The 57,671-nt window shown below is 50.4% G+C and carries 54 protein-coding genes and 1 riboswitch (2 of these 55 running past the window's edge); of the genes, 43 read left to right on the top strand and 11 right to left on the bottom strand.

Annotation, left to right across the window (positions count from 1 at the left end):
- Nucleotides 1–899 carry the 5' end (the start) of a DUF2334 domain-containing protein gene (locus M4D81_RS07490; RefSeq protein ID WP_260065382.1) on the bottom strand. The gene continues 928 nt to the left of window position 1, outside the view, so 899 of the gene's 1,827 nt are visible here — the first part of the coding sequence; its start codon is at nucleotides 897–899; its stop codon lies off the left edge, out of view.
- A 178-nt stretch (nucleotides 900–1,077) separates the two neighbouring features.
- Here M4D81_RS07490 and M4D81_RS07495 point away from each other — a divergent pair, with 178 nt between their 5' ends.
- The 3 genes from M4D81_RS07495 to M4D81_RS07505 all read left to right on the top strand — a co-directional run bounded on the left by M4D81_RS07495 (nucleotide 1,078) and on the right by M4D81_RS07505 (nucleotide 3,212).
- Nucleotides 1,078–1,605, top strand: coding sequence for a GNAT family N-acetyltransferase (locus M4D81_RS07495; RefSeq protein WP_260065383.1), 528 nt, complete (start codon nucleotides 1,078–1,080; stop codon nucleotides 1,603–1,605).
- 97 nt (nucleotides 1,606–1,702) lie between these two features.
- Nucleotides 1,703–2,791 carry a redoxin domain-containing protein gene (locus tag M4D81_RS07500; RefSeq protein ID WP_260065384.1) on the top strand — a complete coding sequence of 363 codons (1,089 nt, stop codon included), beginning with the start codon at nucleotides 1,703–1,705 and terminating at the stop codon, nucleotides 2,789–2,791.
- A gap of 97 nt (nucleotides 2,792–2,888) precedes the next feature.
- Complete coding sequence (locus tag M4D81_RS07505; protein ID WP_071220298.1) at nucleotides 2,889–3,212, top strand: hypothetical protein; 324 nt, start codon at nucleotides 2,889–2,891, stop codon at nucleotides 3,210–3,212.
- A gap of 207 nt (nucleotides 3,213–3,419) precedes the next feature.
- On the opposite strand, the gene M4D81_RS07510 is transcribed toward M4D81_RS07505, so the two are convergent.
- Nucleotides 3,420–4,313 carry a hypothetical protein gene (locus tag M4D81_RS07510; RefSeq protein WP_260065385.1) on the bottom strand — a complete coding sequence of 298 codons (894 nt, stop codon included), beginning with the start codon at nucleotides 4,311–4,313 and terminating at the stop codon, nucleotides 3,420–3,422.
- A 361-nt stretch (nucleotides 4,314–4,674) separates the two neighbouring features.
- On the opposite strand from M4D81_RS07510, the gene M4D81_RS07515 reads away from it, so the two are divergent.
- The 10 genes from M4D81_RS07515 (at nucleotide 4,675) to M4D81_RS07560 (ending at nucleotide 15,154) form a co-directional block, all read left to right on the top strand.
- Nucleotides 4,675–5,526, top strand: coding sequence for a WXG100 family type VII secretion target (locus tag M4D81_RS07515; RefSeq protein ID WP_071220300.1), 852 nt, complete (start codon nucleotides 4,675–4,677; stop codon nucleotides 5,524–5,526).
- A gap of 17 nt (nucleotides 5,527–5,543) precedes the next feature.
- Nucleotides 5,544–5,744 (top strand): hypothetical protein, encoded by a 201-nt coding sequence (locus tag M4D81_RS07520; protein WP_260065386.1) that lies wholly within the window; start codon nucleotides 5,544–5,546, stop codon nucleotides 5,742–5,744.
- A gap of 5 nt (nucleotides 5,745–5,749) precedes the next feature.
- Nucleotides 5,750–6,070: a DUF4176 domain-containing protein gene (locus M4D81_RS07525; protein ID WP_260065388.1), complete on the top strand. Its 321-nt coding sequence runs from the start codon at nucleotides 5,750–5,752 to the stop codon at nucleotides 6,068–6,070.
- Between the two features lie 211 nt (nucleotides 6,071–6,281).
- Entirely contained in the window at nucleotides 6,282–8,351 is a 2,070-nt protein-coding gene (locus M4D81_RS07530) for a bifunctional aldolase/short-chain dehydrogenase (RefSeq protein WP_260065390.1), read from the top strand.
- Nucleotides 8,352–8,458: 107 nt separating this feature from the next.
- On the top strand, nucleotides 8,459–9,724 hold the full coding sequence (gene rhaA / locus M4D81_RS07535) for an L-rhamnose isomerase (RefSeq protein ID WP_260065392.1): 1,266 nt from the start codon (nucleotides 8,459–8,461) through the stop codon (nucleotides 9,722–9,724).
- Nucleotides 9,725–9,794: 70 nt separating this feature from the next.
- Nucleotides 9,795–11,264 carry a rhamnulokinase gene (locus M4D81_RS07540; RefSeq protein ID WP_260065394.1) on the top strand — a complete coding sequence of 490 codons (1,470 nt, stop codon included), beginning with the start codon at nucleotides 9,795–9,797 and terminating at the stop codon, nucleotides 11,262–11,264.
- A gap of 30 nt (nucleotides 11,265–11,294) precedes the next feature.
- Nucleotides 11,295–12,071 carry a DeoR/GlpR family DNA-binding transcription regulator gene (locus tag M4D81_RS07545; protein ID WP_071220495.1) on the top strand — a complete coding sequence of 259 codons (777 nt, stop codon included), beginning with the start codon at nucleotides 11,295–11,297 and terminating at the stop codon, nucleotides 12,069–12,071.
- A gap of 105 nt (nucleotides 12,072–12,176) precedes the next feature.
- Nucleotides 12,177–12,914: a (Fe-S)-binding protein gene (locus M4D81_RS07550; protein WP_260065724.1), complete on the top strand. Its 738-nt coding sequence runs from the start codon at nucleotides 12,177–12,179 to the stop codon at nucleotides 12,912–12,914.
- On the top strand, nucleotides 12,901–14,421 hold the full coding sequence (locus tag M4D81_RS07555; protein WP_260065395.1) for a LutB/LldF family L-lactate oxidation iron-sulfur protein: 1,521 nt from the start codon (nucleotides 12,901–12,903) through the stop codon (nucleotides 14,419–14,421). Before M4D81_RS07550 ends, M4D81_RS07555 begins: the two co-directional genes overlap by 14 nt.
- The gene (locus M4D81_RS07560) at nucleotides 14,414–15,154 is read left to right on the top strand and encodes a LutC/YkgG family protein (protein WP_260065397.1); all 741 of its coding nucleotides are present in this window, start codon (nucleotides 14,414–14,416) and stop codon (nucleotides 15,152–15,154) included. Before M4D81_RS07555 ends, M4D81_RS07560 begins: the two co-directional genes overlap by 8 nt.
- 184 nt (nucleotides 15,155–15,338) lie before the next feature.
- Here the strand turns inward: M4D81_RS07560 and M4D81_RS07565 are convergent, their stop codons facing one another.
- Complete coding sequence (locus tag M4D81_RS07565; protein ID WP_260065399.1) at nucleotides 15,339–16,193, bottom strand: SDR family oxidoreductase; 855 nt, start codon at nucleotides 16,191–16,193, stop codon at nucleotides 15,339–15,341.
- A gap of 288 nt (nucleotides 16,194–16,481) precedes the next feature.
- Here M4D81_RS07565 and M4D81_RS07570 point away from each other — a divergent pair, with 288 nt between their 5' ends.
- Both M4D81_RS07570 and M4D81_RS07575 read left to right on the top strand, forming a co-directional pair.
- Nucleotides 16,482–17,990, top strand: a complete 1,509-nt coding sequence (locus M4D81_RS07570; protein WP_260065400.1) for a UDP-N-acetylmuramoyl-L-alanyl-D-glutamate--2,6-diaminopimelate ligase — start codon at nucleotides 16,482–16,484, stop codon at nucleotides 17,988–17,990.
- A 23-nt stretch (nucleotides 17,991–18,013) separates the two neighbouring features.
- Nucleotides 18,014–19,099, top strand: a complete 1,086-nt coding sequence (locus tag M4D81_RS07575) for a PQQ-dependent sugar dehydrogenase (RefSeq protein WP_260065401.1) — start codon at nucleotides 18,014–18,016, stop codon at nucleotides 19,097–19,099.
- Between the two features lie 222 nt (nucleotides 19,100–19,321).
- Here the strand turns inward: M4D81_RS07575 and M4D81_RS07580 are convergent, their stop codons facing one another.
- Nucleotides 19,322–19,969: a helix-turn-helix transcriptional regulator gene (locus M4D81_RS07580; RefSeq protein WP_071220311.1), complete on the bottom strand. Its 648-nt coding sequence runs from the start codon at nucleotides 19,967–19,969 to the stop codon at nucleotides 19,322–19,324.
- Nucleotides 19,970–20,261: 292 nt separating this feature from the next.
- Here M4D81_RS07580 and M4D81_RS07585 point away from each other — a divergent pair, with 292 nt between their 5' ends.
- The 11 genes from M4D81_RS07585 (at nucleotide 20,262) to M4D81_RS07635 (ending at nucleotide 32,398) form a co-directional block, all read left to right on the top strand.
- A complete protein-coding gene (locus M4D81_RS07585; RefSeq protein WP_015736133.1) occupies nucleotides 20,262–20,498 on the top strand; it encodes a ferredoxin family protein in 237 nt (78 codons plus the stop codon).
- 842 nt (nucleotides 20,499–21,340) lie between these two features.
- On the top strand, nucleotides 21,341–22,501 hold the full coding sequence (locus tag M4D81_RS07590; protein ID WP_220684710.1) for an ROK family transcriptional regulator: 1,161 nt from the start codon (nucleotides 21,341–21,343) through the stop codon (nucleotides 22,499–22,501).
- A gap of 28 nt (nucleotides 22,502–22,529) precedes the next feature.
- Nucleotides 22,530–23,534, top strand: a complete 1,005-nt coding sequence (locus tag M4D81_RS07595) for an asparaginase (RefSeq protein ID WP_194543403.1) — start codon at nucleotides 22,530–22,532, stop codon at nucleotides 23,532–23,534.
- A 94-nt stretch (nucleotides 23,535–23,628) separates the two neighbouring features.
- On the top strand, nucleotides 23,629–25,218 hold the full coding sequence (locus tag M4D81_RS07600; protein WP_260065404.1) for a glutathione ABC transporter substrate-binding protein: 1,590 nt from the start codon (nucleotides 23,629–23,631) through the stop codon (nucleotides 25,216–25,218).
- A gap of 114 nt (nucleotides 25,219–25,332) precedes the next feature.
- Nucleotides 25,333–26,259 carry an ABC transporter permease subunit gene (locus M4D81_RS07605; protein ID WP_071220315.1) on the top strand — a complete coding sequence of 309 codons (927 nt, stop codon included), beginning with the start codon at nucleotides 25,333–25,335 and terminating at the stop codon, nucleotides 26,257–26,259.
- 12 nt (nucleotides 26,260–26,271) lie between these two features.
- The gene (locus M4D81_RS07610) at nucleotides 26,272–27,180 is read left to right on the top strand and encodes an ABC transporter permease (RefSeq protein WP_071220316.1); all 909 of its coding nucleotides are present in this window, start codon (nucleotides 26,272–26,274) and stop codon (nucleotides 27,178–27,180) included.
- Nucleotides 27,181–27,195: 15 nt separating this feature from the next.
- Complete coding sequence (locus M4D81_RS07615; protein WP_260065406.1) at nucleotides 27,196–28,200, top strand: ABC transporter ATP-binding protein; 1,005 nt, start codon at nucleotides 27,196–27,198, stop codon at nucleotides 28,198–28,200.
- Nucleotides 28,197–29,186, top strand: a complete 990-nt coding sequence (locus tag M4D81_RS07620; RefSeq protein ID WP_071220318.1) for an ABC transporter ATP-binding protein — start codon at nucleotides 28,197–28,199, stop codon at nucleotides 29,184–29,186. The genes M4D81_RS07615 and M4D81_RS07620 overlap by 4 nt, the downstream gene beginning before the upstream one ends.
- 46 nt (nucleotides 29,187–29,232) lie before the next feature.
- Entirely contained in the window at nucleotides 29,233–30,693 is a 1,461-nt protein-coding gene (locus M4D81_RS07625; protein WP_260065408.1) for a leucyl aminopeptidase family protein, read from the top strand.
- Between the two features lie 29 nt (nucleotides 30,694–30,722).
- Nucleotides 30,723–31,409 carry a copper homeostasis protein CutC gene (locus M4D81_RS07630; RefSeq protein WP_260065726.1) on the top strand — a complete coding sequence of 229 codons (687 nt, stop codon included), beginning with the start codon at nucleotides 30,723–30,725 and terminating at the stop codon, nucleotides 31,407–31,409.
- A 35-nt stretch (nucleotides 31,410–31,444) separates the two neighbouring features.
- Nucleotides 31,445–32,398: an ROK family protein gene (locus M4D81_RS07635; RefSeq protein ID WP_071220321.1), complete on the top strand. Its 954-nt coding sequence runs from the start codon at nucleotides 31,445–31,447 to the stop codon at nucleotides 32,396–32,398.
- A 394-nt stretch (nucleotides 32,399–32,792) separates the two neighbouring features.
- Here the strand turns inward: M4D81_RS07635 and M4D81_RS07640 are convergent, their stop codons facing one another.
- Entirely contained in the window at nucleotides 32,793–33,320 is a 528-nt protein-coding gene (locus M4D81_RS07640; RefSeq protein WP_260065409.1) for a DIP1984 family protein, read from the bottom strand.
- A 259-nt stretch (nucleotides 33,321–33,579) separates the two neighbouring features.
- A riboswitch (cyclic di-AMP (ydaO/yuaA leader) is annotated at nucleotides 33,580–33,710 on the top strand.
- Nucleotides 33,711–33,713: 3 nt separating this feature from the next.
- Between M4D81_RS07640 and M4D81_RS07645 the strand changes: the two genes are divergently transcribed.
- The gene (locus tag M4D81_RS07645) at nucleotides 33,714–34,190 is read left to right on the top strand and encodes a C40 family peptidase (RefSeq protein WP_071220323.1); all 477 of its coding nucleotides are present in this window, start codon (nucleotides 33,714–33,716) and stop codon (nucleotides 34,188–34,190) included.
- A gap of 226 nt (nucleotides 34,191–34,416) precedes the next feature.
- Here M4D81_RS07645 and M4D81_RS07650 read toward each other — a convergent pair whose 3' ends face one another.
- Complete coding sequence (locus M4D81_RS07650) at nucleotides 34,417–35,691, bottom strand: stalk domain-containing protein (RefSeq protein ID WP_260065411.1); 1,275 nt, start codon at nucleotides 35,689–35,691, stop codon at nucleotides 34,417–34,419.
- A 226-nt stretch (nucleotides 35,692–35,917) separates the two neighbouring features.
- Between M4D81_RS07650 and M4D81_RS07655 the strand changes: the two genes are divergently transcribed.
- Nucleotides 35,918–36,307: a 2Fe-2S iron-sulfur cluster-binding protein gene (locus M4D81_RS07655; RefSeq protein ID WP_220684717.1), complete on the top strand. Its 390-nt coding sequence runs from the start codon at nucleotides 35,918–35,920 to the stop codon at nucleotides 36,305–36,307.
- 94 nt (nucleotides 36,308–36,401) lie between these two features.
- On the opposite strand, the gene M4D81_RS07660 is transcribed toward M4D81_RS07655, so the two are convergent.
- Nucleotides 36,402–37,259, bottom strand: coding sequence for an AraC family transcriptional regulator (locus tag M4D81_RS07660; protein WP_260065412.1), 858 nt, complete (start codon nucleotides 37,257–37,259; stop codon nucleotides 36,402–36,404).
- A gap of 203 nt (nucleotides 37,260–37,462) precedes the next feature.
- Between M4D81_RS07660 and M4D81_RS07665 the strand changes: the two genes are divergently transcribed.
- The 4 genes from M4D81_RS07665 to fucU all read left to right on the top strand — a co-directional run bounded on the left by M4D81_RS07665 (nucleotide 37,463) and on the right by fucU (nucleotide 42,034).
- Nucleotides 37,463–39,256, top strand: coding sequence for an L-fucose isomerase (locus M4D81_RS07665; RefSeq protein ID WP_260065414.1), 1,794 nt, complete (start codon nucleotides 37,463–37,465; stop codon nucleotides 39,254–39,256).
- Between the two features lie 25 nt (nucleotides 39,257–39,281).
- Complete coding sequence (locus M4D81_RS07670; RefSeq protein WP_260065415.1) at nucleotides 39,282–39,941, top strand: class II aldolase/adducin family protein; 660 nt, start codon at nucleotides 39,282–39,284, stop codon at nucleotides 39,939–39,941.
- A 71-nt stretch (nucleotides 39,942–40,012) separates the two neighbouring features.
- The gene (locus M4D81_RS07675; protein WP_260065416.1) at nucleotides 40,013–41,524 is read left to right on the top strand and encodes a rhamnulokinase; all 1,512 of its coding nucleotides are present in this window, start codon (nucleotides 40,013–40,015) and stop codon (nucleotides 41,522–41,524) included.
- Between the two features lie 81 nt (nucleotides 41,525–41,605).
- Nucleotides 41,606–42,034: an L-fucose mutarotase gene (fucU, locus tag M4D81_RS07680; RefSeq protein ID WP_260065417.1), complete on the top strand. Its 429-nt coding sequence runs from the start codon at nucleotides 41,606–41,608 to the stop codon at nucleotides 42,032–42,034.
- Between the two features lie 332 nt (nucleotides 42,035–42,366).
- On the opposite strand, the gene M4D81_RS07685 is transcribed toward fucU, so the two are convergent.
- The 3 genes from M4D81_RS07685 to M4D81_RS07695 all read right to left on the bottom strand — a co-directional run bounded on the left by M4D81_RS07685 (nucleotide 42,367) and on the right by M4D81_RS07695 (nucleotide 44,353).
- Entirely contained in the window at nucleotides 42,367–42,678 is a 312-nt protein-coding gene (locus M4D81_RS07685) for a YbjQ family protein (protein WP_260065419.1), read from the bottom strand.
- Nucleotides 42,679–42,936: 258 nt separating this feature from the next.
- Complete coding sequence (locus tag M4D81_RS07690; RefSeq protein WP_260065420.1) at nucleotides 42,937–43,659, bottom strand: type II toxin-antitoxin system prevent-host-death family antitoxin; 723 nt, start codon at nucleotides 43,657–43,659, stop codon at nucleotides 42,937–42,939.
- A 376-nt stretch (nucleotides 43,660–44,035) separates the two neighbouring features.
- On the bottom strand, nucleotides 44,036–44,353 hold the full coding sequence (locus tag M4D81_RS07695; RefSeq protein WP_260065728.1) for a DUF4183 domain-containing protein: 318 nt from the start codon (nucleotides 44,351–44,353) through the stop codon (nucleotides 44,036–44,038).
- 666 nt (nucleotides 44,354–45,019) lie between these two features.
- Here M4D81_RS07695 and M4D81_RS07705 point away from each other — a divergent pair.
- The 3 genes from M4D81_RS07705 to M4D81_RS07715 all read left to right on the top strand — a co-directional run bounded on the left by M4D81_RS07705 (nucleotide 45,020) and on the right by M4D81_RS07715 (nucleotide 47,748).
- Nucleotides 45,020–45,433, top strand: a complete 414-nt coding sequence (locus M4D81_RS07705) for a DUF4183 domain-containing protein (RefSeq protein WP_071220334.1) — start codon at nucleotides 45,020–45,022, stop codon at nucleotides 45,431–45,433.
- Nucleotides 45,434–45,694: 261 nt separating this feature from the next.
- Entirely contained in the window at nucleotides 45,695–47,191 is a 1,497-nt protein-coding gene (locus M4D81_RS07710; RefSeq protein WP_260065421.1) for an amidase family protein, read from the top strand.
- 20 nt (nucleotides 47,192–47,211) lie between these two features.
- Complete coding sequence (locus M4D81_RS07715) at nucleotides 47,212–47,748, top strand: hypothetical protein (RefSeq protein ID WP_260065422.1); 537 nt, start codon at nucleotides 47,212–47,214, stop codon at nucleotides 47,746–47,748.
- A 144-nt stretch (nucleotides 47,749–47,892) separates the two neighbouring features.
- On the opposite strand, the gene M4D81_RS07720 is transcribed toward M4D81_RS07715, so the two are convergent.
- Entirely contained in the window at nucleotides 47,893–48,174 is a 282-nt protein-coding gene (locus M4D81_RS07720; protein ID WP_006211013.1) for a CD3324 family protein, read from the bottom strand.
- Nucleotides 48,175–48,614: 440 nt separating this feature from the next.
- Between M4D81_RS07720 and M4D81_RS07725 the strand changes: the two genes are divergently transcribed.
- The 8 genes from M4D81_RS07725 to M4D81_RS07760 form a co-directional block, all read left to right on the top strand.
- Nucleotides 48,615–50,333 (top strand): GAF domain-containing sensor histidine kinase, encoded by a 1,719-nt coding sequence (locus M4D81_RS07725; protein WP_260065424.1) that lies wholly within the window; start codon nucleotides 48,615–48,617, stop codon nucleotides 50,331–50,333.
- Nucleotides 50,311–50,976 (top strand): response regulator, encoded by a 666-nt coding sequence (locus M4D81_RS07730; RefSeq protein ID WP_071220338.1) that lies wholly within the window; start codon nucleotides 50,311–50,313, stop codon nucleotides 50,974–50,976. Before M4D81_RS07725 ends, M4D81_RS07730 begins: the two co-directional genes overlap by 23 nt.
- A gap of 179 nt (nucleotides 50,977–51,155) precedes the next feature.
- Nucleotides 51,156–51,716 carry an NADPH-dependent FMN reductase gene (locus M4D81_RS07735; protein ID WP_071220339.1) on the top strand — a complete coding sequence of 187 codons (561 nt, stop codon included), beginning with the start codon at nucleotides 51,156–51,158 and terminating at the stop codon, nucleotides 51,714–51,716.
- A complete protein-coding gene (locus M4D81_RS07740; protein ID WP_260065425.1) occupies nucleotides 51,713–53,425 on the top strand; it encodes a VOC family protein in 1,713 nt (570 codons plus the stop codon). The genes M4D81_RS07735 and M4D81_RS07740 overlap by 4 nt, the downstream gene beginning before the upstream one ends.
- Before the next feature lie 103 nt (nucleotides 53,426–53,528).
- On the top strand, nucleotides 53,529–54,071 hold the full coding sequence (locus M4D81_RS07745) for an NADPH-dependent FMN reductase (RefSeq protein ID WP_071220341.1): 543 nt from the start codon (nucleotides 53,529–53,531) through the stop codon (nucleotides 54,069–54,071).
- A gap of 119 nt (nucleotides 54,072–54,190) precedes the next feature.
- Nucleotides 54,191–55,810: a response regulator gene (locus M4D81_RS07750; RefSeq protein ID WP_260065427.1), complete on the top strand. Its 1,620-nt coding sequence runs from the start codon at nucleotides 54,191–54,193 to the stop codon at nucleotides 55,808–55,810.
- The gene (locus M4D81_RS07755) at nucleotides 55,807–57,603 is read left to right on the top strand and encodes a cache domain-containing sensor histidine kinase (RefSeq protein WP_260065429.1); all 1,797 of its coding nucleotides are present in this window, start codon (nucleotides 55,807–55,809) and stop codon (nucleotides 57,601–57,603) included. The genes M4D81_RS07750 and M4D81_RS07755 overlap by 4 nt, the downstream gene beginning before the upstream one ends.
- Nucleotides 57,600–57,671, top strand: the start of a protein-coding gene (locus M4D81_RS07760) for a substrate-binding domain-containing protein (RefSeq protein WP_071220344.1). Its footprint extends 909 nt past the window's final position; the window shows 72 of its 981 coding nt (coding positions 1–72); its start codon is at nucleotides 57,600–57,602; its stop codon lies beyond the right edge, outside the window. The genes M4D81_RS07755 and M4D81_RS07760 overlap by 4 nt, the downstream gene beginning before the upstream one ends.

Raw genomic sequence — 57,671 nt, forward strand, 5'->3', positions numbered from 1 at the left:
AGCAATCGGGTTTCCCTGAAATCCGGTATGAAGGGCATGATCGAGGTTATGGACACAAACGTTTTAGACTCTCTCTTGAAGGCTTGAATGATTCTTCTGAGCGGTGAATGCTCGTCATAATGCACAGTGCCATCAGCAAGGAAGCGGATATAGGGAAATTCGAGATAGGGGTGGTAAAAGAATGAAGCCAGTTCGCGTGGACCTGTGAAATCCTGCAATGTCCGTTCCATCCGAGTGACTTCTTCCTCGATCTTATCACCTGCCACATAATAAAGCGGAGTGGGAACGTAGATCGTCCCGTTCGTTAACGGATCGTCCGGGATGTGCTGTAGTGCGGCTGTCCTTGCATCCGGGCTGGAAGGCGGTGATTCATAGAGGATGCCGTTACAGATCTCGATAATATGCCGCTGGACAGATGAAGCGGTATAATGAGGAGTTTCATACCAAACCGCCGGAAGACCAGCTCTTTGAAACATCTTATGAGCCTGCTGTATCCGCTGATAAGCATAAGAATGCTGCAGCTGACGGAGCGAATGGACCGTTTCGGGCGGGTCATCTGGAGGACAGTCGGCGCTGCATTCGGAATAAGCAAATTCGAATCCGTCGCCGCTAACCGATCCCCCGTACTGATGCGTATATCCATGAATACCAATCGAGGCGCCAAGGTCTACCATCGTCTGCAGCAGCCGGACAAATCGAAGGGAAGCTCCATCATGCAGATCATCTATCGACCGATCCACATGATGTGCCGGATCTACATACCGCGGAATGACGGCCAGATGAAAGGGAATCTGCTGATGCAGGAACTGTGCGATTACCAGCAGCTTTGCCTGTTGTTCTTCCGTCTCATACCAGCCGCCTGGACCGATATCTTCAAGCCGTATCAATGCCTTATTCAATCAAGATGCGCTCCTTCCAATGCCAGCTGTTTTCGAGATAGCGATATCCGGATATATTTATGCCGGGAATGGGCATTTCGTCATCGGGGATGAAGCGTTCACGAAGAAAAAAGAGGATCGCGGAGCGTGTCCGAGAATATATAGGGATTAAGATATGGACAGGAGGAAGAGGAAGTTCATGCATATTAGACACGCAAATGAACAGGATGCAGCAGGCATCGCTAACGTCCATGTGAACAGCTGGAAAACGACGTATAAGGGGATCGTGGAAGATCGCTTTTTAGAAAATTTGTCTGCTGCGGATCGGATTGAAGGCTGGCGCCGTAAGCTTGCCAATATGCCGGAGGACGAACAACTTCTGGTCATTGCCGATGAAGATGGCAAGGTATACGGGTTCATGTCTTACGGCATGGAGCGTGAGCAGAAGATTTCTGATGAAGGAGAACTCTACGCGATCTATCTCCTGAAAGAGATTCAGGGGATGGGCTGGGGACGGGAGCTGTTTGCGAGGCTGAAGGAGTTTCTGCAAAAGAACGGGTATCGTTCTTTACTGGTCTGGGTGCTGGAAGGTAATTCGGCTGAGCATTTTTATAAACATATGGGCGGCCAGGAACGGAGACGAAAAGAAATTGTTATCGGCGGAAAAACGCATACGGAAGTGGCTCTGCTGTGGAGTTCCATTGACCGGATTGGCTCCTTCTCCTAAAAAATGCCCCGCTTGAGTTTACATTAGAGAGGGAATCTACTATGATGAGGATATACCCCGGTGGGTAAATGTTTTGCCGACCTGAGGAGGTTTGTATTTGAGTATAATTCCGATAGGTCCTTTTATGATGAGGGCCGACATCGTGATTTTTCTGATCTGTGCGGCAGCCGGATTTGCTGCGCTTCGAATTCGTTTGCGTCAGACGCCGCAGCGGGAATGGATCCTGGACACTTATTTATCTGTACTTATCATTGGTTTTATTTCATGGAAATTCGGGATGCTGGTGTTCGATCCGATCCGCACCATTCAGCATCCCGCCTCGCTTATTTACATGACCGGCGGCACGAAGGGAATATGGCTTGGGGCCGTTCTAGCCCTGGTCTACGCAGCTCTGCGCTGGAACAAAAAAAGGGAGAATTCAGGTTTGCTGCTGAAGTCCGCACTGTTGTCGGCATTTGCAGGCGGATGGGCCGGGTATGTATTCCAGTGGTTGTGGGCGGACGGGGCCGCTGTAAACTCTTCATTATTCTATATGCTATTATTCGGCATATTGCTCACGATGAGCTGGCTTCAATTCCATTCTCCGCTGTCCCGCTTTCTTACTCTGGGATTAGGAAGAAATGGAGCGGTGCTGCTCATCATGGGGGCTCTTTTCGTGTGGGTAATCTATGACTTTGCTTTCACCTCGGGCAGCGAGCGAGAAGCGAACATATCTCCGAATGTGGAAGGCAATCCAGAAACCATTGCTGAAGGGTTAAAGCCCGGACTTCGCGCACCGGATTTTTCGCTGATGAATCGGGAAGGGCAGGAGGTCAAACTGTCCGATTATCGGGGGAAAACCGTTCTTCTGAACTTCTGGGCCTCCTGGTGCCCGCCATGCAAGGTAGAAATGCCCTATATGCAGGATTTTTACGACAAATATCAGGATGAGAATGTAATCATTCTGGCTGTCAATATGACGCATTTGGAAAATAGCATGAGTGAGGTACAATCTTTCGTCGAGAAAAATGGCTTAACCTTCCCTGTCCTATACGACCAGAGCGGAGCAAGCACGAGACGATATGAGGTGGTGGCCTATCCGACCACCTACGTCGTTAAGCCGGATGGTGTGATATCAGAGCGGTTCCAAGGCGCTATCGACGAAGATTTAATGGTTAGGGCCTACCGTAAGGCTAGTGATAAGTAAGGTTCAATTGCGGATTTTTGGTGACGTGGACATCTATCTCTGCCGCCTTCTCCCCAGGGGGAATATAATACACAAACGCTGGGGAGGGGGAGATAGAGTGCAGCCAATACCAATTTCGGCAGAAGGATGCAAAGGTTACGTCGGCAAAACCGTTTGCGCTGTCATGCGTGATGGAACAGAAGTCGTGGGGACCATACGCGGTGTACATGATCGAGGCCTAGAACTCGAATTTGCGAACCCATCCGCATATATATTGTCCACAAAAGGCAAGAAGGGCAAAAAATCTTCGAAGTCTACTAAAGGCGGTGCGCACACGTCCGCATTCGGACCTTACGGTTACGGCGGATACGGCTGGGGAGCCAATGTGTTTGCTTGGGAAGCCATAGCGCTGTTGTTCCTCATTCCGTTTTTGTTTATTTAAGCGGTCACAGCCTTTAGATTACGGGCGCAGTGTTTTTATAGAAGAGACAGGCGGGGAAATCCCCGGTACTGTCTCTTTTTTTTAGATATCAGAAAGTATAAACTTCGAAGCATGGGCCTTCCTGATACCGCAAGAAAAACATCCTATAAACGCGGTCTGTCTTCTGAGAAAGTTCGTCGATAGACGCTATTCTTTCTTGTGCTAGCCTTATACCTTACGAGTGGAGTGGGCATTGTGGATGGGTTCAACGGATGTATTCGATTGACTGAGCAGCCATATAACCGGTGTGAATGAGACAAGAAAACAGCTGCCCGCCAGAATCGGAAGCAAAGACCATTCGGCGATGGAGTATCCAAGAAACGTCTGCCATCCGATGGCGATTAATCCGAGCAAATACGCCAAGCCGCTAATATGGATCAGTATCGGTTTAACCGCAGGATTGACGGATTTTCTGATGGACAGCCACGCCATAAAAGGGATCGCCTGCAGAGCATGGAACCCTAGACCGTGCAGCCAGATGATATTGCCGTCGATCCCGGTATAGCGTCCCGCATTGATGGAAATCCATATGCCGGCTGCAAAAGATACCAGCACCGCGATCATGGCATAACGAATGCCGAGTCCGAGTTCCGGATGGGCTTGCATTACACGCTTGCGGAAGTACTGGGCGCCAAGGATCAGGTAGAATACGATAAGCAGAATCGCAACAGCAGGAAAAATAGCCGAGATGACATGATCAAAGGTCGAGCCGTTCTGTACGAACCGCGGATCGACACCGCGGAAGTTTTGAACGGTTTCGGCGAAGTAGGAGAACAGAACGAGCGGAATATAACACCAGCGGTAGATCGATTTGCTTTGAGGCCTCATACCGGAAACCGGTAAAATGATGGCGGTTGATATGATAAAGATCCCCAGGGCCGCGTTGAAGGAAAACGCTTTGGAGATATCTCCATCAGGCGAGACAGGTCCTCCATTCAGCAATACCCATATCCCGCATATTCCGGCTAACAAAAACCCGAGCAGCCCCGTCAGCAAAAGCCAAGTCTCCTGCTTATACAGCTTGATCGCCCGGTTCGTCGTTTCACGTGCAAGTTGATTCATATGAATGACACCCTCTCCGTAATAATGAATTGTTTATAATTTACAGGAGAATGGGGGTGACTTTAACGGGCTGGGGATGTAAGGGGACCCTGTACGCCGGAATGATTTCAAGGCTGGACTAAAGCCGGGGATGAAGCGAGTGTTAATCAGGACGGGAGAGAAACGGAGCCAGTTCTTTTTTACTAGATTAGGCACTAAGAAATGAACCTCTCGCTTGATTGCCCCTTTCCTGTATACCTACTAAAATTGAAAAATGTGGTTATTCACGAGTTCGACCGGTTAATAGGTTTATTGAATTGAAATTTGCATTTAGACTGCCTGAAGAGCAGAGGCAAAAAAGACAGAAGGGGCGTCCGTATTTATGTCCAATCGAATTTTAGTTACACCCGAGCAGTTGGAGCAGGTATCCACGCAATTTGCGCAGTCAGGGCAACTTAGCAGCGATATGGTGGAGCGGCTCCAGCGAAGCATTCATGAAATGGAAGGCCAGTGGCAGGGGATGACCCGTGAGCGGTTTTTCGGGGATTACCAGCAAGCCAGGGCAACCATGATCAAATTCGTAGAGTGCTTACAATCGATATCCACCGAACTGAAGCAAATTTCCGTCAAATTCCGTTCCACGGATGAAATGGTGAACGGTGCTTCCGCTGGAGGAGCAGTTGCCGGTGCAGGTATTCTGGCTGGAGCAGCCTCCGGAACCGGAATCGCCACGGCAGCTGCAGCAGGCTCTGCAACCATGGCTTCCGGTGTTTCTGCAAAATCTTCAAGTAACCCGCTGGATGCAGCACTTAAAGGTGTAAATGTGGAAGGCAGCGTAATCAAGCATGAAGAGAATGGGTTATTCGCCAAAGCCATAACAGGCAGCGCAGGAGCCAGCCTTACCGAAGGAGCGCATGCCAGCGGGGCCGTTGTAGAAGCAGGCTATGCTAATGATCATGTCGAAGGATCGGTTAGCCTGGTTAAGGCCGAGGTTGAGGCGGCCGTTAAGGATGGCACGCTCAGTGTTGGGGCTGAAGCTACATTAAACAAGTATGAAGGCGGCGTGAATATTCCGCTTCCATGGACGGATAAGGAGCTGCATATTGGAGGTTCCGCTTCACTCGGCGTACTCGGCGCATCCGCTGAGGTGGGGAAAAGCGGTTTAAAGTTCCACGTGCCGTTAGGACCTGGAGCAAGCCTTGTCGGGCTCGGAGGAGCGATTACGGTAAAATAGAAGGGGGAGCACCGCCGATGAGCGATAAACAAAAACGGTTCAAATACATAATGGTGATCATTGCTGTTGTCGGTGTACTGGGCACCGTGATTCCCAATCTGCTTGACACAAGTTACGCAGCTGCGGAAAAAGCAGTCATTTGCCTATCCTTTCTCATTGGAATACCGCTCGTTGTGTCGATTGTATATTGGATCGGTAAAAAAATATTGAAGGGTTGATTAACATGGAACAGCAAGAGCAAACGGAACAGAAGCTGCTGCCAATCGGATCTGTAGTCAAGTTCAAGGAATGGGACCAGACGCTGATGATCTATGGTCGGATGCAGAACGACTCCAAGACGTTGAAGCGTTGGGATTACGTGGCCTGCTTCTACCCTCACGGGAATCTGACCGCGGATTCCAATATCTTTTTCAACCATAAAGACATTTCGGAAATTGTATTTATGGGTTACGTCAATGAGGACGAAATTGCGTTTCGTGATGCATTGATCGAAGGAATTGCGAAGGCGGATCAAATGGCAGCCGCAGGCCCGGACAAATCATAGGTTTATCATATAGCAGCATAGCAGCTCTGTTCAGAGGCAACTCTGGCAGGGCTGCTTTTTTGTTTGTAACAGATTCACAGTGCGTAATCAAAAATAAACAAATATAAATCTGTGTTTATTTTTGAAAATATACTATTCAAAGATAAACGGGCGTGATATTATGAGAAACAAATGAAAGCAAATTCATATGGTCAATCGGAGGGGAAACTTCATGGTTCAAAGCTTATGGGAACAGTCAAAGGCACAGCAGACACAAAATACATTGGATGAGCTGGTCTACCGTTCGAATTTAATCGGGTCCGACCGGCGTGTATGCAACTGGGGCGGCGGCAATACATCCAGCAAAACAACGATTCAGGATTTTCGCGGCAAGGACATAGAGGTTATGTACGTAAAAGGCAGCGGATCGGATCTGGCTACCATGAAAGCGGGCAATTTCACAGGCTTGCGGATGGAGGACATCCGGCCATTGTTCGAAAGGGATTCGATGTCGGATGAAGAGATGGTGGCTTACCTGGGTCACTGCATGGTCGATTCGAAGCACCCGCGCGCATCCATTGAAACGCTGCTGCACGCGTTCTTGCCGTTTCGGCATGTGGACCATACACATCCGGATGCCATTATCAGCTTATGCTGCGCCCATAACGGCAAAGAATTAGCCCAGGAGATTTTTGGCGACCGATTTGTGTGGGTACCTTACGTTCGCCCTGGATTTACGCTGTCTAAGATGATTGCCGAAGGGGTGTTGGCTAATCCGAAAGCCGAGCTTGTGCTTATGGAGAAGCACGGGCTTGTCACTTGGGGCGATACATCGGAAGACTGTTACGCACAAACGATTCGTATCATTAGTGAAGCTGAAGCCTTCATCGAAGCGCGAGTGAATAACGACAAGCTGTTCGGTGGCCGGAAGTTCGCCCCACTGGCCTCGGAAGTGCGCCGCAGCATTGCCGCCGAAGTGATTCCCGCGGTCCGCGGTGCCGTCAGCGATGTGAAGAAGATGATCCTGTCCTTCGACGATCAAGAGGATGTGCTGGACTTTGTCGGCGGTACCGATTCGCCGAAGCTGTCCCAAGTAGGCGCAGCTTGCCCCGATCATCTGGTTCATACCAAGGTAGTTCCTCTCTTCATCGACTGGACACCTGATGCTGAAGATGTCGAAGGCCTTAAGGCAAAGCTGATCGAAGGCATTGCAGCGTACAAAGAGCAGTATCAAGCTTATTTTGATCGCAACCATCATGAAGGCGACATCATGTTCGAGGCGGCTCCGCGCGTCATTCTAATTCCGGGCATCGGCATGATCAACACGGGCAAGAGCTGGGCGATGTCGCAAGTCAGCGGCGCCCTGTATCACCGGGCGATTGCGGTCATGCGCGGCGCGACGGCCTTGGGCGATTTTGTATCCCTGAGTGAAAATGAATCCTACAACGTGGAGTATTGGCCGCTGGAGCTGTATAAATTGAGTCTCGCACCGGCCGAAGCGGAGTTTTCGCGCCAGATCGCTTTTATCACCGGGGGAGCAGGCGGTATCGGAAGTGCCACGGCCCGCAGGCTGGTAGCTGAAGGCGCACATGTCGTTTTGGCGGATTTGAACCTGGAAGGCGCACAGCAGGTAGCCGAGGAGATCAATGCAAAATACGGGGAGAATCGGGCATTTGCCGTTAAAATGGATGTAACCGACGAAGAGGCCGTGAAACGCGCCTATCGAGAAACCTCCATCACTTATGGCGGTGTTGACATTATCGTCAACAATGCGGGCCTTGCGACATCCAGCCCGTTTGACGAGACATCGCTGAAGGAATGGAATCTGAACATGAACGTGCTGGGCACAGGTTATTTCCTGGTTGCTCGGGAAGCCTTCTCGTTGATGAAGACACAGGGCGTTGGCGGAAGCATGGTGTTTGTGGGATCGAAAAATTCGGTCTATGCCGGCAAGAACGTGACTGCATACAGCTCCGCAAAAGCACTGGAGGCTCACCTGGCTCGCTGCATTGCTGCGGAAGGCGGAGAATACGGCATTCGAGTCAATACCATTCTTCCGGATGCCATTCTGCAAGGCTCCGCGATCTGGAATTCGAACTGGAGAAACGAGCGGGCAGCAGCTTACGGGATTGAACCGGATCAGCTTGAAGAGCACTATCGTAAACGCACGACGCTTCTTGTCAACATCTATCCGCAGGATATTGCCGAAGGCATCGCTTACTTTGCATCATCAAGATCTTCGAAGACAACGGGCTGCATGTTGACAATTGACGGCGGAGTGCCTGCTGCGTTTACTCGCTAAATCGAATGAAAATATGACGCATCTACCGCAAGAAATCAAGATTTCTTATTAAGATGGGAAGCTGGGTCAGAGGACCTAGCTATCCTTATCATACGGGAGGTTATGGGATGAGGCAGGATGTTGCAAGGAACTATGAAGAAGCGAAAAAGCTCTATGGGCAGCATGGCATCAACGTGGACGAAATTTTGACGGAACTTGAACGCATCAAAATCTCCATTCACTGCTGGCAAGGAGACGATGTCCGTGGATTCCTGTTCCGCGACCAGGAGCTGTCCGGGGGCATCTCCGTGACCGGGGAATATCCAGGCGCTGCAGGAACGCCGGAACAGCTGCGGGCCGATCTGGAAAAAGCGATGTCGCTCATTCCGGGATCCCACAAGGTGAACCTCCACGCGATCTACGCGGATACCGACGAGACCGTTGATCTGGATCAGCTGGAGCCGAGGCACTTCCAATCTTGGGTGAATTGGGCCAAGGAGCAAGGAATCGGACTCGATTTTAATCCGACCTGCTTCTCCCATGACAAATCGAAGGATGGGTTTACGCTGAGTCATGCCGATCCGGCAATCCGTCAATTCTGGATTGAGCATTGCAAGGCATCACGAAGAATCGGGGCTTACTTCGGCGAACAGCTGGGTCAAACCTGCGTGACGAATATCTGGGTTCCGGACGGTTATAAGGATATGCCGGTAGACCGAATGGCGCCGAGGCAGCGGCTGAAGGAAGCGCTGGATGAGATTTTTGCTGAAGATATTAATCCGCAATGGAACCTCGATGCCGTCGAGAGTAAACTGTTCGGACTGGGCTCAGAGGCTTACGTTGTGGGTTCGCACGAGTTCTACATGGGATACGGCATTCAGAACAACAAGCTGATCTGCCTGGATGCGGGTCACTTCCATCCAACCGAGAGCATTGCCGGCAAACTGTCAGCGCTTGCCCTTTTCACCGATGGACTTCTCCTTCATGTCAGCCGGCCGATGCGCTGGGACAGCGATCATGTCGTCATCATGGATGATGAACTGACCGAGATTGGACGCGAGCTGGTGCGCAATAACCTGCTGGATGTTACCCATATTGGACTGGACTTTTTTGATGCCAGCATTAACCGCATCGCCGCGTGGGTTATCGGTACCCGAAATACGATAAAGGCGCTGCTGCGTGCCAAGCTGGAACCTGTCGATCGGCTGAAGCAGGCCGAACTTGAAGGCGATTACACGACCCGCCTGGCGTTAACGGAAGAGTTTAAATCCTATCCGTTTGGAGCGGTGTGGGATTATTACTGCGAACGTATGGGCGTACCAGTAAGAGAAGAGTGGCTGTCCGAAGTGAAACAGTATGAACGGGATGTATTGCTGAAACGTACGCAAGCATGAGAAGAGATGGAGTATCACTCGGGCTCGTGCCTGAATCGTTGATTATGATCTGACAAGGAGGCTGGAAGCCTTGAACGTTCTTGCATTTGATTTGGGCGCAAGCAGTGGCAGGGCCATGCTGGGCCAATGGAACGGCCGAACCATCGACGTAACGGAAATTCACCGGTTCCCGAACGATCCGGTTCGAATCGGCGACCGTTTCCAATGGGATATATTGCGGATCTACCACGAGATGAAGCAGGGCTTGCTCCGATTGAAGGGGCAGCATAGCCTGCCGACGAGCATCGGGATTGATTCCTGGGCGGTGGATTTCGGACTTCTGGATCGAAGCGGGGAGCTGCTCATGAATCCGTATCATTATCGGGACACGCACACGGATGGCGTGATGGAACAGGTCTTCCGGGATGTGCCGCCTGCCGAGATTTTTGATCGGACGGGGATTCAGTTCCTCTCATTCAACACGATCTATCAGCTGGCTTCCTTGCAGCGGAAGAAGCCCTACTTGCTTCAAGAAGCCGAGCGTTTTCTTATGATTCCCGATTTGCTGCGCTACTTCTTGACAGGCGAGATGGCGAATGAATTTACGAACGCTACTACAACGCAGCTGTATAACCCGCTTTCGGCGAGCTGGGATGATCATCTCTTGAAATCATTGAATATTCCTCATAAGTTATTTCATCCTGTTTCTCAGCCCGGTACGCATGTTGGAGCTCTGAGATCTTCCGTCATGGAGGAGCTGGGGATCCCGTCGATCCCGCTCTATACGGTTGCAGAGCATGATACGGCTTCCGCCGTGGTCGCGGTTCCGGCTATAGAGCGTTCGTTTGCTTACTTGAGCTGCGGAACCTGGTCGCTTATGGGAACTGAAGTCGATCAGCCTGTCATTCATGAACGGGCCAGAGAGCTGAACTTCACGAATGAGGGAGGAGCCTACGGCACGTACCGACTGCTCAAGAATATCATGGGACTTTGGATTCTGCAGGAATGTCAGCGGACCTGGGGACGGGAAGGGTTAGCGTACTCCTATCCCGAATTGGTTAAGATGGCGGATGCGGCGCCGGCATTTGCTTGTTTTATTGATCCCGACGATCCCGTATTCCTCCCAGCCGGAGATATGCCGAAGCGTGTAGTGGAATATGCGACGCGCACAAACCAGAGCGTTCCGCAGGATGCAGGCGCTCTTGTACGCTGCATTATGGAGAGCCTGGCCATGCAGTACCGTTACGTGCTGGAGTTGACCGAGGAATTGTCGGGGCAAAAATTTCAGGGCTTGCATATGGTGGGCGGTGGCATTCATAATGAAACATTATGCCAGTGGACTGCGAACGCGATAGGGAAACCCGTATGGGCTGGACCTGCGGAGGGCAGTGCCATCGGCAATATGGCCGTGCAGTGGATTGCGCAAGGCGAGTTGTCCGATATATGGGAAGCACGCGCAGTCATTAGAGAGTCCTTCCCGGTCAAGACCTACGAGCCGAAGGAAACTTCCTTATGGGAGGAGGCCTACGGGGTGTTCGGTCAGCGGACCGGGAAGAGATAGAATATACGAACAGTAAGGATGGGCGGTATGATGCTGGTTGCAGAACGATATGAGAAAATAGTACAGTTGGTCAACGAAAGAGGGAGCATCCGAGTCTCCGAGCTGAGTCAGCTCTGCGGTGTAACGGAAGAAACGATTCGCCGCGATCTTGACAGGCTGGAGCAAGCAGGGCGCCTGCGCCGTTCCCATGGCGGAGCGGTTAGCGTGAAGGATCAACCGGAAATTCAGCGGTCGCAGCCGGAAATACCGTATGCTGAGCGGGAAATCATGCATGCGCTGGAGAAGCAGCGGATCGCGGAGGAAGCGGTCAAGCGAATCCATCCGAATGATCGCATCTTGCTGGATGCAAGCTCTACGGCTTGGTACATGGCAAAAATCATACCGGATATTCCGATTACCGTGCTGACGAATTCGATTAAGGTGGCCGCTGAGCTGAGCACCAAGGAAAGGGTTCAGGTGATTTCCACAGGCGGCATTCTGGCTCATCGTTCCCTGTCCTTTGTCGGTCCGCTTGCGGAACGCTCGCTGGATGCTTACTACGTGGATAAAGCCTTTCTATCCTGCAAGGGTGTGCATATCGAGCGGGGCCTTAGCGAATCCAATGAGCTTCAGGCGAGAATCAAGCATAAAATGATTGGAATGACAGATGAGACCATTCTGCTCGCCGATGCCAGCAAATTCGGCACGCAGGCTTTTGCGCAGGTTGCCGATCTATCCCAAGTGAATCTGATCATTACCGATCGCCGATTGACGGAAGAGGAAGCGGCACCTTATCGAGCTTTGGGCATCAAGATCGAATCTGTATAGAGCAAACTTCGATAACATATCAACATGGAATCCCCCCGTTCCGGGGGGTTCTTGCTAGAGGCCGATTCTTCGGTCCATATCCTGATGATTAGCGGGGTGAAGATGTTGAAAATTTCATTATTTGTCACTTGTCTCAGCGATGCCTTGTTCCCGCGGGTAGCTGAATCGATGGCAAGATTGCTGGCAAGGTACGGCGTGCAGCTGGAATTTCCGGAAATCCAGACCTGCTGCGGCCAACCGGCCTACAACAGTGGTTATTGGGATGATGCTCGCATCAGTGCCAAGACGATTCTGGACGCTTTTGACGATAGCGACTTTGTGGTGTCTCCTTCCGGCTCCTGCACGTATATGATTCATCATTACCCGGATTTGTTCAAGGACGATCCCTTATACTTGGATAAATCGAAAGCGCTTCAATCCAAATGCTATGAGTTTACGCAATTCCTGGTTGACGTGCTGGGCGTGATCGATGTTGGCGCCGTCTATCCACACAAGGTAACCTATCATCCATCCTGTCACGGAAGCCGCCTGCTCGGGGTGAAGGAGCAGCCAATGAAACTGCTTAGCCAAGTCAAGGGACTGGAACTTGTTCCCTTGCCTTTTGCCGAGGATTGCTGCGGGTTCGGGGGAACGTTTGCCGTGAAAATGGCGGATATTTCAGGCGCGATGGTAACGGAGAAAAGCGATCATGTGCTGGAGACCGAGGCGTCCGTGCTTGTCGGTCTCGATATGGCCTGCCTTATGAATATTGCCGGCAATCTGCGCCACCGGGGCGAGAAGGTTCAGGTCAAGCATTTGGCCGAACTGTTGTATGAGGGGGTGAGCGTACATGAGCACAGCTGAATCGAAAGCGCAAACGGTTAAGGAACGTGCAGGTTACGCTCTCAATAATGATTTTCTGCGCAATGCGGTGAAGTTTACGACAGAGCGACTGCGGCTCGGCAAAAAGCTTGCGTCGGAGGAGCATGGCAACTGGGATGCGTGGAGGGAACGGGGACGCCAAATCCGGCTCCATACTATCGCTCACCTGGATTATTATTTGAATGAGTTTGCTGAGCAGGCCAGGGCGAACGGAGCCCATGTCCATTTTGCGGAGACGGCGGAAGAAGCAGTCGCGATCTCCCTTGAGATTGCGGAGCATAAGTCGGCCAAGTCCGTCGTGAAATCAAAATCAATGGTGTCCGAGGAGCTGCATCTGAACAAGGCGCTCGACTCGATCGGAGTGGAGGCCGTCGAAACGGATCTCGGCGAGTATATTATTCAGCTCGCGGATGAGACGCCTTCTCATATCATCATTCCCGCCATCCATAAGAACCGTTACCAGATTGCGGAGCTGTTGTCCGCAGAGGCAGGCGAAACGCTGCCGCCCGATACGGCGATTTTGGCAGGTTTTGTCCGCATGAAGCTGCGAGAGAAATTCCTTGAAGCGGACATTGGCATGACGGGGTGTAATTTTGCGATTGCCGAGACGGGCTCGATGGTGTTGTTCGAGAATGAAGGCAATGCCCGCATGGTGACGACGGTGCCAAAGACACAGATTACCCTGATGGGCATGGAGCGAATTATTCCGTCATGGGCGGATCTCGAAGTCATGGCTACCTTGCTGCCGCGTTCGGCGACCGGTCAGAAACTGACAGTATACATGTCCGGTATCAGTGGTCCGAAGAGAGAACTGGATGCTGATGGACCGGACGAGATGCATATTATCATCATTGATAACGGACGTTCTCTTCAGCTCGGGGACCCCGAATTTCAGGAGCTGCTTAACTGCATACGCTGCGGCGCCTGCCTGAATGCCTGTCCCGTATATCGCCATATTGGCGGGCACGCTTATGGGGGCACGTATAGCGGCCCAATCGGTGCCGTATTAACGCCTGCCTTGAACAAGAACGTCGCGGAATGGGACGATATTGCGAACGCATCCAGCCTGTGCGGCGCCTGTTATGAAGCATGCCCCGTGAAGATTCCGCTGCATGATATGCTGGTATCCCTGCGCCGCCGGAAGATTGAAGCCGGACGCGGTGACAAGCTGGAAGCGATGGGCATGAAGGGCTTCTCGGCGATCATGGGGAATGCCAAGCGTTATCGCAGCGTGGTATCCCTCGGAAAGTGGGGCCAGAAATTAGTGGTTCGAGGCGGGGAGATTCGAACGCGGATCGGACCTTTGAAGGGGTGGAATTCATACAGGGTAACCCCAAGTCTCCCCAAGCAATCCTTCCGTGACCGATGGTCGGAGATGGAGCAGGATATTCGCGGAACCTCCGGGACAATGGACCCTGAAATCGCCAACCGATTGAAGGAGCGGCTTCAGCAGCAGAAGTTCGGAAAGGGGGAGAAGGCCCATGACTAATGAAACCGATCGCAGCTGGCTGAGCCGTCTTGAAGAACAGTCTCGCAAGAAGCAGGAGCAGTTCATGGATGGAATTGCAGCGAAGCTGGGCAGAAGCCGGGTTCGCACCGCTCCGGAGCATCCTTTCCGCGGTGCCCCCGATTTCTGGAATGAGTTTGAGTGGCCGATTGAGGAGAGGATTACGCAGTTTACCGCCAACTTTGAAGCGGCAGGAGGCCATGTGGTAAGGCTGAGCCACCGCGAAGAGGTCAGCCGGTTTATTAGGGACAAAGCGATGGAGATGAGTGCGGCTACGATTCTTCGTCAGCAGGAAGACGCGCTGGACCGCCTGGGGCTGGAAGAGAGCTTGCCGGAGGCGCTTGTTCTCTCCTGGAATGAGGCAGCGGACACGGACTGGAGGGCTGTCGCTGCCAGAGCTGATTTTGGTGTCGTCATGGCGGATTATGCTGCGGCTTACACCGGTTCGATTACGGTGAAATCGGCCCCGCATAAAGGACGTTCGGTCAGCCTGCTGCCGACCGTGTTGATAGCCATTATTCCAATAGAGCGAATGGTTACCCGACTAGGCGAGATTCTGGTTCAGTTTGATCAGGCCGGACGCGAGCAGCTGCCGGCGGGAATCCATTTCATCTCGGGCCCGAGCCGTTCCGCCGATATCGAGAACGATCTTACGATTGGCGTTCACGGGCCAGGCATCGTGTACGCCCTGCTGGTCGATTCCTATGAGAATTAACGAATAACACAGGTTACAGGATTAGCCCCAAGCAAGAGCAGTTACGGCATGCTCACTGGCTTGGGGCTAATTTTAGATAAGGGAATATTAAGTTTGCAGTGAAACTGATAATCGATAAGTTTCCTCTGAATGCAGTCTGTCAACTGTGGAAGCACGACGATAGATGTTTTTCTTAAGTATGGGGTTATTTGCCCCTGCGTGTCAGTTCGGCCAGCCGATCCCATTGCTCATGGGTCACTTCCGCCAGGTCGTTGAATTGTCCCGCGCCCTGCAGCCATTCGCCGCCATCGATGGTGATCACGTCACCATTAATATAACCGGCATAATCGGAAATGAGAAACGCGGCGAGATTAGCCAATTCCTCTGCATCCCCTACGCGCTTTAGGGGGATGCGGTCGATCATCTTTTGCTCCAGGTCCGGCGTGGGCGATAATCTTGACCATGCGCCTTCAGTCGGGAATGGACCCGGGGCGATCGCGACTTGTCGGATCCCGTAAGGGGCCCACTCCACCGCGAGGGAACGTGTCAGCACAAGCACGCCCGCTTTTGCGGCTGCAGATGGGACCACATAGCCAGAGCCTGTTGAAGCATATGTTGTGACGATGTTGAGCATCGTTCCGCTTTTGCCCTGCTCAATCCAGCGTTTACCGACTTCAAGTGTTGCGTAGAAGGTGCCGTGCAGCACGATGTTCAGCACGGCATCTACAGCCCGAGGAGAGAGGCGCTCGGTGGGGCTGATGAAGTTCCCGGCTGCATTATTGACAAGCACGTCAATACCTCCATAATGCTGCTCTGCCGCATCAACAAGAGCCGATATCTGCGCAGGGTCTCGAACGTCGCAGCTTTTGTACCATACTTCGCAGCCTTGCTGTTTTAATTCTTCAGCGGCCAGCTGTAGAACTTCCTCCCGGCGCCCACATATGACGAGTTTAGCGCCAAGCTGCGCGAACTTCTCTCCCATGGCCCGACCAAGGCCCGTGGCCCCTCCCGTAATCAATACGACTTTATTTTGAAGCAAATCGTCCGTGAACGGTCCCATCGATGGTTCTCCTTTCAATCAAATATGGAATAACGGAGCGGATTCTCGAAACGCGTCCTATATTCAGCAGGCTGCATCAACCATTTCAAAAAAATGCAACCGCTTACTTCCAGCGTAACATGGTTAACACTTCCAGTCATCACATTCTTGTTTCAGAATGCCCTTGCTTGGTTAGGTTAATAAGAAATGCAGGTTAAAACGATACATAGTCGTAAATTCTACATCTTATATATCACACTGCCACCTGACCCTGGGATTTTGATTACATCACGAGATGAGGAACTTGACATGATTCTGAAATCACTGACGGAGCGGCTGATTCTTAAGACGATAACGGGCAGCACTTCTGTGGATATCACGAACCTGGATACAGATTCAAGAGAGATCCGGCCTGGCGGCTTGTTCGTCTGTGTTCCAGGCTTTCACGTGGACGGTCATGACTATGCCCTGCAGGCGATACGTAACGGCGCTGTTGCCATTGTGGCTGAACGGGAGCTGCCGGGACTACCAGGAAACGTTACACATATAACGGTACCGGATACCAGAAGAATTCTGCCGATTCTTGCAAACGCCTTTTTTGGAGATCCCACGCAGCGATTGAAACTGATCGGAATTACCGGGACAAACGGCAAGACAACGACAACCCACATGGTAGAAAAGATTCTGAACGACGCTCACCGCAAAACGGGCATTATTGGCACACTGTATATGAAGATCGGAGATCATATGGAGAAAACGCTGAATACGACGCCGGATACGATTCAGCTGCAGCGTTATTTTCATACGATGGTCACCCATGGCGGAGACTATGCCGTATTGGAGGTGTCCTCGCACGGATTGGATATGGGGAGAGTGCGCGGATGCGATTTTCAGACTGTTGTCTTTACGAATTTGTCGCATGATCATCTGGACTTTCATCAGAATATGGAGAGCTATCGCAATACGAAGGAGCTGTTGTTCACCCAGCTGGGCAACAGTAATCGTGACATGCTGAAGAAGGCGATCCTGAATGCCGACGATGAAGCATCGTCCTATTATGCAAAACGGACATCCGCACAGATCGTAACCTATGGCATTCGTAACGAGGCCGATGTTCGGGCAACGCATATTCAAAACATGCCGGAGGGCTGCAAGTTTCATGTAGAAACGCCATGGGGACACGGCGACTTCAGTCTGAAGGTGCATGGTGTTCACAACGTGTATAACGCGCTTGCCGCCATGACTACTTGCTTGCTGGAAGGGATACCGCTTGAAGAAATCTGTAGAAGTCTTCAACATTTTGCAGGGGTTGATGGACGATTTCAAGAAATAGAGACGGGACGAAGATTTCGCGTGGTTGTTGATTATGCGCATAATCCGGATGGACTTAAGGCAACATTGCAATCGGCCAAGGAAATAACGGCGGGAAAAATGATATGCGTGATGGGCTGCCGGGGCGAAAGGGATCGGTTGAAACGTCCGATCATGGCGGACATTGCAGCTTCATATTCGGATTATGTGTTGTTCACGACGGACAATCCGTTCTCGGAGGATCCGGAGCAGATTATGGCTGAGATGCTGGGAGGCTTAACCTCACATGAGGCAGGGAATTGGGAGGTTATCCTGAACCGTAAAGAAGCCATTCAACGAGCTGTGGAATTGGCTGGTGACGAGGACAGGATCATTATTACCGGACGAGGACATGAGACCCGGTATGTAGCAGGCAGCCAGATCGAATCGTTTAGCGATGAGGATATTGTGATGCGTTCATTACAGGACATGGGGCAAGGCATCCAGATGATGACACCGGAGCTATAAAATTAACCGGGAGGTGCTGGATTTTGAAACGAAAGGGACTTGGTGCTGCGTTAACCGCGGTTGTGCTGCTTCTTGCTGCTTGTACACAGACACCCCCTGCTAAGGAAGAAGGGAGGCAGGAAGACCACCGGGAAGAGAAAAATGATTCCTCGTATCATGTGCTTGCAGAGCAGTTGAGGACACCTTGGTCGATCGATTTTGACGGCGATACGATATATGTCAGCGAGCGGGAAGGAAACATCGTTCAGATCAAGGACGGCACATTAACCAGGCAGTCGGTACAAACGGAGAAGCCGGTTGCCCATCAAGGAGAAGGCGGATTCCTGGGCTTTGCGTTAGCCCCGGATTTTCAGGATTCCGGCAAGGCCTTTGCCTACCACACCTATGATCAGGATGGAAAGGTTATGAACCGGTTGGTCCTTTTGAAGCAGGACGGGAATCAATGGACAGAGTCGCAAGTCTTCCTGGAGCGTATTCCCGGCTCTAATGTCCATAACGGAGGCCGAATTGCAATCGGACCCGACGATATGCTCTACGTAACGACAGGAGATTCGGGAGAAGGAGAGCTTGCGCAAAACCAGGAAAGTCTAGCAGGCAAAATCTTGCGATTGACGCTGGATGGCAAGGTCCCGGCGGATAATCCGACTGCAGGCTCTTATGTCTATACGCTAGGGCATCGGAATTCGCAGGGCTTGGCCTGGAATTCGGAAGGTGAATTGTACAGCTCAGAGCATGGACCGTCAGGTACGCCTGGCGGACACGATGAGATTAATGAGATCACGGCCGGCAGCAATTACGGCTGGCCCGAGATCTATGGCGATGATAGGTTAGAAGGCATGAAGCTCCCGATTTACCATAGCGGCGAAACGGCAATCGCACCTTCCGGCATCGCTTTTGATGAGCAGGACCGCTTGTACATGGCAACTCTTCGCGGCCAGATGTTGTACCAATTTCGGCCGGAGAACGCCTCGCTTGAGGTCGTATTGGAAGGTGAAGGCAGGTTAAGAGACGTCAAAGTCCATGACGGCAAAACCTATGTCATTACCAACAATACGGATGGCCGGGGTGTGCCTTCCGATCAGGATGATCGACTGCTGGTGCTGAAATAATTCAAAGAATTGTACATGTCTTGCGATTTAAGAGAATAGATATAGGACAAGTACAATATGAAAAACGTCTATCGACGTACTTTCTCAGAAGACAGACCGCATATAGCGGAAGTTTTTCTTGCGAGATAAGGTGGGTAAGCCTCTGAAGTCTATACTTTCTCATCTCTTAACAAAAAAGGCCCCTTCCCGTATGGAAGGAGCCTGATGTGGCAATAACAGATATTATGTTTGCTTGGCTTCGGTTTGTTTTCGAATACGGTATACACATTTTTTGTCGCCCTTGGCAAGGCATTCGGTCCGTTCCACATCCGCTTCCAGCAAAGATTGAAACAGGTCAAGCTCACAGCGGCATGCGTGTTGGAACCGGTTGGCTACCTGGGATATAGGGCAATTCAGTTCCTCGAGGAGATATTCTTCCTCGGTGACTTTTTTGTAATCCACCATATATCCGTTGTCATTCTGAATCTGAGCAAGGGCAGCAACCCGATCTTCTAGAGCATCGGCTTTCACCGTAGGCGTATACTTGTTCAGCAATGTATCCTTACGCTTGTCGAACAGCCGTGAAATCATTTCGTCACCGGCCTCATCCTGCAGCTCGTTCAGCAGATCGAGTGCAAGCGCATGATAGTTCTTAGGGAAAAAATCCTCTGCGGATTCCGTAAGGCTGTATAAGGAGACGGGTCTTCCCATCGGCTGTTTCACGGTTCGATAGGTGATGTAACCCTCACTCTTCAAGCTTTCCAGATGGCGCCGGACGGCCATGCCTGTTATTCCCAGTGCCTCGGTTATGGATTTTGTGCTGAGTTCACCATTTATTTTTAACATTTGCATGATATACTCGCGGGTACTGTATGCGACTTCTTGATCCACTATAATCACCGCCTTGTTTCTCGATGAATGCTTTCTTTTTCAACTAAAAAGGTTAAAAAGCAATATGTCTCATCTTATGTCTTTACCTTCTATAAGTCAACCGGAATGGCAGTTTTTGAGGCTATCATCACGCGGTTTATTGACAATTGGCATGATTAACCACATAATTACGATATATTTTAGTATAAAAAGTATAGAAAACAAGGAATGGATGAAGATCGAGACTTTGCAATGATAGCCAGTCGAAAGATTGAAAGAATTAATTATTACACTCGGGAAGGTGGAATGACGGATGTATGTTATTGGGTCAGCTTGTATCGAAGAGAAAGCGGGAGAATGCGTTGACGTTTGCCCTGTGGATTGTATAGAAGAAGGAGATGACCAGTTCTACATCGATACCGATATTTGTATCTCCTGCGGGGCTTGCGAAGCGGCTTGTCCGGTGGCGGCCATTTTCTATTTTGAGGATCTGCCGGAAGACCAGAAGCATTATTTCGATAAAGCGGTTGAATATTACAAGAACAAGTAAGGCGCTCGGGCGCTCCGGTTTGAGTCTATCCGCTCTGTTGTCCGCCCGTTTCCGGAATGGAAATAGGTAAGGTAGAAACGGACTCCCAAAGGATCGGCTATCCTCAAACCTCCGCTGGGTGGTAAAGAACAAAAGGAAAGATCAAAAGACTAAAGATAAGAGATTAAAGATTCAATGATTAAATTTAGAAGAGCAAGGATTACAAGTTGTAAATCTATATGTGATGCGATCAAATAAATGCGGCTACGATTAATAGTCGGAAAATAGAGCGATGTTCAAGCTGCGCTCATGCGTTAATCAAAATACGTGTTCTCCATACATAAGCCATCCGGGATATTCGAGGCCCCCTCGAATTAATTTCTCGGGTGGTTTAATTCGTTATGGGCGGATCATGCAAGGAAGCACCTGAAAACCTAGGACCCTACCGAAAATATGACATATTTCTTCCAATTAAAGCCACCCGGGATGAAGAATGTTCCAATCATTCTTTTCTTGGGTGGCTTTATTCATGAGTTGAAAGGGCGGTGTTATCTACATTTCAGAAGATTCTGCGTCAAGTTGATGTCATATTGTGCGCACAGCGTGGTCATTTGTATGTATACACGAGATTGAATTTCTTTCGCAAAATAGTGAAACACTTACATTTCCAGAAACAAAAAAATAATAATTTAAATGTGTCATATATATTGACACATTTACAAAACACGTTTTATTATTAATATCACTGGAGAATAAAAATAATAAATTTGATAATAATCACGGTTTTTTGATGATTTCGGATCGTTTTATTTGAAAAAATGATCTTATTAATCTACTGGTGAAATTAAATAGGGGATGTCTTCATGAAAAAGCATGATCAAGACTTTATGAAGCGGCAGAACAGACTCACAGTATTCCAAATCATCAAGAACGAACAGCCGATTTCAAGAGCAGCTATTGCCAAACAGACGGGAATGAGTCCGACAACAGTCAGCCGGATCGTATCGGAGCTGACGGAAGAAGGGTACGTTCACGAAACCGAAGAACAAGCCTCGGCCGGACGCGGAAGAAAGTCCTCCTTAATAAGACTGCTGGATACGGCGGTCATCTCGATCGGCGTTGAGCTTGATCGCCATCAAGCCAATATTGGATTCATCGATGTTCAGGGAAGCGTATTGTGCAGCGGCAGTTTTCCGAGATCGCCGGAGGATACGGCAGAAGCCACAGTAGCCCGAATTGCGGACACCATTGAAGAACTCATCTCGGAATGCGATATCGATCGCAGACGGGTGGTAGGGATTGGCGTGGGACTGCCGGGCATTATCGATGTTGATGCCGGAGTGGTCAATTTCTCGGTACAGCTTGGTTGGAAGAATGTGAGGCTTGCCGAGAGACTCAAGGAATTAACCGGGCTTCAATCGGTCGTAGACAATGAGCTGAAGGTAAAGGCATTGGCGGAGCAGCTTAAAGGATCGGCATACGGCTCCAACCGGACGGTCCTCCTTGGGTTCGGTAATGGCGTAGGCTCAGCACTGATCCTGGAAGGGGAGATTTACCGCGGGGTGACCAACAGCGCAGGGGAAATCGGACACACGACGGTGGACCCTGAAGGTATGATGTGCGACTGCGGAAAAGCCGGTTGCCTCCAAACCTATATCAATATACCGTCCTTGTTGTCGGAAGCCAGCAAGATTAAACCCGTTCGTACGATTGAGGAACTGTTCGCGGAAAGACGGGCTGGAACACGATGGGCGACCTATTTAATCGATAGAGCCCTTGCGTATATGGCGATTACGATTAATAACGTCGTCAGCATGTATAATCCGGACAGCGTCATATTGAGCGGCGAGATCCTGGACAAGTTCCCTGAAGTTTACGAAGAGATCACCGATCTGTGCTACTCACAGTATATCTGGGAACCGCTTCAGGATTCCTTTACGATTGTCCGCTCCGAGCTTCACGAGCATGGGGTCATCATCGGATCGGGACTTGTCGCGCAGGATCGTTATTTTCAACTGAATTAATTCATCTGGAGATCGGGGGAGCAACATCATGGGATTTGTGCCATTAGTAGAGGAATATCGCGGGAATGTACTGGAGAACATCCACTACGGAGCGATCAGTGTTGTAGACGAGAACGGTAATGTGGTTTACGCAGCGGGTGATCCGCATCATATGACTTTTCTGAGATCAGCGGCTAAGCCGTTTCAAGCCATACCTGTGATGAAACGCCGGATTGACGAAGTGTATGGACTAACTGGGGAAGAAACGGCATTGTTTGCTGCCTCCCACCGTGGTGAAAGCTTCCACATTGATGCACTGGAATCTATTTTGAAGAAAACCGGGATTCAGGAAGAAGCGCTTCACTGCTGCGCAACTTATCCACTGAACGAGGATGCCAAGGCGCAGCGCCATAGGGATCATGAGGACAAACGTCGGATCTTCCATAACTGCTCGGGCAAGCACAGCGGCTTGATTGCCCTATGTAAGCATATGGGCTGGGACGAGAGCACGTATTACAAGCCGGAGCATCCGGTTCAGCAAGAGATCATTGAGACGCTGGCTTATTTTGCCGAGGTTCCAGTTTCCTCGATCCCGCAAGGCATTGACGGCTGTGGCCTTCCCATCTTCGCGCTTCCGCTGGACCGTATCGGATACAGCTTCCTTAAGCTGGCTTGCCCGGATTTGATCGAGGACGCAGAGACGGCGGAAGCAGCTGCCAGAATGGCAAAACGGATGAATGAGTATCCGGATATCATTGCAGACACCAAGTTTGTGTGCTCAGCCTTGCTCCGGGACCACAATCTGACTGCCAAGGGCGGCGCCAAGGGCGTGTACGGCATCGGTCTTCGGAAAGAACGCTTGGCGATCTCGCTTAAAGTGTCCGATGGCTCCGAGCAAGTCTGGCCATGCATCATCGCTTCTATTCTGGAGCGCCTGGGTTACAGCGATCAGTCTACGATCGACCGCTTGTATGCGCTGGTTCCGAATGAGATTTTCAATGATGGCGGTACGCTGGTTGGGAAGCGACGCGCGGTGTACGAATGGAATGTTTAAGCTGTGAGGAACTCAAGGCGATCGGCAGGAAGTTATATGCTGAAGCGGCGAGTGAATCTATAGATATTCACTACATCAAAGGGGGAGTAAAACAATGAGATTCAAAGGTAGAACATGGTCACTGCTCATGCTGCTGCTCGCATTTACGATTGTTGCGGCAGGCTGCGGCGGAAACAGCGGAAGCGGCAAAGGGGCAAGTGAAGGCGGCGAAGAGAGCAAGCCGGTGACAAAAGATAACAAAGATGTTGTCATTGCGATTAACGCCAACTTCATTACGCTTGACCCTCACAATGCCGGAGACACGCACTCCATTTCCGGTGCACGCACGATGTACGAAGGTTTGATGGGCTTCAACGAGAAGATGGAACTCGTTCCTGTACTGGCTGAAGACTACAAGATCAGTGAAGACGGCCTGACGTACACATTCAATCTGCGCCAGAACGTGAAATTCCATGATGGAACGGATTTCAACGCAGAAGCCGTAAAAGCCAACCTGGATCGCATCATGGATGAAAAGAACAACCTTAGAATGCGTAAAAGCTTCTCTGCCGTCGCCGATGTTCAAACTCCAGATGACCACACGGTTGTCATCACCCTTAGCCAGCCGTACAACGCTTTCTTGAACAAGACCGCGATGGCGCTGATGATCAGCCCGAAAGCGCTCAAAGAAAGTGCTGACATCACGAAGAATCCTGTAGGTACGGCAGCATACAAGTTCAAGGAATGGATTCAAGGTGACCGCCTTGTTGTTGTAAAGAATGAGGATTACTGGCAAGAAGGTCTTCCGAAGGTGGACAGCATTACGTTTAAACCGGTACCGGAGAACGGTTCCCGGATCGCGATGCTGAAAACGGGCGAAGCGGACTTTATTTATCCTATGCCAACGGAGCAAGTATCTGAAGTAGAAGGCGATTCCAATATCGTCATTGACAAGATCGATTCCACGATCGTTCGTTATATCACCCTTAACACCATGAAGAAGCCTTATGACGATCTGAAGGTTCGTCAAGCCATCAACTATGCAATCGATAAAGATGCTTACATTAAAGTTGTTAAATCCGGACTGGGCTCGAAGTTGAAGTCTTCCATGTCTTCCATGACACAGCACTATTCCGAGCAATCCGGTTATGATTACGATCTGGAGAAAGCAAAGTCCCTCTTGGCGGAAGCAGGCTATCCGGACGGATTCGAAGCAGAGCTCTGGGGAGAGAATGATTCCGAAACGATGAAAGGCATGCAGTTCATTCAGCAGCAGCTGGCTCTTGTCGGAATCAAAGTCGACGTGAAATCGATGGAGGGTGCAACCCTGTCCGATCAGATTAACTCGGCTACGCCGGAAAACGCAAAAATTCAAATGTGGTATGTAAGCTGGTCACCTTCGTCCGGTGATGCTGACGGTGCAACCAAAGGTCTGTTCAGCAGCGAGTTCTTCCCTCCGGCTGGTTCCAATACCGCTTACTATAAGAACGACAATGTAGACCAATGGATCAAGGATGCCAACGCATCCGTCAAAGCTGAGGATGCAAAAGAAATCTATGCCAACATCCAAAAGCAAATCTGGGAAGATGCTCCTTGGGCATTCCTCGGGGTCGATCAGGTCATTACCGGCAAGAGAGCTTATCTTGAAGGCGTTAAAGCCCTTCCGGACGGATCGATCAGCGTGATCAACGCAGAAGTCAAATAATCAGGCAGCGAAGAGCTTGCTAAACGTATACCTTGTGGTGGGCCGCCTCTTGAATCAATAAGGAAGCGGCCCATCGTATTTTAAAAGCAGGCATGTTGAAAGGAGGCACATCCTTTGGGAAGATATGCAATTCAGAGGCTGCTGGGTGTTATCCCGCTGTTGTTCGTTGTATCCATTCTTGTATTTATGTTCATTCACCTTATTCCTGGAGATCCGGCACGACTTGTTGCAGGTAAGGATGCCACCCTTGAGGAGATCAACGGGATTCGAGAGCAGCTAGGCTTAAACTTGCCGCTATGGCAGCAGTATGTGAACTACATGAGTGATCTGTTGAAGGGTGACTTGGGTGTATCTGTTACTTCCAATCTGCCGGTAACGGACATGTTGGAAAGCCGGTTTTTCCCGACCATTGTCCTGACCTTTACCAGCCTTGGCTGGGCATTGGTTATTGGTCTGATCATTGGTATCATATCTGCCGTTAATCGCGGAAAATGGCCGGACTATATCGGAATGTTGACTGCGATATCCGGTATTTCCCTGCCAGGATTCTGGCTTGGTCTTGTACTGATTCAAATTTTTTCCGTTGAGCTGGGTTGGTTCCCAACAGGCGGTGTCGACAGCTGGCAATCCTATATTCTGCCTTCTTTTACGCTAGGGGCCGGGATTATGTCCATGCTGGCGAGATACTCCCGTACGTCGATGCTCGAAACGATGCGCGAGGATTATGTCCGGACCGGACGTGCGAAGGGTCTGCGGGAATTCGTCGTTGTCGGCAGGCATGCGCTTCGCAACTCCTTGATCCAGGTCGTAACCGTTGCAGGGCTGCAGTTCGGATTTTTGCTGGGCGGTTCGGTTATGGTTGAGACCGTATTCAGTATTCCGGGCATGGGTCGTCTCTTGGTAGACTCGATCGCGTTCCGGGATTATACCGTCATTCAAGCGCTTTTACTGCTGTTTGCAGCCGAATTTATCCTGATTAACCTGATTGTTGATTTATTGTACGGTGTACTGAATCCAAAAATCCGGTATGCATCGAAATAGGAGGGGGAACCCATGAGCGACAATTCAACAGTGACGGTCCATTCCTCCGTACCGGAGGATATGCTTGCAAAGAGCCAGGCAACTGGCAAATTCAGAGCGTTTACATCTAAATTCATGAAGCAAAAGCTTGCCGTAATATCAAGCGGATTTATCTTGTTACTACTTGTGCTGGCGGTGATCGGTCCGCATATCGTTCCGTATCCTCCGAATGAGCCCAACTACGATGCGATGATGCAAGGCCCGTCGGCTGCCCACTGGGCGGGCACGGATGAGTACGGCCGCGATATTCTGAGCCGCTTGATTGACGGAACACGGTTGACCATGGCGGTCAGCTTAAGTGCTGTATTCATATCCGCAGTTCTTGGCACGATTCTCGGCCTGATCAGCGGCTATTATGGCGGCTGGATCGACCGTCTCATTATGCGGGGCAGTGACGTCATGTTTTCCTTTCCTGACCTGCTGCTAGCCATTGGAATCGTAGCGATTTTGGGGCCGGGATTATCCAATGTGGTGATCGCGGTGGCGGTCTTTGGCACACCGTCGTTTGCCAGAATTATTCGAAGTGTAACACTCTCCGCGAAGGAGTCTTTATATGTAGAGGCGGCAAGATCGATGGGGGCCAAGCATAACCGGATTATATGGAAGCATATTTTTCCCGAGACGGTTCCCAGCATCATCGTCAACGTGTCGATGCGAATCGGCGGCGCCATTCTGGCAGCTTCTTCGTTAAGCTTCCTCGGACTCGGGGCCAAGCCGACAGAACCGGACTGGGGCGCTATGCTCAGTATGGGACGCGATTACTTAAGCATTGCACCGCATATCGTGTACTACCCGGGACTTCTGATATTCCTGACTGTGCTTGCATTCAATCTGATCGGTGACGGACTGAATGATGCCCTTGATCCGAAGACCAAAAACTAATAGGGGGGATAGATCGTGACGCAAACATTGCTTGAAGTAAAGGGTCTCAAAACCGAATTCAAACGCGATGGCTCATCGGTGCTTGCCGTAGCAGGGGTCGATTTTCACATCAATAAAGGCGAAGTGCTTGGACTCGTGGGTGAATCCGGATGCGGCAAAAGCGTGACCTCCCTGTCCATCATGAGACTTCTTAAAGATACGCCCGGCCGAATATCTGGAGGCTCGGTAAGTTTTGAGGGCAAGGATCTCGTGCAAATGTCGGAAAAAGAAATGCGCCGCTATCGCGGAAACGAGCTGGCCATGATCTTCCAGGAACCGATGACATCCCTGAATCCCGTCCTTCGTATTGGGAAACAGCTGGAGGAATCCATCATGCTGCACTTAGGATATAGCCGCAAGAAAGCGCGGCAGCATGCCATCGACTCGCTCAAACTAGTCGGCATTCCGCGGGCGGACGAGGTCGTGGATGACTATCCTCACCAATTGTCCGGCGGTATGCGGCAGCGGGTCATGATTGCGATGGCGATGTCGTGCAATCCGAAGCTGCTGATCGCGGACGAGCCGACAACCGCCCTGGACGTTACGATTCAGGCTCAAATCCTGGATCTGATGAATCGTCTCAAGACCGAGCAGGAAATGGGCATGCTGCTCATTACCCATGATCTTGGCGTCGTGGCCGAAATGTGCGACCGGGTGGTTGTCATGTATGCAGGCAGAGTCGTGGAAGAGGCGACGGTTGAAGAGCTGTTCGAGAATCCTCAGCATCCATACACCAAAGGGCTCATTCATTCAGTGCCCAAGCTTAGACAAAAGGTACGCCGTTTGGAATCCATTCCAGGGAATGTGCCGGATCTGCGGAACATGCCGAAAGGCTGCAAGTTTGCTCCGCGATGTCCATTCGTCATGGAGCAGTGCCTCTCCCAGGAGCCGGAGCTTCTCCCTGTCGCACATGAAGAACATCGAAAGAGCCGCTGCTGGCTGACACAGGAAGGTCACACGAAGGGAGGAGAAACCGCATGAAAGAAACACCTCTATTAGAAGTAAAGAATTTGCAGAAATCATTCACGGTGAAAAAAGGATTCTTCGGTACATCCAAGCAGCTTCGTGCCGTGGATGGAATCTCCTTCGCGATCCATAAGGGTGAGACCTTCAGTCTGGTTGGCGAAAGCGGCTGCGGCAAATCGACCACCGGCCGCCTGGTGACCCGTCTGCTGACGCCGAATAGCGGCGAGGTGCTGTTTAACGGAACGGATATTAGCGGATACAACGAGAATCAGATGCGCCCGCTGCGCAAAGACATGCAGATGGTCTTTCAGGATCCGTACGCCTCTCTTAATCCAAGGATGAAAGTCAAAGAACTGGTAGCGGAGCCCTTGCTGATTCATACCAAGCTGAGCACCAAAGAGCGGGACAAACTGGCCTGCGAGCTTCTGGAAACGGTCGGATTAAACAGTTTCCATGCCGAGCGTTTTGCTCATGAGTTCAGCGGCGGTCAGCGGCAGCGGATCGGCATTGCCAGAGCGCTGTCCGTGCGTCCGAATCTAATTGTTGCCGACGAGCCTGTGTCCGCGCTGGATGTTTCCATCCAATCGCAGGTGCTGAACCTGCTGCAGGATCTTCAAGAGGAATACGGCCTGACTTATCTGTTCATCTCCCATGATCTCAGCGTGGTTGAGCATATCAGCGACCGAATCGGCGTCATGTATTTGGGAGCGCTCGTGGAGACCGCCGATAAAGATACGCTGTATGATCGCCCGCTGCATCCTTACACTCAAGCGCTGCTATCTTCGGTACCCGTTCCGGATCCGAAGCAGAAGAAGGAACGGATCATTCTGAAGGGTGATCTGCCTAGTCCGGTGAATCCTCCGACAGGCTGCCGCTTCCATACACGCTGTCCTTCCTGCATGGAAGTGTGCAAACAGATTACGCCGGTCTATCGTGAGGTTGAGCCGGGCCATCAGGTGGCATGCCATTTATATGACGATGAAATCACGAAAAACGCTTAACAAACGCTTAACAGCGATGATTCTCTTATAGAGGAGGGAAGGCTCGATGAACATCACAATAGATGAAGCTCACCTGGCAGATACTTCGATTTATGTGGTTTATGAGGGCGAGGAGTCTCATTTTCGTTTAACGGAATCTCGAAAGCAGCGCATGACGCTGACGTGGTTCTTTGGCCGCTCCGATCAAGAAGCGGATGATCTAATTGTCGGCATGGGGCAGCGTTCAAACCTGACGTTGGAGCAAGTGCGCAGAACAGGCGCATCAGCTGCGAGAGCATTGCTCAAGGAGAATAAAACAAGCGCAGCGCTGATTCGCCCCTCAGTCCGCGGCGTCGGGGCATCTTCCCGGATTTCGATAGAGGATGAACTCCAGGCGTGGGTTGAAGGCTGGATGTATGGACTATATCAATTCAATAAGCATCGCGGGGTCACGGCCAATCTGCAATCCCTGTCTCTTCATCTTCGACTGGAAGACTGGGAGGGGCTTTCCCGTGAAGATCTGGAAGCCATTATACAGACGGCAGAAATCCGGATCGAAGGGACGCAGTTCACCCGTGACCTGGTGAATGAGTCTCCGGAAACGTTAAATCCGGAAGCATTCGTAGCGGTTGTTGAGGACCGTTTCAAGAAGGCACCCGTTCAGCTACATGTGTATCGCGGACAAGAGCTCCATGATCGGCAGATGAACGGTCTGATCGCCGTGGGAGCCGGCAGCAAATATGAGCCTGCCATGATTGAGATTGCCTATAATGGGGCGGGTTCCGAGAAGGAGAGCCCTCATATTATACTCATCGGCAAAGGTGTAACCTTTGATATGGGCGGTATGAACGTTAAAATCGGCCGAGACATCAGCGATGCTCGTATGGATATGGGAGGCGCTGCAGCGGTCGTGGGTGCCATGGATATTCTGGTATCGCAAAAAGCTCCGGTACGCGTAACGGCGCTGATCGCCGTTGCGGATAATTTATCGGGACCGGATGCGATGCTACCATCTTCCGTCGTTCATTATCCGAACGGTTTAAGCGTTCAGGTCGCCAATACGGATGGGGAGGGCAGATTGATCATTGCCGATGCACTGCTGCATGCAGCGAATCTTGGCGCAGATAAAGTGATTGATATCGCAACCCTCACCGGTAATGTCGGAGCCGCATTGGGCTTGGAGATTGCGGGCATCTGGGGCGACCCACAGATTACGGCCGATTTGGTTGAGATCGGTGAGCGTAATGGAGAGCGCGTATGGCCTATGCCGCTGATGGACGAGTACGAATCAGAGCTTAGAAGCGATTATGCCGATCTGAAAAATGTCGGTACGTCCACTTTGGCTGGTGCTATAACGGCTGCGCTGTTTATCCGTCATTTTGTGGCGGATTCCATGGAATGGGTGCACATCGATATGGCGGGCACGGTCCAGTATAAACGGGAATTCCCTCATTCCGCAGCGGGTGCTACCGGATACGGCGCGAGATTGCTCGCGGATTATGTGGAGAAGCAGTTTTCCCATGCATAAAGAATCAACTTCAATAAGGAGTGACGATGATGCTGCTTGAAATAATCGCAACATGCGTGGATGATGCCATCACAGCAGAGCAGAATGGCGCGGACCGCCTGGAATTGATCACGGCGATCACCGAAGGCGGGCTTACGCCGGGAATCGGGCTTGTAGAAGAGGTTGTGAAAGCCGTTCAGATTCCTGTTCATGTCATGGTCAGACCTCATAGCAGATCCTTTGTGTACAACGAACATGATATAGCTACCATGATCGCGGAGGTGAAGGCGATCCGCAAGGCAGGCGCAGCTGGCGTAGTAATCGGCATGCTGACTCCGGAAGGAAAGATTGACGAGGTCTCCTTAGTCAAAATGCTGGAATGGACAGGGGATATGCAGGTCACGTTCCACCGGGCTTTTGATGAATTGGAGGATCAGTTCGAAGGGCTGCGTACATTGCAGAAATACCGGTCGGTTACCCGCGTCCTAACGTCTGGCGGACCGCAGCCTGCACCGCAAGCCATCCCGAGAATTCGGGAGCTCGTGGAACATACGGCAGGAAGCGAGCTTAAAATATTGGCAGGCAATGGCCTGAAGTGGGAAATCATACATGATTTTCTCGACCAGACCGGCGTGAGCGAGGTGCATTTCGGCTCCGCTGTCCGGTATGGCCGATCAGGGCTGAAGCCCATTGATCCGGTTGAGCTGCGATCATTGGCTGACAGCTTACATCAATAGAAGTAGCAAACCTATCGGAAACAGGTGAACAAAAATTGCAAACCGTATTGAATAAACAGCAAGAATTTGTGGTTGGCGTTGACCTTGGGGGTACGAAGATCGCGGCAGCGCTCTTTGATTCCGAAGGACAGCTGCTGAACCGGGAGCAAATGGAGACGGCAGGCGCGCGTACGGCCGAAGAAGTGGTTACGAGAATTACGAATATGATTCGCAGCGTCTCGGGCGGCCAATCGCTCCGAGGGATTGGCATGGCTTCGCCGGGAACGGTTAACAGCCGGGAGGGCATTGTCATTCACGGGACGAATCTGCCGCAATGGACGAATGTTCCCCTCAAAGCATGGATGGAACGTGAGCTGCATACGGAAGTTCAGGTGCTGAATGATGCTAATGCAGCCGCATGGGGAGAGTATGTAAGAGGTGCTGGAAGAGGGGCGACGAACATGGTGTACGTGACGCTGAGCACCGGTATCGGCTCAGGCATCGTGCTGGATGGGAAGCTGTTCCTGGGCAGCAGTTCCTTTGCTGGGGAACTGGGACACCATATCATTGATCCCAGCGGTCCGCAGTGCAATTGCGGCAGCCACGGCTGTTGGGAGGTATTTGCTTCTGGAACAGCCATCGGACTCGCAGCATCCCAGCGAATGCTTACCCAGCCAAGTGTCATATCAGAACTGGCTGCAGCCGATGCGGGAGTGAACGCCAAGCATGTATTCGAGGCCAAACGTCTTCAAGACCCCGTTGCAGTGGAGGTCATTGATCGTGCCATCTATTACATGGCGCTTGGACTGGTTAACGTCATTCACAGCTTTAACCCCGATCGCATCGTCATTGGCGGGGGTGTGAGCAGAGCAGGTGAGCTGTTGTTCCCGCAGCTGCGGGAAATGACGGATAAGCTGGTCATGCCGTCCTATCTAGGTACGTACGAGATCGTTCCTGCAGGACTTCGGGACGATGTTGGTCTGGTTGGAGCTGCGGCTTTGTTCCAGTAGCATAGGCCTGAAGAGAATGATACGAATAGGATCAATGATAAATAGATACCAGAAAGAGCGCTCGGAATGACGACGTAGTATCAAGTTACCTAGCTAAAGAGAAATCAACAAAAGCCGCCCTTCTGAGGGCGGCTTTCCAATTATTTATAGAGAGAGCGGGAAACGGAGCGATCATTTATTTGCGTCATAAGTCCGTAACATGTAACAAGTGATAGGCGTGAACCGTAAACCGTCATCCGTTTGCGCTGGAGTCGATTTTTTTGGTTTCTGGTTAGGGTTGTTTGTATCCGACAAACAATAAACGGTTGCTCGCACTTTCCCGCCCGCCGGCGGAAACCGCCGGCTCCAAACCCGCACGTGGGGTGACCTGCAGGCTTGGAGCCGGCGGCTGTCGCTATTCCATGTACTTGGATGCGTCAAACGTAATCAGAGACGTATGATTGGCATGCTCAATCAGCGAAGAGAGCTTGGTTACCTCGCGTTCCTTCTTGCGGGCTTGCGCCTGATATGCATCCGGATCGTATAAGGCGACGTTGAACAGCGTTATGGCACCGTCTCCGCTGCCACGGCTGCTCTGGCGCTCCAGCTTCTTGCGGGAGCCGAGATGGGCAAGCTGTCCGATATCGCTGCGTATTTGTTTGGCCAGCTCGATCGCTTCCATGATCGTAATGTCGGAGCCGTTCCAGGGAATAGTCTGCGTGGTATTGGAGATTGCCATCAGCAAATCCAGCTTCCTATAATCCGCTGCGGCCGCTTCGATTTCTTCCGTAATGGCATCCACGCTGCGCGTAGGGTATTCCGCCGTCTCCCCTTTTTCAATGATCGTGCTGCTATTGTTCAAGCGTTCCGACATCAACTGATTGATGAGACGGTTAATTGCTGCCCGGACAGCTAGTGCTTCTGCCATCGTTATTTGACTCATAAGTGATGGATCACCTCTTTAATTTCATTTCTATTATGTAAACGTAAAGATTTGTAAAAAGTTGCTAGATTAATAAAAAAAGCAGCGCGAGAAGAAAAACAGAGTTACATAATTGTCATGACTGAGTGAGAGGGTGAACTAAAATCCGACCGAAATTCTTCATCATTACGACAGCTCCGAACATAAAACGATAGATTTTTAGGATATGATTGACAGCATCCTTGCTTGTATACTATATTAAGAGAAGGTTACAAAACGTTAATGAATTTTGCCGAATTTCGTTTGTGAAAACGGGGGAACCGTCTTGGGTGAATTACTCTTGTATAGAGAGTATAGGGAACCTTCAACCGAACCCTTAGCTAACTCCGTAGGCATCGAAGGAGAGAACATATTTTGAAGAAGTTTGTCATCACTTTGCTAGGGTCTGCAATTATTTTTTCTTCTGGTGCCGTTTCAGCATTTGCTGATCAACAACCGAATTTTCAGTATCAAGTGAAGCAATTGGTAGGAACTCCATACAAATGGGGCGGAACAACTACCAGCGGGTTTGATTGCTCCGGATTTATACTGTACATGTTTAGAAATTTCGATATTGATCTTCCGCGCACTTCCCAAAGCCAGGCTAAAGCGGGCGAACATGTGGATCGTGAAGATCTGCGGGTTGGAGATTTGGTATTCTTCAATACAAGCGGTAGCGGAATTTCCCATGCAGGCGTTTACATTGGTGACGGACAATTTGCACATGCTTCCAGCAGCAAGGGAGTCAGAATCAGCAAGCTTAGCGATTCCTATTACGAGCCGCGTTATGTTACGGCACGTCGTGTTTTGAGTCAAGAAAACTATGCAAAGCTGGTAGGAAGCGCAAGCTAATTGGATAACGCAGCCATTTAGGGTACGATACATAACCAGAAAGCCTGACAAAGGGATGACCTTGTCAGGCTTTCTTTTTTAGATATTGGAAAGTATAAACTTCGAAGCTTGTGACTTTCTGATATCGCAAGAAAAACTTCTACTAACTGCGGTCTGTCATCTGTGAAAGTACGTCGATAGACGTTTTTCTTACTATAAGTCGATCATCCCACAAGGGGGTGTTCGGTTACTCCTTAACAACAGAGGCATTCACGGCAGCTTCCATTCCATTGTTATAGAGGCGGAACAAGCCTAGGCGCCAAAAAGCAGCACCTTTCAGGTCATAACGTTTGGCCAAGCCGAGTTTATCGTCCACGGAAGTGGCGGTTTCGCTAAATAGGCTGATGCCGAGGAGGAGCTTCTGCTTCGGGACGCCTGCTTGGAGTGCCGACTGAATCGCTTGGTCCACCAGACTGTTCGGTTCGGGAACCTGAGATTTGGTTCCGACCGGATTGTACTGATAAGCCATAATGATCAGGTCATCGGCGATGGAGGCCAGTGTTTTGTAATCATAGCCTTTATAAGCGCTGTTCAGTGGCGGCACCGCTAAGGATAGGGCAATGTCATGGGGCAATGCTGTCTTCAATTGCTTGACATAATCATTGAGCAGCTTCTGCTGTTTCACCGCATCCAGTTTAAAACCGAGCCCTTCAAAATCAAGCACAACTCCGCCAAATCCGTTCTCCGCTACCGCGGCTGTGATGCCTTCAATGGACTTTTGGCGCAGGCTGCTGTCGCTCAGAACTTTGGTTAATTCACCATTTCCGTCCAAGGCGTAAACCATAAGATATGGTTTAATCTCCCGATCTGCTGCGTTTGCCACAATCGATTGCGGGGTAACGTCGCCGTCCGAAGCAGGCAGGCGGTATTCGTTACCTTGAAGCGTAAACTGACCTTCACGATCGATACGGCTCCATCCAAAAGCGACTGAATTCATCGATCCCACGAGATCCAGCTCTTGGTAGGATTCTATTGCATAGAAAGCTCTCAAATGCATGTCGCGCTGCGGCGATACCAGGGAGACTGTACGAGTCGCCTGGTTCCAGCCCACATCAACGCCGAATTGGCTGCTGAACGAGCTGAGCGGGATCAGCACACGGCCTTCCTTTTGGACTGGCGGAGCTGCAAGCTTCACTTTTTTACCGTTGACGGTTGCGTTCGTGCTCCCCACTTGAAGTAATACTTCGGTCGATTGGCCTTTCACGCTGCCAATGGCCTTCACGGTTTGCGTCTTGCTATTCCACGTGATTTGAATGCCCAGTGCTTCTCCAACCGTCCGGAATGGAACGTAGGTGACCCCTTTGTCAATCCGCGGAGCCGCATCGAAGGTTAGCGTAACGTCATCCAGCTTTACCGATATGGCAGGCTCTGCATGTACCTGGCTAACATGGGGGGTGATGCCGAGCAGGGATAAGGCAAGAACGGCAGCAGCAGCTGTTTTTCCTATTTGTTTGTGCAGCATGCTTATGTATTTCCTCCGATCCATTAAAATAATAGAATGATTTCATAGAATATGGAATTGGGTCTAGCATACGTTAGTATAGCAAAATTTTCATAGAGTTCCAATTCCATGATGTCAATGTTATAGAATCGATAAGAGTAAGCATGTTGAATTTTTAAACTTTCCAGTATAATAAATGAAGGATTTGACATAACCTGATGATGACATGCATAGGGGGATAATACGGGTGTTTAAATTCTGGAAGAAGAAAAAGGGCGGGGATAGCGGAGACAAAGCCTCGATCCCTCCAGCAGAAGAGATAATGGAAGCCGTACCGGATCCGATCATTGAACTTGCAGGCCGTGAGGTTCGCCGCAGCGTGGCGCCTGTTCTTGGCATGACGGTGCTTGATCTGGCCGAGCGGAATGAGGTGGACTGGAACTCTTTTTGCAAAAGAGGAACTTGTGCGCGCTGCCGCTGCATGGTGGTGGAGGGAATCGAATATTTGTCCGAGCCCAATCTGGCCGAAGAGCGGCGCCTGGATCCAGAAGAAATCGAAGAAGGCTATCGACTGGGATGCCAGAGCAAGATCGAAGCGGTCGGTCCCATCAAAATCAAGCATGCCCCATACTTTTGACGACATCGAAGGCAGATTGCCGTTCATATTTAAAAAGCAGGCAGCCGTACCACAACGGCTGCCTGCTTTGCGGGAAAGATAAAATTGCAATCCCTTACTCCATACCCATTTTGCTCTGTTCCCGGAACGAGCTCGGCGTTTGACCGGTAATTTTTTTGAATAACATCGAGAAGTACTTATCATTGCCGTAACCGACTTGAGAAGCAACCTCATGTACCGGCATTTCGGAACCCGCCAGCAGGCGCTTGGCCTCTTCAATCCGGCGGGATATCAAGTAATTGAAGGGGGAATCGCCGACTTCTTTTTTGAACAGATGGGATAAATAATGCTGACTGACATACATGGTATCGGCAATGTCCTTGAGACTGATGCTCTGGGTATAGTTGGTGTCGATAAAGTGTTTGGTCCGCAGCGCGATTTCGTTCTTGCCCTTCAAGGACTGGAATTGGTGTTTAACGTCCACAATGCGATAGATTACGGTAATCAATGACATCAGCAGGTTGGTGCTCAGCGTTTCATACCCCAGTACCTGCGAATCGCATTCACGGAGGATCTCGGAAAGATAGCTCTCCACTTTATAGGCGTATTTCTCACAGGATATGACTGGCTCCACATAGGCCGGGAGCAGCATTCCCTGGGGAACCCCTTCAATGTGAAGCGAATCCACGCCGCAGTAGATCACCTTGAAAGGTCCGTCCGTGATGGATCTTTCCTCATGAGGAATGCCGGGGTTATATATCGCGACATCGCCCTTGTGGAGTTCGTATATTTTTCCTGCAATCGTGAATTCTCCGCATCCTTCTACAACATAGATGATCTCGCAGAAATCATGAATTTGTGGCGGTCCATAAAAGAAGTCCTCGTCCACGACCTGCCCGGCAAAGAGCAGCTGCGGATTTTTGATGAAGCGGAAGTGATCGCTTTTGCTATGCGAGATTTCGATCTTTGGCACGGTCTTGTCCCTCCTGGAAAGCAACATCCTCTACCTATTATAATGCAAAACGCTGTTTCATGCGGAAATCGTTTACATCTGCTATTCGGGATGGTTCACTGTCTTGCTGAAATTAGGATCCGATATAACAAAATAGTGGGTTATCTCTTGCACCGAATCATCTTACAATGATGTCATAATCCTTATAGGGAGGCGTGACATACATGACAATTGAAAACGATTACAGATGGCGGGACGGATTTCCGAGAATCGGGATTCGCCCTACGATAGATGGAAGACGGAGAGGGGTTCGCGAATCTCTCGAGGAACAGACCATGAATCTGGCAAAGGCCGTCGCCGAGATGTTGACGAAGGAGCTCAAATATCCGAACGGCGAGCCGGTTGAATGCGTGATTGCGGATACGTGCATTGGCGGAGTGGCCGAAGCGACTGCAGCCGCCAAAAAATTCAAAAATGCCGAAGTCGGCCTAACCATAACCGTTACGCCTTGCTGGTGTTACGGCACCGAGACGATGGATGTCGATCCTTCGCGTCCAAAGGCGGTATGGGGCTTTAACGGAACAGGGCGTCCAGGCGCGGTTTACCTGGCTGCCGTACTGTCGGCCCATGCCCAGAAGGGGCTTCCTGCATTCGGCATCTATGGCGAAGACGTTCAGGATGAAGGGGATACCCGTATTCCGGACGACGTTCAAGAGAAACTTCTGCGTTTTGCACGGAGCGGTTTGGCTGCAGCGTACATGCGCGGACAATCGTATTTGTCCATGGGCTCGGTGTCGATGGGTATCGCCGGCTCGATCGTGGACGACAGCTTCTTCCAGGAGTATCTGGGCATGCGGAACGAATATGTAGATATGAGCGAGTTTACGCGCCGCTTGGAAGAGGGCATCTATGATCCTGAAGAATATGAACAGGCGCTTGCTTGGGTGAAGGAGAACTGTACGGAAGGACCGGATAACAATCCGGATCATCTCCAGAACAGCCGGGAGCGCAAAGATCTGGAGTGGGAAACCGTCGTCAAAATGACGCTGATCACCCGCGATTTGATGATCGGTAATCCGCGCCTGAAGGAGCTTGGCTTTGAAGAGGAGGCGCAGGGCCACAGCGCTATCGCTTCCGGATTCCAAGGTCAGCGGCAGTGGACGGATCATTCCCCTAACGGTGACTTCCTGGAGACGATCCTCAACTCCTCCTTCGATTGGAACGGCAGACGTTCGCCGTATATCGTGGCAACCGAGAATGACAGCCTGAACGGAGTCGGCATGCTGTTCGGATACCTGTTAACCAATACGGCACAGATTTTCGCGGATGTGCGTACTTACTGGAGTCCGGCTTCGGTAGAACGGGTTACCGGCTATAAGCTTGAAGGAAAAGCAGTGAATGGCATCCTGCATCTGATCAATTCCGGCTCGGCTGCATTGGATGGAACAGGGGAGCAGGAGTTAGACGGCAAACCTGCCATGAAGCCATTCTGGGAGATCACGGATGAAGAGGTCGATCGCACGCTGAAGGCCACCCAGTGGAGACCGGCTAACTTGGAGTATTTCCGGGGCGGCGGTTACTCGACCGACTACTTGACGCGCGGCGGCATGCCGATGACGATGTTCCGTCTTAACCTGGTAAAAGGGCTTGGTCCCGTGCTGCAAATTGCCGAAGGCTATTCCGTGGATCTGCCGGCGGAGGTACACGACACGCTCGACAAGCGTACAGACCCAACATGGCCAACGACCTGGTTTGTGCCGAACCTTACGGGACAGGGTGCATTCTCAAGCGTTTATGAGGTCATGAACCAGTGGGGCGCTAACCATGGCGTAATCAGTTACGGACATATCGGAGCGGATCTCATCACCCTGGCCTCGGTCCTGCGTATTCCGGTCAACATGCACAATGTGCCAGCCGAAGAGGTGTTCCGCCCACGTGCATGGGGAATGTTCGGAACGACCGATCCGGAGAGCGCGGACTTCCGCGCTTGTCAGAACTTCGGTCCTCTATATAAATAAATGTTAACGAGAGGAGTAGGAGAACATGCTGAACATGGAAACGAGAAATGAGCTCTGCAAGTATGCCAAAAAAATCGTCGACAGCGGACTCGTTGTAGGACCGGGAGGAAACATCAGCGCGAGAGCCGGGGACAAAATGTATTTGTCCCCGAGCGGTTTTGCGCTGGAGGAGATTGAGCCGGAGCAATGGATCGAAGTCGATATCTCGACCGGCGATATTACCGATATAGGATTACGGCCTTCGTCCGAAGTGCTGATGCACCTGTACGGATACCGGAGCAACCCCGATATCGGGGCGATGGTGCATACACATCCATCCCACTGCATTGCCTTTACGTTGGTTGAGAGGGAGCTGCCGGTGATGTTTCCGGACCAGGCGGCATTGGTTGGACGTACGGCATACATCCCTTACATCATTCCTACGACAGATTTGCTGGCAGATGCCGTCGCGGAGAAAGTAACGACGGCCAGTTCCATCCTGCTCGGTAACCATGGACTGGTTACAACCGGCCGGAATCTGCGTGAAGCGTATTACCGAACCCAGGTGGTTGAAGAGAGCGCCAAAATTTATCTGAGCGCCAAGGCTGCCGGCACACCGGTGCCGCTGACAGATCAGGAAGTGGATGATATCGCTGCGCTGGAGAGCGAAGATTATCGTATTCAGCTCCTGCAGAAGATGAAATAAAAGATTGTGGATCAGATCCGGTTGTTCAAACTCGGATTGGTATAGTACTAAGGTGAGAAAGGATGCGGCTTATGAGCAATTCATCCGCGGTGCTTGCGTTTGACTTGGGGGCCAGCAGCGGCCGGGCGCTGCTGGGCGAGATCACCTCTGCTGATCATGAATCGCCCGGCATGCTGAAGATTACCGAGATTCACCGCTTTGCCAATATACCCGTCCAGATGGGACAGCATTTGCACTGGAATTTCCCGATGCTGCTGCAGGAGGTTAAGCATGGCATCCGCAAAGCGTTCCAAGCCGGCTATCAGCCGGTCAGCTATGGCATCGATTCATGGGGCGTCGATTATGGACTGATTGACCGTAACGGGGAGCTCATCGGAGTTCCTTATCATTACCGGGATCTGCGGACGGAAGGCATGGTGGAGGAAACCTGCGAGCAGGTCGGGAGAGAACGTCTGTTTCAAGAAAGCGGACTGCAATTCATGCCGTTTAACACGATCTTCCAGTTAAATGCGATGCTCAAGTCAAAATCTCCGATGCTTGATATTGCAGATAAGTTCCTACTCACTCCGGATCTTCTGAACTATTATCTGACGGGGGTCCAGGCGTGCGAGTTCACCATGGCCACCACGACTCAGCTCTATCATGTTACAGAAGGCAAGTGGAATGAGCCCTTAATGGAGGAGCTGGGGCTTTCCGCATCCCTGTTCATTGAACCCGTACAACCGGGAACCGAAATTGGAAGGCTGCAGGATGCCGTAGCGCAAGAGCTGGGCGTTCCGGCGATTAAAGCGATTGCCGTGGCATCACATGATACGGAATCCGCCGTGGTAGCCGTTCCTGCAAACACCTTCCGATTTGCCTATCTTGTATGCGGTACCTGGTCGCTTCTCGGAACCGAGCTTCCGGAGCCGCTTGTCCATACGGATGTGCTGGAAGAAGACTTCTCCAATGAGGGTGGAGCTTATCAAACCTTTCAATTGCTGAAGAATATCATGGGTCTTTGGATTCTTCAGGAGTGCAAGCGGCAATGGGAGAATCAAGGATTGACGTATTCATTTGCTGAGCTAGTTGAACTCGCTCAGAACGCAGAATCGTTCCGCAGCTTCATTAACCCGGATGACCTGCGCTTCATGAATCCGGCGGATATGCCGGCTGAAATCCGGGATTATTGCCGGGAGACAGGGCAGCCCATTCCTCGTAGCACCGGAGAGTATGTCCAGTGCATACTGCAAAGCTTGGCTATGAGATACCGGGAAGTGCTTGAGCGAATGGAGGTTCTGACAGGGCACCGCTACGATGGGCTCCATATGGTTGGCGGCGGCATTCAAAACGAGCTGTTGTGCCGTTATACGGCCAATGCCTTGGGCCGAACGGTGTGGGCAGGACCGATTGAGGCAAGTGCCATCGGGAACATGCTGGTTCAATTTGTGGCGAACGGCACATTGCGCAATCGGGAAGAGGGAGTGGAACTCGTCAAGCGGTCTTTTCCGCTTGCCTGGTACGAGCCTGAGTCCAACGAGGATTGGGAGGCAGCATTCCAGCATTACAAGTCCATTGTCGAACAACAGCAGATACAACCGTAAGGTTAAGGAATTCTTAGAGAATGACGTCTCCTAACATATCCAAGCCTTACATCCAAATTCGATAGAGAAGGATGTCATATCATGCTAAAAGGCATATCTCATGTGCTCTCGCCTGAACTGTTGAAGATTCTGATGGAGATGGGGCACGCGGATGAAATTGTGCTCGGCGATGCCAATTTTCCTGCAGCCAGTCATGCCCAGCGGTTGGTCCGGGCAGACGGACACGGAATTCCTGCGTTATTAAACGCGATATTGCCGTTATTTCCGTTGGATACGTACGTTGAGTCCCCGGTAGCTCTGATGGCTGTGACGCCAGGGGATACCGTAGAAACTCCGATCTGGGATGAATACCGTGAGATCGTGCAGCAGTTTCATCCCGTTCACGTGCAATTTGATGAGGTAGAGCGATTCTCGTTCTATGAGCGGGCGAAGAATGCTTATGCCATCGTGTCGACCGGCGAAAAAGCGCTGTACGCAAATATTATCCTCAAAAAGGGCGTAGTCGTTTAGAATATACTGATGCAATAGTTAAAGATAAGATCGCTGCGGCGGTCTTTTTTTCGGTTTCAGTTTGGGCTTTCATTAATATTGCTTCATTAATGACGCTTTCCAGACGGACCATGGACAAAACCATGACATGAAAGGGCTACAAAAAGAAGAGACAACCTGAGATCGACAAACAATCGAAAGATTTGCTGATACCTACATTCCAGCCATTTTGGTTATGTTTACAACACTGATTCAGGTACTTAGGTGATGGCACCATAAAGACAAACAGGCAGCCGGTTAGACCGGCTGCCTAGGAACTTCAAGAATTTCAAGAACTTTCAGAAAACTACCGGTTATACCACCACTGCTGTTCCGCTGACGGCCACCATCAGCATTCCCTCACGAATGACCTCATAGTCGATGTCCACCGCTACAATAGCGTTGGCCCCCATTCGCTCAGCCTTGTCTTTCATCTCGGTAAACGCTACATCCCTTGCTTCCTGCAGCTTGTTCTCGTAGGCACCAGAGCGCCCACCAACAAAATCGGTAATGGAGGCCATAAAGTCCCTCACTACATTAGCGCCCATAATGACTTCGCCGTTCACAATGCCGATATACCTTTTAACCGGGTAACCTTCAATGGTAGATGTCGTTGTAATAATCATTTGATCTTCCTTCTTTCAAATAATTTTTAAATGCGTTTACGAAATAAAAACACCTTTCACCTGATGCTGATGCTGATTTGGATTGCAGTACTAGGAAGTATACGATCATCTACCAGCGTGAGTGCTTTCTTTTAGTACGCCGACAGAAGAGGATTGGTTTCATGAATGGGCGTAAGAAGACAATTATAAGATGGAAAATGCTTATTGAAGTTGCAAAACAGGTGGTCGAATAGGCGGTTGTTTCCTAATATATAGTAGTCACGCAAACAAATCTTGCATTGAAACCTGTAAACCTGGATAAAGTTTGGATTCCGCAAAAGTGTCTTGGGCTTGGGAGAAGTAGTTCACATCCGCGATCTCGCCGTCGGACAAGGAAAAGAGGATAACTTGAGCTTTCATCGGATCAACGATCCAATACTCTTTTACGCCGCACTGTCGGTATAGATCAAGCTTCGGGATCATGTCCTTGCTGCGCGTAGACGGAGACAACACCTCGATGACGAGGTCAGGCGTACCCATATAATTCCCCTTCTCATTGATTTGATCTTTATCGCATATGACGACCAGATCCGGTTGTACGACACAGATATTTGTCTCCTCCTTCTTCAATGTGATATCAAGGGGAGAAGTCAGTGGTGTACAGGGTTTTCCTTTAAACCAATTGTAAAATGTGCCATGCAGTTCATTAACTGCATGTTGGTGGTTGTATGAAGGGGAAGCCGTGTTATACACGACTCCGTCGATCAGCTCGTGGCGCTGTTCCGAGCCTTCGGTTAGTTCCAGGAAATCCTCGTAAGTGACTTTGTCATTGTCGGCTGTATACTTCACAGCCCCTTCTCTCAGGACAAGTTCTGTACCAGCATAGACTATTAATTTGGCAACATCTTTGCCGTTTCTCGTCACGATGATTTCCTCGCCTGCCTCAGTAAACTTAAGATACTTTCCGAAATTGTTTTGCATATCGGTGGAAGGGACTCTCATAAAATTCACCTCGGTTTAGCTAATTTTATTCTATCATAGCTAAATATAAGGTGCACTTCAATTAAAATAGCTAATTTATTAGTATAATTAATGTGCTGACTTGGGTGAAACCCGGCTACATGAAATCGTTCGATAAGTACATCAAGCTGGAAATGACAAGCTGCCCAGAACGAGTTCTCATTCTTGATCTGTTATGAGAGGTAAGGGTGGCGTATACGTTTGGAGCAAACCTGATAAAAAGTGAGGGGTTATTGTTACTCATGTTATTTTCTTTCGATAAATTTCAATTTTTATGATGACATATAACTTACTTATTTCAATGACAGAATATATTACAGCTCACACCCCGCTGCCCGGCTGCAGCGGGGAGCTTTGCTCACCGTTCAAGCCCCCACCTGAAGGTGAGATACAAAACCTCCAGCAAGATCGGTGTGCCGGGCAGGAGCATATCACCGGGAGAATGCAAGGTTAGTGCTTCCGGCGTGAGGGTGTAGATTCGGCCTTCCTGAATCATGCCGTTGATATAAACCGTTGAGGAGGTGTTCGGACCGACCGCAATGCTCTGAAATGTATGATTTCCGTCATCATCCGTAAATTGATCGGCAGATATGACAAAGGGAGCATCCAGATTAACCTCGGACATCAATACATAAAAGTACCGAAGCGTGGTCGGCAGTACAATGATCTCCGGCACGATTACGCTTCCGGGTAATCCTTGGATGCCCTGTGGACCAGGGGGACCGGGAGGACCCGGAGGACCCGGAGGACCTTGAGAACCTGGGATGCCCTGCACTCCGGGAATGCCTTGAATCCCCGGAAAACCAGGCAGCCCTTGCACGCCTGGAGGCCCTTGAATGCCAGGATCACCTTGCAGCCCTGGATTACTTGGCTGTCCAGGCAATCCAGGTAATTCAGGTAATCCTTTAGAGCTCCTTATCGGTAGTGTTTCCGACCATTCAGATGGAATGATGGCCGGATAATCGGATCTGGTCTTGCGCGGTCGGAACCTTTTTCTATTGTTAGGTGATACGACACGTTTACATTGGCGCTTCTTGAGGTTTCTGTGTTTGTGATGCCTAGAGGATTTTATTATTGGAGACCGCTTCCGTTTAATCACGGGAGTTTTCAGTCTTATCACCGCCCCGGATGAATGTATGTACTTAGTTTATGTCATCGGTGGGGGAGTCGAGTGGACATATATCCTTTGCTTACGGATATATTGACCGGATCATACGTCATTCTCTCATTTATTTTTGCTTGAATAGGGAGAATGCCGGGATCAAAGCTTAAAAACTATCATTTAATGATAATATGGCAAAGAGTCATAGTTGCAACATCCCTAATTAGGAGGAGTGATGATATGCCCGTTATTAAACCTATCATTACCGCTATCGCAACGGTTCCCGTTGCAACTGGCGGAACGATCACCACAACGGTAACGCCAGCGGTAACCCGTTATTTTGCACTGATCGCCGAGGGTATGATTGGAGCAGACTCGATTACCATGCCGGCAACGAGTTTTGTCGATGATGCCGAAGCAGCCGTGACAGCATTCCCCGCGTTGACAGGTTCAGAATACTTTAATGTGTATATCAACGGCATGCTTCAACAACTTTCCTTATCGACATTAACAACTGCCAGCTTGGTGCTCGATACGACGGATGTTCCGGTGGGCATACCGGTGTTATTGGAAATCGCCAGTTTCACGAACACAGCATCCGCTATCACGACACAGCCGACGATATCGGCGCCGGTCATTACGATCATAAGTTAATCGTCAAGGAAAGGATTGCCCTGATCAATAAGATTAGGGCAATCCTTTTTTAAAAGGAGCGGATCAAGGATTCATTCTTAGTCCACTTTAAGGACTGATAACATGCAGGTAGTGCTCGCGATTACGCATTAATAAGAGGGATTTTGTTCCTATATCCCGAATTACATATAGGATCCTGAAACGTTTGGAGGCTAAAATATGAAACATTAATCCCCACCATCTACCGTAAGTTCAGAAAGATAAGTCAGGGGGACTATATATATGATCAAGGATAAAAAAGCATGGATTGTGGAAGCAACCATTTCGGATATGCAGCATGCAATGGCAGAGGGGTGGATGACTTCAGTAGAGTTGGTTCAATTGTATTTGGAGCGGATCGGGTTATATGATGGAATTCTCCGATCAATCCTTGAGGTAAACCCTGAAGCGCTGCAAATTGCCGAGGAGCTGGACCTGGAGCGCAAGGACCAGGGTGCAAGAGGATTGCTTCACGGGATTCCCATCCTGCTTAAGGACAATATCGACACCGGAGATCGGCTGCATACGAGTGCCGGCTCCATCACCCTTGCGGATTCGTTTGCTGCCAAAGATTCCTTTGTTGCTGCGAATCTGCGTAAAGCGGGTGCTGTTATTTTGGGCAAGAGCAACATGACCGAATGGGCGAACTTTATGTCCCCGACTATGTGGGCAGGATATTCGTCAAGAAACGGTCTTACATTAAACCCATACGGTCCAGGGGAAATGTTTGTTGGTGGTTCAAGTTCAGGCTCCGGTGCTGCGGTGGCGGCGAATTTGGCCGCAGCGGCCATTGGGACGGAAACATCAGGATCGATTATCAGTCCTTCCAGCCAGAACAGCCTGGTTGGCATTAAGCCGACGATTGGACTGGTAAGCCGTTCAGGTATCATACCTATCACTCACATACAGGATACGGCAGGTCCAATGACCAGAACGGTGCAAGATGCAGCGATTCTGCTTAGCGCGATCGCGGGAGCTGATGATCTGGACGAAGTGACCAAGATCGATCCTCAAAAAAGGGTGGAGGACTACACGGAGTATCTGGATTCGAGTTATTTGAAGAAAGCCCGAATCGGGATCCCCCGATACTACTATAAGCACCTGGATCGGGATAGACTAGATATTGTAGAGTCCGCCATTGAAGTGCTGCGGAATCAAGGAGCTACCATAATTGATCCGGTGGAGCTGCCTTGCCAGGAAACCAAATGGGACGCCAATGTCCTTCGCTATGAGTTCAAAAAATATGTCAATGATTATTTGGCGAACGTAGATGCGTCTCTGCCTGTTCATTCGCTAGCCGAGGTTATCGCTTATAATGAGGCACACGCCGAGGTTGCCTTGAAATATGGACAGGGCACATTGATTTGGGCCGAGGAAACGAGCGGCACGCTGACCGAAACAGAGTATCTTAAGAGCAAGCAGAAGAATAAAGAAATGGCGGGAGCTAGAGGGATTGACCATGTTTTGAAGGCGTATCAGCTGGACGCCCTGCTGTTTCTGGGTAATGAATATGGACCGGATTTGGCTGCCCGGGCAGGGTATCCATCGGTAACTGTTCCCGGCGGCTATGCCGAGAATGGCGTCATTGCGCCGGGAGGATATATTACGAAGGGGCCACAGGGCATTACGTTCATCGGGACGGCATATAGCGAGCCCGTGCTGATCCAATTAGCCTACGGCTTTGAGCAGGCTGCCCAGCATCGCGTGCCACCGAGGTTTTCATCCCCGTCATCAGAGTAAAAGAGAGGTGAAGTTCCATCATGCCGCGCAATTTGGAGTATGTTCCTTACGGTTACGAGCCCCCAAAGCCGACAACCAAAGGAACCTTAATATTCTACGACCTCTTCGAGCAGGTTCAGGAGGATTTGGAGCAGGCCGCTGCCATTTTAGAAGAACGGTCATTTGTAAAATTGGTGTTGTATCCGCTGCATGAAGAGACAGCGAAGCGGATGTTCAAGGAGCCGGTCAGCCCTTATTACAAGCGGGAGAAACAGCTTCAGGAATGGATCGAAGATCATGCAGGATCATCGGTTGTGATTGAACCTTTCGAGTCGAAACGAAAAAAATACACGCCGATCGATACTGCGCTTCGTCATCTGGCAGAGAAATACGGAAGTCCCCATTTTCTTATTCTGACACCTGAGATGGCAAATGCGTTTGCCTCCTTTTCCTCCTTCGAGGAATGGATTGTGAAGCTGAGGCTAATCCTCTTGTCTGAGCCGCCGTATCTGCACCCGCGATTGGAGAAATTTCGCCATCGTTGGGATGTCGCAGGGGAGAAGCCGGAAAATCGTTAGGGTATAACAAATGCCCGACTGTAGATTCGCCTGCAGTCGGGCATTTTCTGTTATGCAGTATCGTTCATATAAAATGGAAAGGACTGCGCCCCAAGGGAACAGTCCTATGTTAATCCGTGAGCAGACCGTTAAATCTCATCGATTTTAGGTCCCTACGCGGGTAAGTTTACTTATGATCTTGCGCACGCTTTCTCCAGACAGGAAGTAGGTCCGTTCCAATTCCTCAATGGACCGTCCTTTGCAATAAGCGCGATACATTTCTTTGTTTCGACTTTCGATGCGTTGTTTGGAACCGCTTAACTCTCCCCAGCCGGCTCTTTGCTCGCTCTGTTTCGGTATGTAGAGTAATTCTCCATCTATATACTGTTGAATTTGCTGCAGCAGCTCGGGGGGAAGCACTTCTCTTCCGTTCTTGTAATGGCCCATCGATGCCCTCCTCTTTCTGTATACATATTTAAGCTATCGCTGAGTTTCAAAACAATTGCATTGATCATGCTTGCCCTCCTCCTTTCGTGATATTGGTTTTTTTGGATTTTTTGAATTATTGGATTTAAAAATAGATATAGGGAGCCCGCAGCGGGCTCCCATTTTAACGGATATTCGCTTTACGCGAATACCACCTCACGGATCTGAATCATTGCAATCAGCCTCCTTTCAGCTCATTTCGTCGGCCCCGACTTCTATATTAAGCCATATGTAGGTGGGAATTTGCAAGAGATAAAACAATATTAATTGTTTTTTACCAAAATTCATGGGGTGAATGATCTGAGAAACGTCCGAAGGGATCCATAGGCATTTTGATGGTGTGTGACAGGATTATATAATATAGTTACTTCAGAATGCAAAAAAAGAAGGAGCTTTCATGTATGTCCAATCACGATCCGCATATTCAGGAGTTAATTACGCTGAAGACGATCGCAGAAACATTGAACGAGTCCAATGAGCTTGGCCCCATGCTGGACGTTGTTATTGCCAAGCTGTTGGAACTAACCGGACTTACGACCGGTTGGCTGTTCCTGGTGGAAGATCGGGGAACGCATGAATTCGTAGCCAGCCGGAATTTGCCGCCTGCCCTGAGCCGGAACGATAACGAACCTATGAGATGCGGCAGCTGCTGGTGCCTGGAGCGTTACGATGACGGACGTCTGAAAAATGCCGTGAACATATTGAATTGCAAACGTCTGGATAACGCCGTTCGGTATCAGTGGGGGGATACGGAAGGCATAACCCACCATGCAACCGTTCCGCTGCGATCCGGCAGCCGCAGGTTCGGCGTACTGAATGTGGCTGCACCCGGGAAGCTGCATTTCACTAAAGAGGAATTGGCGCTGCTGGAATCGGTTGCCTACCAAATCGGCAGCGCCATTGAGCGCATGCGGCTATATGCAGCGGAGCAGCGCCGAGCGGATTTGTTTGCCCGGCTTGGGGAATATAGCAGCGCACTCGGTGCTTATGCTTCCCAAGCGGTTAACCGAGCTGAATTAACGAAGCAAGTCATGAGTTTAATGGGCCGTTACTTTGACTGGCCGGTTGCCGCATTGCTGGAGCCTGTCGGCAGCGAAATGACGCTGCGTGCCCTCTACAGCAGAGGGCAGACGACGCTTCCCCATGCCGAATTTTCGCTTGCTGAAGCCGCACGAACCCGTGCTGGCAAGGGAGAGGTCAATCCGAACCCGGTGAGTGCAGAAGACGCACAGCGGCTTGCAGATCTTTTGGTTGAACAGGGATGGATATCCTCCATCTCCCGAGCGGTTGCGGTTCGGCTGGCGGCTGCCGGGGACACCTCATTTGGACTGCTTTTGGTAGGGTTCGATCATTACGGCGATTCGTACCGGGCAGATATCGAGGTGATCGAGGCACTGGCTGAACATATTGGCATGACCCTTCAACGCATCCGTCTGGAGGAAAACCGGCGGGAGCTCGCAAGAATGGATGAACGAAATCGTCTCGCCCGGGACCTGCACGACTCGGTAAGCCAAACCCTGTTCTCGCTGGTCATGATGTCCAAGGGAGTGCGGGGAATGCTTGCCGCAGAGCCGCATGAGCAGACAAGTATGCTGCAGGACACCATCCATGATATACAGGTCCTGTCGCAAAGCGCGCTTAAGGAAATGCGGGAGCTGATCATGCAGCTTCGCCCACCCGGACTTGAAGAAGGGCTTATGACAGGCCTGAAACAATACGGCGAACGATTGAAACTTCATGTAAGCTCACATATCAACGGGATACGGGACCTGCCCCGGATCGTGGAAGAAACATTGTGGAGGATCGGTCAAGAGGCGCTGAATAATGTAAGCAAGCATGCGGATACGAAGGAAGTAACGGTCGTATTAACCCCGCGGGAAAATGAAGTTGAACTCAGGATCGAAGATCATGGCCGCGGGATTTCCAAGCAACGATTGAACGAGCTGACAAAACATTCGATTGGGTTGTCCAGCATGCGGGAACGGGCGGAATCGCTCGGAGGACAATTCCGTCTATACAGTGTGTACAGAGAGGGAACCATTATTGAGGTTTCGCTGCCCTTAAGGGTGAGATCAATAGAGAATAGGGGGATCACCGATGATCCGATTGTTGATCGCTGACGATCATGCCATGGTACGACGGGGATTGCAGGTATTTCTGGCTACGCAGCCGGATATCGAGATGGTTGGCGAAGCCGCGAATGGCGAGGAAACGTTAGAGAAGGCCAATCAGCTGAATCCCGATGTCGTGTTAATGGATCTGAATATGCCGATTCTCAATGGAATCGATACGACCGCACGGTTAAAAAAAGAACAGCCTCATATTAAAGTCATCGTGCTGACCTCGTTTATCGATTATGACCATGTGCTGCCAGCCATTCGGGCGGGCGCACGCGGCTATCTCCTTAAGGATATTGAGCCTGAGGATCTGGTGGCTGCGATCAGACGCGTGTATGAAGGCCAAGTTGAACTGCATCCGGATGCGGCAGGCCTGCTCATGACGCATGTTACTTCACCGGCGGGGACGGATGAGACCGGCGGGTCCGGCCATCAGGAAGAGACTGCGCAGGTGGATAAACTTACCCGCCGGGAGCAGGAAGTATTACAGCTGATTGCATCGGGCATGAACAACAGGGAAATCAGCGAAGCGCTTTATATTACCGAGAAGACAGTTAAAACCCATGTCAGCCATCTGCTCGATAAGCTGGGGGTTGCGGACCGGACTCAGGCGGCCATTTATGCGCTCAAGCATGGCATCGTATAAGGATTGCTGTATTTGCCGTACATAATGATCATATCTAAGACTATAGTTGTAGAAGCTCTCAGCCGAAGGCATGAGAGCTTTTGCTTGTAAAATCACTCTAAATGTTGACGATTTCCATGGCTTGCCTCCTCTACAATGTACTTAACAAAACCTTTGATACCCATAAGGGAGGAAGTACTATGAAAATCGTGATTATAGCTGGCAGCAATCGCAAGGAAGCCACAAGTACCGTTCTGGCCAAAGCCCTCGAAGCGCAAATGAATACGTTGTTCGTGGAAGTGAAGCTGTTTAATCTGTATGAAACACCGCTTCCGTTCTATTCACCAGACGAGATATTCAACCGCCATGATGGCGTGCGCGAGCTGCAGCGTCTGTTGATGGAGGCGGATGGCATTATTTTGACGACACCAGAGTACCACGGAGGGATGAGCGGAGTCTTGAAGAACGCATTGGATCATTTGGGACAGATGCATTTCTCAGGTAAACCGGTTCTTTCGGTAAGCTCTGCGGGAGGGGCGGTCGGCGTGAGTTCACTGCAGCAAATGCAGGCTACCATCCGTAATTTGCACGGGATCAATAGTCCGGAATGGATATCCATTGGCGGTTCTCAGCGGACCATTTACGAATCCGAAGCGGCAGAAGGCACGATTGTACTGGATTATCGGGCTAAAGAGGCGCTGTCCATCTTTATGGAACTGGTCAAGAAGATCAGCGGTAAAGAGGAGGTTGAGACCTCATGATCACTCATTTTGCCGGACTGAAATTAAAGACGGTATCCATTCAGGGTGTAAAACAATTCTACCACGGGTTACTTCATTTTCCGGTAGCAAGCGAAAGCGAGGTGGAGATCGTATTTCAGCCTACACCGGATTTCACGCTCGCTTTTGAAGAAGCGTATGAATCTATAGCTCCTGCTCATATCGCGTTTGAAGTGCCTTATTCACAGTTTGAATTCATGGTCCAGAAGCTTGCAGAGCAGGTACCTTTGTTGAAATGGCCTGACGGTGAAGTGGTTGAGCGCTTTGATTCCGGCGTGAACGTATACTTCAAGGATGGCGATGGGAACTTGCTTGAGTTTATCGCACACGAAGATCTGAAGGAAGGGGTGCTTGCGCCGAACGGCACCTATGGCATCCTGTACTTGCGGGAGGTGGGATTGCCTGTGGAGGATCCGGTAGCCGCAAGATTATGGATGAAGCGGACGCTCGGATTAACAATCGCCAAGGAGTCGGAGCAATTCGCTTTTGCCATTGGAGGAACGGCTCATGCCGTTGTTGTATCAACAAAGCGCAAATGGATTCCGATCGCCATGAATGCGCTGGCACCATCCTTGGAGATCACTTACGGAGTAACGGACGAACGGTTTCTGGACCGGGTTCGCTCCACTCTGGATCGGCGGATGATGGTTTCGGATAACGAGGATGGTTTGCATTTCAGAATGTATGGTTACAGCATCCGAATGAAAATAACAAGCTTGCCCAAAGACATTGCAGCCAGGCTGAATCTGCCGAGTGCAATCGAAGGGAAGGAGGTGAATTCGGTCATTAGTGACCGGTATTTGGAGGATGGTCTTACGGCCTTGAGCCGCGGCGGCGAGGTTGGGTGGTTTGAAGGACATGTTGGCGGGGCGTATTTGGCGGCTTATTACATGCAGAAGGAGTTTGATTTGCCGCAAGATGTACTGCAGGGCCTGGCCGCCAATTGCCTGCATTTGCGTAATCAGCATGAAGATTGGTTTGAACCCTATCCTCCCGAGCCTGCGCTGCCTGAATTAATGAATCAACTCATTGAAGGACTGCTGCCTAACCTGACGAATCTGAGTACCTCCGGACACGGGGTAACCCTGGCCGTCTTGGGACTAAAAGCATTACGGGACCGTCCGGACTTACTGACGCCGTCTATCGTGCGAGGCATTCTCAAGCTGATGGGAGATGCAGCAGTAGAACACAAGCCTGCAAGGTATTATGGTATTGAGGATTATACGCAGCTGGATCTCGCGGAAATCTCACTTTCGGAAATACCTCCTTACCGGAATGCATCCGATATGGCACGCCGTGCACTTTCCGAGCTGGAACTTGTGCTGCCGGATCAGCATGTTGATGGCAAATATTATTTTTTTGCCGGTGAGCTTGAGCATGGCGTTACCCACGCACACGCACTCATTGAGCTGGAGCGACTTGGATACGCTCAGCTTGCCAAGCTTGGGCAAAGCAATCACCGGCTGCAAATGAAACTCAACCGTTTAAAGCCACAAGCCCTTTCGAATGAGGGAGTTGAAGCTGCCGAAGGTGCGTCGATTACGGATTCAGCCTATTGGAGCAAACGGTATGAAGATCCGCATGCCATCAAAGTACCTTATGCCGCACTGGCTCTGCTCCAGTACGTACCATCTGAACAAAGGGAAGACATGGAGCGCGATGTGTGTAAACTGCTCTCGTTGATGAAGTAGGACAAACGAAATTTTGACATTGGTAAAATATGGTGTTAGGCTGTGTATAGTTGTGAAAAAATGGAATGAAATGTGCGCAGAAAGCATAGAACTGGAGGGTATTATGAACGTTGCAATCGTTGTAGGAAGCATTAGAAAAGAGTCGTACAATATGAAACTGGCGGAATATTTAAAGCAGCGCTACTCGGATCAGATCACGTTTGAAATTTTGGGGCTGCGCGATCTTCCGTTTTACGATCAAGACATTGAGCTGGACCCTCCTGCGGCCGTCAAGGATTTCAAGGAGCGGATTGCTGCCGCTGATGCGGTGTTGTGGATCACGCCGGAGTATAATTACTCCATACCGGGCGTGCTCAAGAACGCGCTCGATTGGTTATCGCGCGTTGATAAGGTTATGAACGGGAAGCCTTCATGGATCATGGGGGCGTCGATGGGACAGCTTGGAACGGTGAGAGCTCAGGAGCATCTCCGGGATATTCTGTTTTCTGTCGGCATTACTTCGCCGCTGCTCCCTAACAATGAGGTATATATCGGGGCGGTACATGAGAAGATGGATGAGTCCGGCAAGCTGATTCATGAGCCGACAATCGGTTTTCTCGATATCGTGGTGAACAATTTCATTACGTGGATGAACACCCGTAAATAAATATAAACTCATGGAGCCCTTTGGCAGTTGCCTGCCAAAGGGCTTTTCCTGTATATTGACCTCGTAACACGATATAACCTAAGCAAATGGGAATTGCTTTTGAACGGGGGAGGCTTTGATTGTATACGATTCTTATTGTGGACGACGAACCGATTGTAAGAGAAGGGATCCGAAACCGGATTCAGTGGGCAGATCATGGCTTTGAGTGCATCGGGGATTGCGAGAACGGCATGGATGCATTGGAGGCTGTAACCCGCCATCAACCCGATGTGGTGTTAACGGATATCAACATGCCGTACATGGATGGCCTGGAGTTGTCACGACATATTACGGATCGTTTTCCCAAGACAAAGATCATCATCCTCACCGGGTTTGACGATTTCGAATATGCCCAGCAGGCGGTGAAGCTGCAAGTCACGGATTTTATTTTGAAACCGGTTACGTCAGCGGAGTTAAGGGAGATGCTTGGTAAACTCAAGCTGGAAATGGATGAGGAGCGCGGACATACGGAGCACTTGAAAAGGCTCAAACATCAGTTGAATGAGAGTTTGGTCCTGCTTAAGGAACGATTTCTTGAACGACTGGCGTCGTCGCCGATGAAGCGATCCGAGATCGAGAGCAAGCTTGCATATTTTGATATTCGGCTTCCGGGGCCTCTTTATATCGCGATGGCAGCGGATATGGATGAGCTTCGTACGGATGAGCAGCATGTCGATAATGAGCTGTATGCATTTGCTTTATACAATATCATGCAGGAGATTTTGGCGGGTGAGCCCGGTACAGCTATTTTTAGGTACAAGGAGAACAAAGTTATGACCATCCTGTCGGGCTCCGGCGAGGAGGAGCTGCACGCTCGGGCGCAGGAGCTGGCGGAGGACATTCGCGCATCTACAAAGCAGTTCATGAAATTCACGGTTACGCTCGGCATCGGAACGATTTGCCGCGAGCTTCAGGATATCCGATACTCCTGCAGGGCTTCGGAAGCTGCACTGGAATACCGTCTCCTGATCGGCCGCGATCAGGTGGTTCATATCACGGATCTTGAAAAGCGGGGGGACGCTCCTCTCCAGGATGGGATCGAAACCGAGTCAGCGCTAATCTCCGCAATTCGGGCCGGTACGGACTTAGAGGTAAAGGCGTGCATCCGGCGGCTGATCAGCGAACTTGGAAGCGCTTCAATTTCAATCGAGCTCTGTTACGTGCGGGTCCTTCGGGTCATGCTTGCCGTGCTTCAAACTGTGATGGAAATCGGCAGCAATGGGAACGAGCTGATCGGCAAGGAGAAGAGGCTGCTGTCCGATCTGTATTCTTTTCGGTCCTTGGAAGAGATCGAGCGCTGGTTTAACGAGGTGTGCGAGCAGGCGTTAAGGGACGTTGCCAAGGCGAGAAAGGATATTACCCGCACCCAGATGTTGGAGGCGGTCGATTTCATCCAGCGGCATTATGAGGATGCCGAGTTATCGATCAAGACCGTATGCGGCCGGATCTTCATGAGCACGAGTTATTTCAGTGCTTTATTCAAGTCGCATACCGGGAAGACCTTCGTTGAATACGTAACGGAAGTCCGCATGGAGAAAGCAAAGGAACTTCTGAAGCATTCTTTGTTGAAAACTTATGAAATAGCGGCGAAAACCGGTTATCAGGATCCTCAATATTTTAGCGTGCTGTTTAAGAAATATACCGGAGATACCCCAACGGAGTACCGGAATAAAATGACGTCAGGCGGGGTAAGGCCATGATGGCTCCGCAGCGTATCAAAAGCATTCAGTCCCGCATTGCCAGCTCATTCGTGATGCTTGTATTGTTTACGGCGCTGCTGTTGATCTTCATCTCCTACCGGCTGTCCGAATCGGCTGTTCGCGAAACGGCGGAGAGTTACACCTCCGAGCTGATCAATCAAGTGAATGCGAATATCCAAACTTACATCACCGGGATGAAGGACATCTCACTGGCGACGATGAACAACCCGAATGTGAGGGAATACCTCGCCTCGGCAGATGAACTGCAGCCTGTGGAACTTGCAATATTGAAAGCGAAGATATCGGAATATTTCCACTCGATTCGGGTTTCGCGCAAAGATATTGCGTCGATTAATATTTTTGGAGCCGGCGGCTCCTTTATCTCCGATCGGGCGGAAGCCGAACTGAATCCTTATATTGTGTTATCGGAGCAGCCCTGGTATCGGCAGGCGAAGGGAAACAAGGGACAGACGGTGATCTCCTCGTCGCATGTACAGCCGGTTATCAAAGGAGAGTACCGCTGGGTTGTATCATTAAGCCGCGAGCTCAGCGGCGTGAATTCTTCCAACGGGCTCGGCATTCTGTTGATCGATCTCAACTTCAAGGTGATTAACGATATGCTCAGCAAGCTCGATCTGGGGAACCGGGGTTACGTGTTCGTGATTGATCGTCAAGGCCGGATTGTGTATCACCCGCAGCAGCAGCTGCTCTACAGCAATTTGAAGACGGAGAGATTAGAGCAGGTGCTTCAGGACAAGCAAGGAGGTTTTGTCGTGAAGGAGGGCGGAGCAAGCCGGATTTACAGCATCAAGGACACGGATTTCGGCTGGAAAATCGTCGGCGTTTTTTACGAGAATGAGCTGGTGGACAATAAGAAGCAGATGCAGCTTTCTTTTGCTATAGCGGGGTTGTTATGCCTTGGCGTCGGCGTGCTGTTCTCCGTCGTTATCTCCCGCAACCTGACGCGTCCCATCAAGAAGCTCCAGGAAAAGATGATGGAAGTGGAGAAGGGGAATTTCGATATCCGGGTTCCTGTAGGGCATTCCAGGGAAATCTCCGGCCTGGCCCGCAGCTTCAATGTGATGGTGCTCAAGGTCAAGGAATTGATGGACCAGATCGTGATAGAACAGGAAATTAAGAGAAAAAGCGAATTGAATGCCCTGCAAGCCCAAATCAATCCCCATTTCCTCTACAATACGCTGGATTCCATTATATGGATGGCCGAGAGCAAGAAGCATGATGAGGTGATTCTGATGACATCGGCTCTAGCAAGGCTGTTTCGAGCTTCGCTCAGCAAAGGGAGGGAAATGATCCCGATTGCTACCGAGGTGGAACATATAACGAATTATTTAAAAATACAACAAATGCGATACCAGGATAAAATCCGGTTTACTCTGGATATGGACCGCGAACTTTATCCTTATCTGACGTTGAAGGTGCTGCTGCAGCCTCTGGTGGAGAATGCCATTTATCATGGCATCAAGAACAAGGAAGGGCCGGGCACGATCACGATTACGGGGAGACTTCAGGATGATCGGATTCGGTTTCAAGTGATGGATGACGGCATCGGCATGGATCGGTCCAAGGTTGAGACATTATTAATCTCTACAGGGAGCCAACATTCGAGAAACAGCGTTGGGATAGCGAATGTCCACCAGCGGATTCAGTTATATTTTGGAGCGGAATATGGTCTTAGCTATACGAGCGTGCCCGGAGCGGGGACAATCGTCACGGTGCTTATTCCGGCCGTTCATCCGGATGAATGGAGGAGCATGAAGGGGGAGGTGCCATGAAGTCGTACATGAGACCGCGATATGTTTTACTGCTGCTGATTCCGGTATTCATTCTGGGTTATGCCGTT

The sequence above is a fragment of the Paenibacillus sp. p3-SID867 genome (assembly GCF_025142895.1).
GTDB lineage: Bacteria > Bacillota > Bacilli > Paenibacillales > Paenibacillaceae > Paenibacillus_AQ.

Excerpts from the sequence above, each read along its gene's own strand:
- M4D81_RS07525 (WP_260065388.1), top strand. The coding sequence starts at position 5,750 with ATGGAACAGCAAGAGCAAACGGAACAGAAGCTGCTGCCAATCGGATCT.
- M4D81_RS07755 (WP_260065429.1), top strand. The coding sequence starts at position 55,807 with ATGATGGCTCCGCAGCGTATCAAAAGCATTCAGTCCCGCATTGCCAGC.
- M4D81_RS07665 (WP_260065414.1), top strand. The coding sequence starts at position 37,463 with ATGACAATTGAAAACGATTACAGATGGCGGGACGGATTTCCGAGAATC.
- M4D81_RS07625 (WP_260065408.1), top strand. The coding sequence starts at position 29,233 with ATGAACATCACAATAGATGAAGCTCACCTGGCAGATACTTCGATTTAT.
- M4D81_RS07560 (WP_260065397.1), top strand. The coding sequence starts at position 14,414 with ATGACTAATGAAACCGATCGCAGCTGGCTGAGCCGTCTTGAAGAACAG.
- M4D81_RS07650 (WP_260065411.1), bottom strand. The coding sequence starts at position 35,691 with ATGCTGCACAAACAAATAGGAAAAACAGCTGCTGCTGCCGTTCTTGCC.
- M4D81_RS07630 (WP_260065726.1), top strand. The coding sequence starts at position 30,723 with ATGCTGCTTGAAATAATCGCAACATGCGTGGATGATGCCATCACAGCA.
- M4D81_RS07740 (WP_260065425.1), top strand. The coding sequence starts at position 51,713 with ATGATCACTCATTTTGCCGGACTGAAATTAAAGACGGTATCCATTCAG.
- fucU (WP_260065417.1), top strand. The coding sequence starts at position 41,606 with ATGCTAAAAGGCATATCTCATGTGCTCTCGCCTGAACTGTTGAAGATT.
- M4D81_RS07610 (WP_071220316.1), top strand. The coding sequence starts at position 26,272 with ATGAGCGACAATTCAACAGTGACGGTCCATTCCTCCGTACCGGAGGAT.
- M4D81_RS07675 (WP_260065416.1), top strand. The coding sequence starts at position 40,013 with ATGAGCAATTCATCCGCGGTGCTTGCGTTTGACTTGGGGGCCAGCAGC.
- M4D81_RS07570 (WP_260065400.1), top strand. The coding sequence starts at position 16,482 with ATGATTCTGAAATCACTGACGGAGCGGCTGATTCTTAAGACGATAACG.
- M4D81_RS07565 (WP_260065399.1), bottom strand. The coding sequence starts at position 16,193 with ATGGGACCGTTCACGGACGATTTGCTTCAAAATAAAGTCGTATTGATT.
- M4D81_RS07515 (WP_071220300.1), top strand. The coding sequence starts at position 4,675 with ATGTCCAATCGAATTTTAGTTACACCCGAGCAGTTGGAGCAGGTATCC.
- M4D81_RS07735 (WP_071220339.1), top strand. The coding sequence starts at position 51,156 with ATGAAAATCGTGATTATAGCTGGCAGCAATCGCAAGGAAGCCACAAGT.
- M4D81_RS07745 (WP_071220341.1), top strand. The coding sequence starts at position 53,529 with ATGAACGTTGCAATCGTTGTAGGAAGCATTAGAAAAGAGTCGTACAAT.
- M4D81_RS07600 (WP_260065404.1), top strand. The coding sequence starts at position 23,629 with ATGAGATTCAAAGGTAGAACATGGTCACTGCTCATGCTGCTGCTCGCA.
- M4D81_RS07705 (WP_071220334.1), top strand. The coding sequence starts at position 45,020 with ATGCCCGTTATTAAACCTATCATTACCGCTATCGCAACGGTTCCCGTT.
- M4D81_RS07720 (WP_006211013.1), bottom strand. The coding sequence starts at position 48,174 with ATGGGCCATTACAAGAACGGAAGAGAAGTGCTTCCCCCCGAGCTGCTG.
- M4D81_RS07585 (WP_015736133.1), top strand. The coding sequence starts at position 20,262 with ATGTATGTTATTGGGTCAGCTTGTATCGAAGAGAAAGCGGGAGAATGC.
- rhaA (WP_260065392.1), top strand. The coding sequence starts at position 8,459 with ATGAGGCAGGATGTTGCAAGGAACTATGAAGAAGCGAAAAAGCTCTAT.
- M4D81_RS07730 (WP_071220338.1), top strand. The coding sequence starts at position 50,311 with ATGATCCGATTGTTGATCGCTGACGATCATGCCATGGTACGACGGGGA.
- M4D81_RS07690 (WP_260065420.1), bottom strand. The coding sequence starts at position 43,659 with ATGAGAGTCCCTTCCACCGATATGCAAAACAATTTCGGAAAGTATCTT.
- M4D81_RS07590 (WP_220684710.1), top strand. The coding sequence starts at position 21,341 with ATGAAAAAGCATGATCAAGACTTTATGAAGCGGCAGAACAGACTCACA.
- M4D81_RS07725 (WP_260065424.1), top strand. The coding sequence starts at position 48,615 with ATGTCCAATCACGATCCGCATATTCAGGAGTTAATTACGCTGAAGACG.
- M4D81_RS07710 (WP_260065421.1), top strand. The coding sequence starts at position 45,695 with ATGATCAAGGATAAAAAAGCATGGATTGTGGAAGCAACCATTTCGGAT.
- M4D81_RS07685 (WP_260065419.1), bottom strand. The coding sequence starts at position 42,678 with ATGATTATTACAACGACATCTACCATTGAAGGTTACCCGGTTAAAAGG.
- M4D81_RS07520 (WP_260065386.1), top strand. The coding sequence starts at position 5,544 with ATGAGCGATAAACAAAAACGGTTCAAATACATAATGGTGATCATTGCT.
- M4D81_RS07495 (WP_260065383.1), top strand. The coding sequence starts at position 1,078 with ATGCATATTAGACACGCAAATGAACAGGATGCAGCAGGCATCGCTAAC.
- M4D81_RS07620 (WP_071220318.1), top strand. The coding sequence starts at position 28,197 with ATGAAAGAAACACCTCTATTAGAAGTAAAGAATTTGCAGAAATCATTC.
- M4D81_RS07715 (WP_260065422.1), top strand. The coding sequence starts at position 47,212 with ATGCCGCGCAATTTGGAGTATGTTCCTTACGGTTACGAGCCCCCAAAG.
- M4D81_RS07545 (WP_071220495.1), top strand. The coding sequence starts at position 11,295 with ATGCTGGTTGCAGAACGATATGAGAAAATAGTACAGTTGGTCAACGAA.
- M4D81_RS07555 (WP_260065395.1), top strand. The coding sequence starts at position 12,901 with ATGAGCACAGCTGAATCGAAAGCGCAAACGGTTAAGGAACGTGCAGGT.
- M4D81_RS07595 (WP_194543403.1), top strand. The coding sequence starts at position 22,530 with ATGGGATTTGTGCCATTAGTAGAGGAATATCGCGGGAATGTACTGGAG.
- M4D81_RS07640 (WP_260065409.1), bottom strand. The coding sequence starts at position 33,320 with ATGAGTCAAATAACGATGGCAGAAGCACTAGCTGTCCGGGCAGCAATT.
- M4D81_RS07670 (WP_260065415.1), top strand. The coding sequence starts at position 39,282 with ATGCTGAACATGGAAACGAGAAATGAGCTCTGCAAGTATGCCAAAAAA.
- M4D81_RS07510 (WP_260065385.1), bottom strand. The coding sequence starts at position 4,313 with ATGAATCAACTTGCACGTGAAACGACGAACCGGGCGATCAAGCTGTAT.
- M4D81_RS07530 (WP_260065390.1), top strand. The coding sequence starts at position 6,282 with ATGGTTCAAAGCTTATGGGAACAGTCAAAGGCACAGCAGACACAAAAT.